58 protein-coding genes, 1 tRNA gene, 1 pseudogene and 1 other annotated feature (2 of these 61 running past the window's edge) are annotated in these 57,671 nt (G+C 40.6%); of the genes and pseudogenes, 5 read left to right on the forward strand and 55 right to left on the reverse strand.

The window, feature by feature from the left end; genetic code table 11:
• The 13 genes from lon to ilvE form a co-directional block, all read right to left on the reverse strand.
• Nucleotides 1-1,523: the 5' portion of an endopeptidase La gene (gene lon, locus NSQ52_RS12855; RefSeq protein WP_342473401.1), read on the reverse strand. The gene continues 802 nt to the left of window position 1, outside the view; 1,523 of the gene's 2,325 nt are visible here — the first part of the coding sequence; its start codon is at nucleotides 1,521-1,523; its stop codon lies off the left edge, out of view.
• Between the two features lie 171 nt (nucleotides 1,524-1,694).
• Nucleotides 1,695-3,356, reverse strand: coding sequence for an ATP-dependent protease LonB (gene lonB / locus NSQ52_RS12860; protein WP_342473402.1), 1,662 nt, complete (start codon nucleotides 3,354-3,356; stop codon nucleotides 1,695-1,697).
• Between the two features lie 139 nt (nucleotides 3,357-3,495).
• Nucleotides 3,496-4,761 (reverse strand): ATP-dependent protease ATP-binding subunit ClpX, encoded by a 1,266-nt coding sequence (gene clpX, locus NSQ52_RS12865; protein WP_017358145.1) that lies wholly within the window; start codon nucleotides 4,759-4,761, stop codon nucleotides 3,496-3,498.
• Nucleotides 4,762-5,012: 251 nt separating this feature from the next.
• Nucleotides 5,013-6,287 (reverse strand): trigger factor, encoded by a 1,275-nt coding sequence (tig, locus tag NSQ52_RS12870; RefSeq protein ID WP_144679865.1) that lies wholly within the window; start codon nucleotides 6,285-6,287, stop codon nucleotides 5,013-5,015.
• Nucleotides 6,288-6,527: 240 nt separating this feature from the next.
• Nucleotides 6,528-7,535, reverse strand: a complete 1,008-nt coding sequence (gene ddcA / locus NSQ52_RS12875) for a DNA damage checkpoint antagonist DdcA (protein WP_007501571.1) — start codon at nucleotides 7,533-7,535, stop codon at nucleotides 6,528-6,530.
• Nucleotides 7,536-7,658: 123 nt separating this feature from the next.
• A complete protein-coding gene (leuD, locus tag NSQ52_RS12880; protein ID WP_008342843.1) occupies nucleotides 7,659-8,258 on the reverse strand; it encodes a 3-isopropylmalate dehydratase small subunit in 600 nt (199 codons plus the stop codon).
• Between the two features lie 15 nt (nucleotides 8,259-8,273).
• On the reverse strand, nucleotides 8,274-9,689 hold the full coding sequence (gene leuC, locus NSQ52_RS12885) for a 3-isopropylmalate dehydratase large subunit (protein WP_007501575.1): 1,416 nt from the start codon (nucleotides 9,687-9,689) through the stop codon (nucleotides 8,274-8,276).
• Nucleotides 9,690-9,731: 42 nt separating this feature from the next.
• Nucleotides 9,732-10,829, reverse strand: a complete 1,098-nt coding sequence (gene leuB, locus NSQ52_RS12890) for a 3-isopropylmalate dehydrogenase (protein ID WP_274660649.1) — start codon at nucleotides 10,827-10,829, stop codon at nucleotides 9,732-9,734.
• An 18-nt stretch (nucleotides 10,830-10,847) separates the two neighbouring features.
• Nucleotides 10,848-12,401 (reverse strand): 2-isopropylmalate synthase, encoded by a 1,554-nt coding sequence (locus NSQ52_RS12895; protein ID WP_008342850.1) that lies wholly within the window; start codon nucleotides 12,399-12,401, stop codon nucleotides 10,848-10,850.
• Nucleotides 12,388-13,416 carry a ketol-acid reductoisomerase gene (gene ilvC, locus NSQ52_RS12900; protein ID WP_007501581.1) on the reverse strand — a complete coding sequence of 343 codons (1,029 nt, stop codon included), beginning with the start codon at nucleotides 13,414-13,416 and terminating at the stop codon, nucleotides 12,388-12,390. The genes NSQ52_RS12895 and ilvC overlap by 14 nt, the downstream gene beginning before the upstream one ends.
• An 18-nt stretch (nucleotides 13,417-13,434) precedes the next feature.
• A complete protein-coding gene (gene ilvN, locus NSQ52_RS12905; RefSeq protein WP_007501584.1) occupies nucleotides 13,435-13,953 on the reverse strand; it encodes an acetolactate synthase small subunit in 519 nt (172 codons plus the stop codon).
• Nucleotides 13,950-15,674: an acetolactate synthase large subunit gene (gene ilvB, locus NSQ52_RS12910; protein ID WP_047946274.1), complete on the reverse strand. Its 1,725-nt coding sequence runs from the start codon at nucleotides 15,672-15,674 to the stop codon at nucleotides 13,950-13,952. Before ilvB ends, ilvN begins: the two co-directional genes overlap by 4 nt.
• Before the next feature lie 122 nt (nucleotides 15,675-15,796).
• Nucleotides 15,797-16,044, reverse strand: a binding site (T-box leader).
• 8 nt (nucleotides 16,045-16,052) lie between these two features.
• Complete coding sequence (ilvE, locus tag NSQ52_RS12915; protein WP_008342856.1) at nucleotides 16,053-16,967, reverse strand: branched-chain-amino-acid transaminase; 915 nt, start codon at nucleotides 16,965-16,967, stop codon at nucleotides 16,053-16,055.
• A gap of 432 nt (nucleotides 16,968-17,399) precedes the next feature.
• Between ilvE and NSQ52_RS12920 the strand changes: the two genes are divergently transcribed.
• Nucleotides 17,400-18,443, forward strand: coding sequence for a lactonase family protein (locus tag NSQ52_RS12920; RefSeq protein WP_144679861.1), 1,044 nt, complete (start codon nucleotides 17,400-17,402; stop codon nucleotides 18,441-18,443).
• Between the two features lie 195 nt (nucleotides 18,444-18,638).
• Here the strand turns inward: NSQ52_RS12920 and NSQ52_RS12925 are convergent, their stop codons facing one another.
• The 8 genes from NSQ52_RS12925 to NSQ52_RS12960 all read right to left on the reverse strand — a co-directional run bounded on the left by NSQ52_RS12925 (nucleotide 18,639) and on the right by NSQ52_RS12960 (nucleotide 25,842).
• Complete coding sequence (locus NSQ52_RS12925) at nucleotides 18,639-19,058, reverse strand: YkvA family protein (protein WP_326110774.1); 420 nt, start codon at nucleotides 19,056-19,058, stop codon at nucleotides 18,639-18,641.
• Nucleotides 19,059-19,153: 95 nt separating this feature from the next.
• The gene (gene dltD, locus NSQ52_RS12930; protein WP_144679859.1) at nucleotides 19,154-20,320 is read right to left on the reverse strand and encodes a D-alanyl-lipoteichoic acid biosynthesis protein DltD; all 1,167 of its coding nucleotides are present in this window, start codon (nucleotides 20,318-20,320) and stop codon (nucleotides 19,154-19,156) included.
• Entirely contained in the window at nucleotides 20,320-20,556 is a 237-nt protein-coding gene (gene dltC, locus NSQ52_RS12935; RefSeq protein WP_003216498.1) for a D-alanine--poly(phosphoribitol) ligase subunit 2, read from the reverse strand. Before dltC ends, dltD begins: the two co-directional genes overlap by 1 nt.
• Before the next feature lie 21 nt (nucleotides 20,557-20,577).
• Entirely contained in the window at nucleotides 20,578-21,762 is a 1,185-nt protein-coding gene (gene dltB / locus NSQ52_RS12940; protein ID WP_035391213.1) for a D-alanyl-lipoteichoic acid biosynthesis protein DltB, read from the reverse strand.
• Nucleotides 21,759-23,264, reverse strand: coding sequence for a D-alanine--poly(phosphoribitol) ligase subunit DltA (dltA, locus tag NSQ52_RS12945; RefSeq protein WP_217967936.1), 1,506 nt, complete (start codon nucleotides 23,262-23,264; stop codon nucleotides 21,759-21,761). Before dltA ends, dltB begins: the two co-directional genes overlap by 4 nt.
• 14 nt (nucleotides 23,265-23,278) lie before the next feature.
• On the reverse strand, nucleotides 23,279-23,428 hold the full coding sequence (locus tag NSQ52_RS12950; protein ID WP_024427820.1) for a teichoic acid D-Ala incorporation-associated protein DltX: 150 nt from the start codon (nucleotides 23,426-23,428) through the stop codon (nucleotides 23,279-23,281).
• Between the two features lie 254 nt (nucleotides 23,429-23,682).
• Nucleotides 23,683-24,942 carry a DUF1668 domain-containing protein gene (locus NSQ52_RS12955; protein ID WP_342473404.1) on the reverse strand — a complete coding sequence of 420 codons (1,260 nt, stop codon included), beginning with the start codon at nucleotides 24,940-24,942 and terminating at the stop codon, nucleotides 23,683-23,685.
• 246 nt (nucleotides 24,943-25,188) lie between these two features.
• Nucleotides 25,189-25,842 (reverse strand): DUF4241 domain-containing protein, encoded by a 654-nt coding sequence (locus tag NSQ52_RS12960; RefSeq protein WP_342473406.1) that lies wholly within the window; start codon nucleotides 25,840-25,842, stop codon nucleotides 25,189-25,191.
• A 301-nt stretch (nucleotides 25,843-26,143) separates the two neighbouring features.
• On the opposite strand from NSQ52_RS12960, the gene NSQ52_RS12965 reads away from it, so the two are divergent.
• Nucleotides 26,144-26,542, forward strand: a complete 399-nt coding sequence (locus NSQ52_RS12965; RefSeq protein WP_212361228.1) for a hypothetical protein — start codon at nucleotides 26,144-26,146, stop codon at nucleotides 26,540-26,542.
• Nucleotides 26,543-26,638: 96 nt separating this feature from the next.
• On the opposite strand, the gene NSQ52_RS12970 is transcribed toward NSQ52_RS12965, so the two are convergent.
• The 9 genes and pseudogenes from NSQ52_RS12970 to NSQ52_RS13010 all read right to left on the reverse strand — a co-directional run bounded on the left by NSQ52_RS12970 (nucleotide 26,639) and on the right by NSQ52_RS13010 (nucleotide 33,088).
• Nucleotides 26,639-26,712, reverse strand: a tRNA-Arg gene (locus tag NSQ52_RS12970).
• A 120-nt stretch (nucleotides 26,713-26,832) separates the two neighbouring features.
• Nucleotides 26,833-27,357 (reverse strand): metallophosphoesterase, encoded by a 525-nt coding sequence (locus NSQ52_RS12975; protein WP_039166965.1) that lies wholly within the window; start codon nucleotides 27,355-27,357, stop codon nucleotides 26,833-26,835.
• Between the two features lie 14 nt (nucleotides 27,358-27,371).
• Nucleotides 27,372-27,974: an XTP/dITP diphosphatase gene (locus NSQ52_RS12980; protein ID WP_007501598.1), complete on the reverse strand. Its 603-nt coding sequence runs from the start codon at nucleotides 27,972-27,974 to the stop codon at nucleotides 27,372-27,374.
• 10 nt (nucleotides 27,975-27,984) lie between these two features.
• A complete protein-coding gene (gene rph, locus NSQ52_RS12985; RefSeq protein ID WP_024718627.1) occupies nucleotides 27,985-28,713 on the reverse strand; it encodes a ribonuclease PH in 729 nt (242 codons plus the stop codon).
• Nucleotides 28,714-28,864: 151 nt separating this feature from the next.
• Nucleotides 28,865-29,926, reverse strand: a complete 1,062-nt coding sequence (locus NSQ52_RS12990; protein ID WP_035701809.1) for a GerMN domain-containing protein — start codon at nucleotides 29,924-29,926, stop codon at nucleotides 28,865-28,867.
• A gap of 101 nt (nucleotides 29,927-30,027) precedes the next feature.
• Complete coding sequence (racE, locus tag NSQ52_RS12995) at nucleotides 30,028-30,846, reverse strand: glutamate racemase (RefSeq protein WP_100218322.1); 819 nt, start codon at nucleotides 30,844-30,846, stop codon at nucleotides 30,028-30,030.
• Between the two features lie 7 nt (nucleotides 30,847-30,853).
• On the reverse strand, nucleotides 30,854-31,294 hold the full coding sequence (locus NSQ52_RS13000; protein ID WP_007501606.1) for a MarR family transcriptional regulator: 441 nt from the start codon (nucleotides 31,292-31,294) through the stop codon (nucleotides 30,854-30,856).
• Between the two features lie 149 nt (nucleotides 31,295-31,443).
• A pseudogene (gene gerE / locus NSQ52_RS13005) lies at nucleotides 31,444-31,530 on the reverse strand (spore germination transcription factor GerE); the annotation flags it as partial.
• A gap of 34 nt (nucleotides 31,531-31,564) precedes the next feature.
• The gene (locus NSQ52_RS13010) at nucleotides 31,565-33,088 is read right to left on the reverse strand and encodes a recombinase family protein (protein ID WP_047947303.1); all 1,524 of its coding nucleotides are present in this window, start codon (nucleotides 33,086-33,088) and stop codon (nucleotides 31,565-31,567) included.
• A gap of 156 nt (nucleotides 33,089-33,244) precedes the next feature.
• On the opposite strand from NSQ52_RS13010, the gene NSQ52_RS13015 reads away from it, so the two are divergent.
• Complete coding sequence (locus tag NSQ52_RS13015) at nucleotides 33,245-34,186, forward strand: hypothetical protein (RefSeq protein WP_342473407.1); 942 nt, start codon at nucleotides 33,245-33,247, stop codon at nucleotides 34,184-34,186.
• 71 nt (nucleotides 34,187-34,257) lie between these two features.
• Complete coding sequence (locus NSQ52_RS13020) at nucleotides 34,258-34,449, forward strand: hypothetical protein (protein ID WP_061408882.1); 192 nt, start codon at nucleotides 34,258-34,260, stop codon at nucleotides 34,447-34,449.
• 172 nt (nucleotides 34,450-34,621) lie between these two features.
• Here the strand turns inward: NSQ52_RS13020 and NSQ52_RS13025 are convergent, their stop codons facing one another.
• On the reverse strand, nucleotides 34,622-35,086 hold the full coding sequence (locus tag NSQ52_RS13025) for a hypothetical protein (RefSeq protein ID WP_047947301.1): 465 nt from the start codon (nucleotides 35,084-35,086) through the stop codon (nucleotides 34,622-34,624).
• Between the two features lie 234 nt (nucleotides 35,087-35,320).
• Here NSQ52_RS13025 and NSQ52_RS13030 point away from each other — a divergent pair, with 234 nt between their 5' ends.
• On the forward strand, nucleotides 35,321-35,476 hold the full coding sequence (locus tag NSQ52_RS13030) for an Arm DNA-binding domain-containing protein (protein ID WP_161796774.1): 156 nt from the start codon (nucleotides 35,321-35,323) through the stop codon (nucleotides 35,474-35,476).
• Nucleotides 35,477-35,549: 73 nt separating this feature from the next.
• Here NSQ52_RS13030 and NSQ52_RS13035 read toward each other — a convergent pair whose 3' ends face one another.
• The 24 genes from NSQ52_RS13035 to NSQ52_RS13150 form a co-directional block, all read right to left on the reverse strand.
• Nucleotides 35,550-36,371, reverse strand: a complete 822-nt coding sequence (locus NSQ52_RS13035; RefSeq protein WP_338705753.1) for an N-acetylmuramoyl-L-alanine amidase — start codon at nucleotides 36,369-36,371, stop codon at nucleotides 35,550-35,552.
• Between the two features lie 46 nt (nucleotides 36,372-36,417).
• Entirely contained in the window at nucleotides 36,418-36,837 is a 420-nt protein-coding gene (locus NSQ52_RS13040; protein WP_342473408.1) for a phage holin family protein, read from the reverse strand.
• Nucleotides 36,838-36,881: 44 nt separating this feature from the next.
• The gene (locus tag NSQ52_RS13045; RefSeq protein WP_268431148.1) at nucleotides 36,882-37,094 is read right to left on the reverse strand and encodes an XkdX family protein; all 213 of its coding nucleotides are present in this window, start codon (nucleotides 37,092-37,094) and stop codon (nucleotides 36,882-36,884) included.
• Complete coding sequence (locus NSQ52_RS13050) at nucleotides 37,084-37,431, reverse strand: XkdW family protein (RefSeq protein WP_135226632.1); 348 nt, start codon at nucleotides 37,429-37,431, stop codon at nucleotides 37,084-37,086. Before NSQ52_RS13050 ends, NSQ52_RS13045 begins: the two co-directional genes overlap by 11 nt.
• 11 nt (nucleotides 37,432-37,442) lie before the next feature.
• Nucleotides 37,443-38,858: a BppU family phage baseplate upper protein gene (locus NSQ52_RS13055; RefSeq protein ID WP_342473409.1), complete on the reverse strand. Its 1,416-nt coding sequence runs from the start codon at nucleotides 38,856-38,858 to the stop codon at nucleotides 37,443-37,445.
• Between the two features lie 265 nt (nucleotides 38,859-39,123).
• The gene (locus NSQ52_RS13060; RefSeq protein ID WP_342473411.1) at nucleotides 39,124-41,028 is read right to left on the reverse strand and encodes a right-handed parallel beta-helix repeat-containing protein; all 1,905 of its coding nucleotides are present in this window, start codon (nucleotides 41,026-41,028) and stop codon (nucleotides 39,124-39,126) included.
• A gap of 35 nt (nucleotides 41,029-41,063) precedes the next feature.
• Complete coding sequence (locus NSQ52_RS13065; protein WP_342473413.1) at nucleotides 41,064-42,812, reverse strand: phage tail spike protein; 1,749 nt, start codon at nucleotides 42,810-42,812, stop codon at nucleotides 41,064-41,066.
• 11 nt (nucleotides 42,813-42,823) lie between these two features.
• Nucleotides 42,824-43,660: a phage tail domain-containing protein gene (locus tag NSQ52_RS13070; RefSeq protein ID WP_342473414.1), complete on the reverse strand. Its 837-nt coding sequence runs from the start codon at nucleotides 43,658-43,660 to the stop codon at nucleotides 42,824-42,826.
• Nucleotides 43,660-48,105, reverse strand: coding sequence for a phage tail tape measure protein (locus NSQ52_RS13075; RefSeq protein WP_342473415.1), 4,446 nt, complete (start codon nucleotides 48,103-48,105; stop codon nucleotides 43,660-43,662). Before NSQ52_RS13075 ends, NSQ52_RS13070 begins: the two co-directional genes overlap by 1 nt.
• A 212-nt stretch (nucleotides 48,106-48,317) precedes the next feature.
• Nucleotides 48,318-48,662: a hypothetical protein gene (locus NSQ52_RS13080; RefSeq protein ID WP_057079045.1), complete on the reverse strand. Its 345-nt coding sequence runs from the start codon at nucleotides 48,660-48,662 to the stop codon at nucleotides 48,318-48,320.
• Between the two features lie 56 nt (nucleotides 48,663-48,718).
• Nucleotides 48,719-49,333 carry a major tail protein gene (locus tag NSQ52_RS13085; protein WP_342473416.1) on the reverse strand — a complete coding sequence of 205 codons (615 nt, stop codon included), beginning with the start codon at nucleotides 49,331-49,333 and terminating at the stop codon, nucleotides 48,719-48,721.
• Nucleotides 49,334-49,335: 2 nt separating this feature from the next.
• On the reverse strand, nucleotides 49,336-49,734 hold the full coding sequence (locus NSQ52_RS13090; RefSeq protein ID WP_342473417.1) for a DUF3168 domain-containing protein: 399 nt from the start codon (nucleotides 49,732-49,734) through the stop codon (nucleotides 49,336-49,338).
• Nucleotides 49,731-50,135 carry an HK97-gp10 family putative phage morphogenesis protein gene (locus tag NSQ52_RS13095; protein WP_342473418.1) on the reverse strand — a complete coding sequence of 135 codons (405 nt, stop codon included), beginning with the start codon at nucleotides 50,133-50,135 and terminating at the stop codon, nucleotides 49,731-49,733. The genes NSQ52_RS13090 and NSQ52_RS13095 overlap by 4 nt, the downstream gene beginning before the upstream one ends.
• Nucleotides 50,135-50,449 (reverse strand): phage head closure protein, encoded by a 315-nt coding sequence (locus NSQ52_RS13100; protein WP_342474116.1) that lies wholly within the window; start codon nucleotides 50,447-50,449, stop codon nucleotides 50,135-50,137. The genes NSQ52_RS13095 and NSQ52_RS13100 overlap by 1 nt, the downstream gene beginning before the upstream one ends.
• Nucleotides 50,439-50,741, reverse strand: coding sequence for a head-tail connector protein (locus tag NSQ52_RS13105; RefSeq protein ID WP_099682823.1), 303 nt, complete (start codon nucleotides 50,739-50,741; stop codon nucleotides 50,439-50,441). The genes NSQ52_RS13100 and NSQ52_RS13105 overlap by 11 nt, the downstream gene beginning before the upstream one ends.
• 12 nt (nucleotides 50,742-50,753) lie before the next feature.
• Nucleotides 50,754-51,143 carry a collagen-like protein gene (locus tag NSQ52_RS13110; RefSeq protein WP_342473419.1) on the reverse strand — a complete coding sequence of 130 codons (390 nt, stop codon included), beginning with the start codon at nucleotides 51,141-51,143 and terminating at the stop codon, nucleotides 50,754-50,756.
• Nucleotides 51,144-51,170: 27 nt separating this feature from the next.
• On the reverse strand, nucleotides 51,171-52,445 hold the full coding sequence (locus NSQ52_RS13115) for a phage major capsid protein (RefSeq protein WP_334749976.1): 1,275 nt from the start codon (nucleotides 52,443-52,445) through the stop codon (nucleotides 51,171-51,173).
• 38 nt (nucleotides 52,446-52,483) lie between these two features.
• Nucleotides 52,484-53,203, reverse strand: coding sequence for a head maturation protease, ClpP-related (locus NSQ52_RS13120; protein WP_342473422.1), 720 nt, complete (start codon nucleotides 53,201-53,203; stop codon nucleotides 52,484-52,486).
• The gene (locus NSQ52_RS13125) at nucleotides 53,160-54,455 is read right to left on the reverse strand and encodes a phage portal protein (protein WP_342473423.1); all 1,296 of its coding nucleotides are present in this window, start codon (nucleotides 54,453-54,455) and stop codon (nucleotides 53,160-53,162) included. Before NSQ52_RS13125 ends, NSQ52_RS13120 begins: the two co-directional genes overlap by 44 nt.
• Nucleotides 54,456-54,457: 2 nt before the next feature.
• Nucleotides 54,458-54,652, reverse strand: a complete 195-nt coding sequence (locus NSQ52_RS13130) for a DUF1056 domain-containing protein (protein ID WP_144626667.1) — start codon at nucleotides 54,650-54,652, stop codon at nucleotides 54,458-54,460.
• A gap of 15 nt (nucleotides 54,653-54,667) precedes the next feature.
• Nucleotides 54,668-56,377, reverse strand: a complete 1,710-nt coding sequence (locus tag NSQ52_RS13135) for a terminase TerL endonuclease subunit (RefSeq protein ID WP_309175207.1) — start codon at nucleotides 56,375-56,377, stop codon at nucleotides 54,668-54,670.
• Nucleotides 56,374-56,892 carry a phage terminase small subunit P27 family gene (locus NSQ52_RS13140; protein WP_342473424.1) on the reverse strand — a complete coding sequence of 173 codons (519 nt, stop codon included), beginning with the start codon at nucleotides 56,890-56,892 and terminating at the stop codon, nucleotides 56,374-56,376. The genes NSQ52_RS13135 and NSQ52_RS13140 overlap by 4 nt, the downstream gene beginning before the upstream one ends.
• Before the next feature lie 226 nt (nucleotides 56,893-57,118).
• Nucleotides 57,119-57,484 (reverse strand): HNH endonuclease, encoded by a 366-nt coding sequence (locus NSQ52_RS13145; protein ID WP_342473425.1) that lies wholly within the window; start codon nucleotides 57,482-57,484, stop codon nucleotides 57,119-57,121.
• Nucleotides 57,474-57,671: the 3' portion of a hypothetical protein gene (locus NSQ52_RS13150; RefSeq protein ID WP_268431088.1), read on the reverse strand. It continues 159 nt past the right edge of the window; only the last 198 of its 357 coding nucleotides appear in the window; its start codon lies beyond the right edge, outside the window; it ends in the stop codon at nucleotides 57,474-57,476. Before NSQ52_RS13150 ends, NSQ52_RS13145 begins: the two co-directional genes overlap by 11 nt.

Genomic DNA, 57,671 nt, shown 5'->3' on the forward strand with positions numbered 1-57,671 from the left:
TTCGGCAGAAGGTGATCTTTCACAATTTCTGCTTTTTCAACTTCCGTATACCCTGCAATCGTGATAATCTCCATTCTATCACGAAGTGGACCTGGAATGGTTGCTAAATTGTTGGCAGTTGCGATAAATAAGACTTGAGACAAATCAAATGTCTCTTCAATATAATGATCGCTAAAGTTATGATTTTGCTCTGGATCTAACACTTCAAGCATCGCAGAAGACGGATCTCCTCTAAAGTCAGAAGACATTTTATCAATTTCATCTAAAAGAAAGACCGGATTCATCGTGCCCGCCTTGCTCATCCCGCGAATGATACGGCCCGGCATCGCACCTACATAAGTTCTTCGATGACCACGGATCTCAGATTCATCACGTACACCGCCAAGAGAGATACGGATAAACTTTCGATCGAGTGATTTGGCAATGGATTTAGCAAGTGACGTCTTCCCTACCCCAGGAGGTCCTGCTAAGCAAAGAATCGGTCCCTTTAATGAATTTGTCAGTTTCTGAACAGCAAGATATTCGAGTACCCGCTCTTTTACTTTTTCAAGCCCGTGGTGCTCGTCATCTAAAATTTCGCTTGCAAGCTTTAAATCTAGACGATCTTCTGTATAAGTGCCCCACGGCAGATTGATCAGCCAATCAATATAATTGCGAATGACAGAACTCTCAGCAGAGCTTGAAGGGATTTTTTCATAACGGTTCAGTTCTTTTAAAGCCGTTTCACGAACAGAATCTGGCATACCGGACTCTTCAATTTTAGTCATAAGCGTACTGACTTCGCCTGTTTTCCCCTCTTTGTCTCCAAGCTCTTTTTGAATAGCTTTCATTTGTTCGCGCAAATAATATTCTTTTTGCGTTCGCTCCATTGAACGTTTGACACGCTGGCCAATTTTCTTTTCAATCTCTAGCACTTCTTTTTCATTGTGAATGAGACTGATGACCCGATTCAACCGTTTTTTGACATCGACTGTTTCCAGCACTTCTTGCTTGTCTTTTAATTTCAAAGGAAGGTGGGAAGCGACGATATCCGCCATTCTTCCAGGTTCTTCAATATCCGTCACCGTTGCATATGTTTCAGCTGAGATTTTTTTTGAAATTTTTATGTACTGATCAAAGTGATCTAACAAAGTGCGCATGAGTGCTTCTGCTTCTGCGTCCTTTAATTCTTCTTCTGTCAACTCTTTAATATCGACTGACGTATAGTCTTCTAGCTCCATGTAGGATTCGATCTGCGCTCGATTTAAGCCTTCGACGAGCACACGGATCGTTCCATTTGGCAGCTTCAGCATTTGTTTAATTTTTGTGTAGGTGCCGACTTTGAAAATTTCCTCTTCACCTGGTTCATCTATTGAAATTTCCCGCTGTGTTGCTAGAAAAATCATATGATCGTTCATCATCGCCTGTTCTAATGCTTGAACAGACTTTTCGCGCCCAACGTCCAAATGCAAGACCAATGTTGGATAAACAAGCAAGCCTCGCAGTGGAAGGAGCGGAACATTCTTTTTGATTTCATCTGCCATGTTGATAGACACCTCCGTCACTAGTATGAATCATTATAATATACCTGTTTCAGTCTTGTACAATGTAAAAGACTTGAGAAATGATGATCTTACCGTAGTATACCCTTTCTTTTTATCTTGAAAAAGAAAAAAAGATCTATTTCACTAAAAAATCCCCATATGAGATGGGGATTAAACAGATTTCCTTTTCATTTCTTCTTCTAGTCCATCTTTCTTCTCATCTGGCGGATTGACCAAACACTGATCCAGCACTTCTTGGAAATGCTTCACAGGCACAATCGTAACCCCTTCAATCTCTTTTAAGATCGACTGCTGATTGTCATAAGGGATGATCACTGTTTTGACACCCGCTTGTTTGGCTGCCTTGATTTTTGGTATGACACCGCCGATCGGCTTCACCTGACCTTGTAATCCAATCTCACCGGTCATCGCCGTTAAATGATCAATCGGAATTTGATGAATGGCTGAGAAAATGGCTGTGGCCATCGCAATTCCAGCAGACGGCCCATCAATCGGGGCACCAGCCGGAAAATTAATGTGGATATCATATTCATTTGTTCGTATGCCTAAGTTTCGAAGCAAGGTTAAGACATTTTCAACTGAGCCCTTCGCCATACTTTTCCGTCTGATTGATTTCGACTGATTGCCGATGCTTTCTTCTTCCGCAATACCAGTAATATTGATACTGCCTTTTTCAAGCGCTTTACAAATGTTCACTTCAATTTCAAGCAGAGCCCCGCTATTCGGTCCATACACGGCAAGACCATTTACTACTCCTACCTTTGGCTTTTCCGGTACTTTTTGTTCATATCTTGGTGTCAGCTGGCTTGAATGAATGACCCATTCTACATCGGCGATCGTAATATCTTTTCGGTTTTCAGTGACAGCCATACCTGCGGCGATCTGTACCATGTTGACCGCTTCACGTCCATTTTTCACATAGGATGTTAACAGGTTCAGTCCTTCGTCACTTAATTCCTTCTGTATTTTCTCGACTGCTTTAGCTGCAACAATTTTCAGCTCATGCTGATCCAAATCCTTGAAGAAAATCTCCAAACATCTTGATCGAATAGCCGGCGGAATTTCGTCCGGTGTTCTTGTCGTGGCGCCAATCAGTCGAAAATCAGCGGGCAACCCATTTTGAAAAATATCATGGATGTGATTCGGGATCTGCGTATTTTCTTCACTGTAATAAGCACTATCTAAAAACACTTTTCGATCTTCTAGCACTTTGAGCATTTTGTTCATTTGAATCGGATGCAGTTCTCCAATTTCATCGATAAAGAGAACGCCACCATGAGCATGTGTGACCGCTCCTTGTTTCGGCTGCGGAATGCCGGCCTGTCCCATGGCCCCTGCTCCTTGATAAATGGGATCATGTACGGAACCAATCAAGGGGTCTGCGATGCCTCGTTCATCAAATCTTGCCGTTGTGGCATCAAGCTCAACAAATACTGCATCTTTTTTAAATGGTGAATCAGCGTGACGCTTCGCTTCTTCCATCACTAGACGGGCAGCAGCTGTTTTTCCAACACCAGGCGGCCCGTAGACAATAACATGTTGCGGATTCGGTCCACACAGGGCAGCTTTCAGTGCACGTATACCGTCTTCCTGCCCTACAATATCTTGAAACCCCTTTGGCCGGACTCTCTCTGATAAAGGTTCACTCAGTTTAATGGATCGCATTTTTCTGAGTGCTTCCATTTCTTTCTTTGATTCTTTATCGATCGTCACCTTTTGTGTGCGCTGATTTTTCAGTAAGTTCCAAAAGTACAACCCGATGACGATACCAAAGAACAGTTGTATGAATAATACGATTCCTGTCCAGCTCAATCGGTGCTCCCTCCTTCATCTATCGTTATGTATTGGTTTCTGTCTGCTAGTATTTCCTAGAGCTGGACGGAATAAACACAACTTCCACGATAAATAAAAAACTCCTGAATCAAAAGATTCAGGAGTCATTCAAATGGGCTTATGCTGATGTTTTTGTATCTTTATTCACGACTGTACCGTCTTTTAAGACAAGACGTGGCGGCTCACCATCAGCAACCGTTTCACCAGTAATGACACATTTCTCAATATCATCACGAGATGGAAGATCAAACATCACATCAAGCATGATGCCTTCAATGATGGAGCGAAGACCACGAGCTCCTGTTTTACGCTCAATTGCTTTTTTCGCAATTTCGCTAAGAGCATCTTCTTCAAACTCAAGCTCAACATCATCAAGCTCAAGCATTTTTGTATATTGCTTAACGAGCGCATTTTTAGGCTTCGTCAAGATTTCTACAAGTGCTTTTTCATCTAACGGCTCTAGGCTTGCAATAACCGGAAGACGACCGATGAATTCTGGGATTAAACCGAAGCGAAGCAAGTCTTCTGGCAGAACTTTTGATAGAAGGACTTCTTTTTCAAGATCTTCAATTTTATTTTCCGCACCGAATCCAATGACTTTTTGACCTAGGCGGCGTTTGATGATTTGCTCAATGCCGTCAAAGGCTCCACCACAAATGAAGAGGATATTTGTTGTATCAATTTGAATGAATTCTTGATGAGGATGTTTACGTCCACCTTGAGGCGGTACACTAGCGACTGTTCCTTCAAGAATTTTCAAAAGGGCTTGCTGTACACCTTCCCCAGATACATCACGGGTGATAGAAGGGTTTTCTGATTTTCTTGCTACTTTATCGATCTCATCGATGTAGATAATGCCTTTTTCAGCTTTTTCTACATCATAATCTGCTGCTTGGATCAGCTTTAGTAAAATATTCTCTACGTCTTCCCCAACGTAACCTGCTTCTGTTAAAGACGTCGCATCTGCAATCGCAAATGGAACATTTAAAATACGTGCAAGTGTTTGAGCAAGTAATGTTTTACCGCTTCCTGTAGGTCCAATCATAGAAATGTTACTTTTCGAAAGCTCAACATCATCAATCTTACTGTTGGAATTAATCCGCTTGTAATGGTTATAAACCGCTACAGCTAAGGATTTCTTCGCATTCTCTTGTCCGATGACATATTCATCAAGAATCTCCCGGATTTCATGAGGTTTCGGAACATCCTTGAATTCAACTTCTTCCTCAGTACCGAGCTCTTCTTCAACTATTTCCGTGCAAAGCTCGATACATTCATCACATATATATACGCCAGGTCCTGCGACCAGTTTACGCACTTGATCTTGCGTTTTTCCGCAAAACGAGCATTTTAATTGACCTTTTTCCTCGTTGAATTTAAACATTCTTTCACCCCTTATTCTTCTTCACTTGCCTGTAGCTAACAGTCAGCTACCCTTCTGGGTCCAGTATGTATGCATTTTACCATACTTTCCTAAAAGACGGTAATGATGTGTTTGTAACACTGCACATTGAGATATGTATGACAGAAAGATGCGACTTACACTATCGTTTCCAAAAGAAGCGATGATAAGTCAAAAATTGTACAAAACAAGGCACGAGTCACTCGCGCCCTGTTTTATTATTATGCACCATATTAACGGTTTTCTACAAGAAAATCAATTGCTTTACGAACTTTTAAATCTTCTTTCATTGCTTCAGTAGAACCGATCGCTTGTTTGATATTTTCAACTGGCATGTTGTATGCTTCAGCCATTTTTGAAAGTTCTTCTTCCACTTCTTCATCAGACACTTGTAGGTCTTCTGCAGCAGCAATTGCTTCAAGAGTAAGATTAGATTTTACGCGTTTAGCAGCATCTTCTTTCATTTGCTCTTTTAGCGCATCTTCATCTTGTCCAGAGAACTGGAAGTAAAGCTCAAGGTTCATCCCTTGCATTTGAAGACGTTGTTCGAATTCTTTCATCATGCGGTCTAACTCAGTGTCAACCATCGCTTGAGGAACGTCAACTTCCGCATTTTCAGAAGCTTTTGCTACTAACTCTTCACGAAGTTTGCCTTCTGCTTCGTTTTCTTTTGCTTCTTCAAGACGTTTCTTCGTTTTTTCAGTTAATTCAGCAATCGTTTCAACTTCTTCATCAACATCTTTAGCGAACTCATCGTCAAGTGCTGGAAGTTCTTTTGCTTTAATTTCATGAATTTTCACTTTGAATACAGCTGGTTTACCTGCAAGGTCTTCAGCATGATATTCTTCTGGGAATGTCACTTCAACGTCTTTTTCTGCACCTGCTTCAAGACCAACCAATTGCTCTTCGAAACCAGGGATGAATGAACCAGAACCTACTTCAAGAGAGTAGTTCTCAGCTTTTCCGCCTTCGAATGCTTCTCCATCAACGAATCCTTCGAAATCAAGAACAACTGTATCGCCGTTTTCGATTGCGCCTTCTTCTTTGACAACAAGCTCAGCTTGACGGTTTTGCATAGCTTTTAACTCTTCTTGGACATCTTCATCAGATACAGACGTGTCGTCTTTTTCTACTTTAAGACCTTTGTAGTCACCAAGTTTTACTTCTGGCTTCACTGTTACTTTTGCAGTGAAGATTAAGCTTTCGCCTTTTTCGATTTTCTCAACATCGATTTCAGGGCGGTCAACCGGCTCGATACCAGCTTCGTCGATTGCTTTCGGATATTCAACTGGAAGAAGAATATCTAGTGCATCTTGATAAAGAGATTCTACTCCAAAACGCTGCTCGAAAAGACCACGTGGTACTTTCCCTTTACGGAATCCAGGGATTGATACTTGCTTAACTACTTTCTTAAATGCATCATCAAGTGCTTTGTTAAATGTTTCAGCGTCAACTTCTACTGTTAAGACACCTTCGTTACCTTCTTGTTTTTCCCATTTTACTGACATGTGTGTTTCCCTCCAAAAATCTATTCAGATTGTGCGTTGTTACATTCTAAAGCATCATAAAGACTTCGTCCAATCAAAAACCACGCACTCCGCTAAAGAAGCGGTCTTATGTATACAACATTTGACTTGATTATACATAACGTCTTTCAACCGTTGGAATCTTACAACCGCACGATATATGCACAAATACAACCATTATATTATAACATAACAAGTCCGTCTTTCAACTAAATCGACAAATTACAAATAAGAAATTTCTTCAATATCTTTCAGCATTGTACAAGCTTCTCTCAGCTCTCGTTCGTTAAAATCATACAATAAATGCAATTCTTCGAGGTCAATCTCGATTCCATGCATTTCATAGCCGACTTTATGAAGTGCCGCAGCCCAAAGACTCGGATCCGTATATTTAGGAAGAAATGGATATAGCACAAATAAGTGCCGGCGCCATAACTCTTCAACTCCTTGGTAAAGGGTTGGGTTCTCATTGCCGAGTGTGTCATCGAGCTTTCGAAGGACTTGCTGAAGCAGTGGCATTTGCTCTGGCTTGACAGCCTCAGAAGGAACAAGCGTTAAAGAATCACCGAACTTCGTCACATGAACCGGCTTTGCCACATCATGATCTGACAGAAGTTGCAGGATCAATGATTTGACCAAAGGGTTGCCATCAGGCTTTTGTAGGATCGTATTTAATAGACCCATATGCGGCGTGATGTTTCGGTCTTTCAGCGAATGGATGAACTGCACCTGCTCTTCTGGCCGCTCGAGCATTTCATCTATATTGATTTCTCCGCTGCCTTCCTCGTCTTCGTCTAAAATCTCTTCTGGTGATTCAATCATCTTTCTGCTAAATTCAAGCAGCTTATAAAAATGCTCCGCGCTTTCTGCTGGAAGGTGATTTTCTTCAAGGACAGCCTCAATTGTTTGTTTGACTTCCTCGTACTCTTTCAGCTGAATTAAGATGGTCATATATACTTGAAGCACAGTGAAATAGTGTCCATATCCTTCATGTAGCATCTTTTCACAGACTCGCTTTGCATCCTGCAGCTCACCAAGCTCTAGAAAACAAATCGCCATACCGAGATGAATATCGGATTCTTCATCGTCATCATACGATTTCGCTTCTGAAAATAAGTGAAGCGCCTCTTGATACTGTTTATCTTTTAATGCTGCCATTCCTTTTTCAATCAGTCTTTCTTTCAGACCAGGAAACAAAATGACATTATCTTTCTTCTTGTCATGTTTCATGCTTACGTTCCTTTCGGGCGCATATTTTTTATCAGTTTACCAACGAAGGTTAGTAAACACAAGTAACGAGAGGTTTTCATGCAAAAAAGAAGCCGTCACACCACGGGGACGGCTTCTCGTTGTTTATGCACGCAGCCAGCTGCTACGTTTTTCTTCAAATGCTTGAATCTCATCTTCTAGTAACAATGTTAATGAAATCTCATCATAGCCATTCAGGAGCATTTCTCTCCAGTGTGGATCTACATCGAAAGGAGTAACATTCCCTTCATGGTCTTGAATCTGTTGTTTTTCCAGATCAACTGTCATTTCATATCCTTTGTTTTCATATGATGCAGCAAACGTTTTCCACACATCATAATCAAGGCGGATTGGAAGCATCCCGTTTTTAAAACAGTTTTGATGAAAAATATCGGCGAAAGATGGGGCAATGACAATTTTGAAACCATAATCATCAAGTGCCCAAGGCGCATGTTCCCTTGATGACCCGCAGCCAAAGTTTTCGCCTGCGATCAAAATAGAGGCTCCTTCATAAATCGGCTGATTGAGTTCAAAATCTGGATTTGGACTGCCATCTGCTAAATATCGCCAGTCAAAAAAGGCAAATCGGCCATATCCTGTTCGTTCGATTCTTTTCAAAAACTGTTTCGGAATGATTTGATCTGTATCTACATTTATACGGTTAAGCACAGCGGCTTTTCCTTTATGAGTGACTAAAGGCTCCATCTATGACACAACTCCTTACACGACTGTTTTCTCTTGATTAAACTTCCTGACATCGACAAATCGGCCATGTATGGCAGCCATTGCAGCCATTGCCGGGCTGACAAGATGCGTTCTTGCACCCTTCCCTTGACGTCCCTCAAAGTTACGGTTTGATGTAGATGCACAGCGTTCACCTTCTGGCACCACATCGTTATTCATACTGAGGCACATACTACAGCCAGATTCTCTCCATTCAAATCCTGCTTCTAGGAAAATTTCATGAAGACCTTCTTCTTCTGCTTGCAGTTTGACACTTTGTGAGCCAGGAACCACAATCGCTCTGACATGATCAGCTACTTTTTGTCCTTCAATCATAGAAGCGGCTTGGCGTAAATCAGTCATTCTTGAGTTCGTACATGAGCCAATAAACACATGCTCAATCGTAATATCTTCAATACGCTGATGCGGGTGAACCCCCATGTATTCATAAGCACGTTTTGCTTCTTTTTGGTCATCTTCTTGTGCAAAATCTTCAGGTCCTGGAATTGCTGCATCCACAGGGAGCACCATTCCTGGGTTAATTCCCCATGTGACCATTGGTGAAATATGATTTCCATCTAAAACAATGGTTTTATCATAGGTCGCACCCGGATCTGTTCTTAGTTCTTTCCATTCTTTTATCGCTGCTTCGAAATCTTCACCCTGCGGTGCGTATTTGCGTCCGCGGCAATATTCAAAGGTCACTTCATCAGGTGCGATCAATCCTGCTCTTGCGCCTGCTTCAATTGACATATTACAAACGGTCATCCGCTCATCCATTGACATGTTTCTGAATACTTCCCCAGTGTATTCAATGACATAACCTGAACCGAACTTCACGCCATGTGCGCCAATGACTGCTAAAATGACATCTTTGGCTGTTACCCCTTTTTGAAGCGTTCCGTCTACTCTAATTTCTAGTGTCTTCGGACGCTGCTGCCAAAGTGTTTGTGTGGAAAGCACATGCTCAACCTCACTTGTGCCAATCCCAAAGGCAAGTGCACCAAATGCGCCATGAGTAGATGTATGACTATCTCCACACACGATTGTTTTCCCCGGAAGTGTTAAACCAAGCTCTGGTCCAACGACATGAACAATTCCTTGGTCTACACTGTGAAGGTCAGCTAGACGGACCCCGAATTCAGCACAGTTGCGCTCTAGAGCACTGACTTGCTTCTTCGCAATCTCATCTTTGATCACAAATCGATTCACAGTCGGAATGTTATGATCCATCGTCGCAAATGTGTTTTGTGGTCTTCGCACCTTGCGCCCTTTTTGTCTTAATCCTTCAAATGCTTGAGGTGACGTCACCTCATGCACCAAGTGCAGATCAATATATAAAAGGTCTGGTTTTCCCTCGCCATTTTTGACAACATGCTGATCCCATATTTTTTCGATGATTGTTCGAGGCATAACCCTTTTTCCTCCCTCTACCTAATTCAACAAGATTTCTATTTATACAATGGTTTTCGTTCGTTGTTTGAGTGCATCTACAACGGCTTTCGTGATATCATCAGTCGTTTCATACGTTCCCTCTTTTGATACTAGGTCCTTTGTTCGTTTGCCAGAGGCAAGAACCGCTTCCACAGCTGCTTCAATTGCAGCAGCTTCGTCTTCTAAAGCAAAGGATGTTCTAAGCAAGCTGGCTGCTGACAATATAGTAGCCAGAGGGTTTGCGACATTTTGCCCCGCAATATCGGGTGCTGAACCATGAATCGGCTCATATAAATGAAGGCCGGTGCTTGATAAACTAGCAGATGGCAGCATGCCGAGTGAGCCAGTAATCATAGATGCTTCGTCACTTAAAATGTCACCAAACATATTCTCTGTCACGATGACATCAAATTGAGCGGGCTTATAAATAAGCTGCATCGCGGCATTATCGACGAGCATGTGCTCATATGCGACATCTGGATATTGGGATGCAACTTCTTCTACCGCATCCCGCCATAGTTTACTCGAAGCGAGAACATTTGCTTTATCCACAGACGTTACTTTTTTCCGTCTCGTTAACGCCATGTCGAACGCTTCTTTTAATACACGAACAATCTCTTCCTTTGTATAAAGAAGTGTATCAACCGCAGCTTCTTTTCCTTCATCATCCGTGTAGCGCTCACTTGGTTCGCCAAAGTAGAGGCCTCCAGTTAATTCACGAACGATGACGAAATCTACTCCGCTAATGTGATCTTGTTTTAACGGTGAAGCCTCACTCAAGCTATCAAATACTTTGACAGGGCGGATGTTCGCAAATAAGTCCAGCTGTTTGCGAATGGAGAGCAAGCCTTTTTCTGGGCGAAGTTCTGGTGGGTTTTGATCCCACTTCGGTCCGCCAACGGCTCCTAATAAAATCGCATCTGCGCTTTTGCACACTTCTACTGTTTCTTTAGGGAGCGGATTGTTTTTTTCATCTATCGCTATACCGCCAATGAGAGCTGTTTCAAATTCAAATTCGTGTTGAAATTGAGCCGCTGTCTCTTTCAGGACAGCGACGGCTGATGTGACGACTTCCGGTCCGATTCCATCGCCGGGCAAAAGTGCAATTTTCTTTTTCATGAGTCCCTTCCTCCTTTCTTATGAGATGGCGTGATGTTTCTCAATTTCTATTAGGTTTGATTTAAAGATTAAATGTCTATTCACTGCATTGACGTAAGCTTTAGCCGATGCTTCCAGCACATCTTGCGCTACACCGCGTCCTGCTGTTTCTTTTCCTTCTATTGAAACAGTGACATATACTTCCGCTAGTGCGTCTCTGCCTTTTCCATTGGATTGAATACGATAATCTAGCAAATGAATTCTTTCCTCCATACAGCGCTCAAGCGTGTTGTACACAGCTTCTACACTGCCTGCACCTGTAGCTGCTTCTTGAATGACTTCCTGCGTTTCTTGATTTTTAAGAGAGACTGTTGCTGTCGGCATTTGCTCTGTCCCATAATGAACTTGAAGACTTTCAAATTCATAGCCGATTTTACGGTCTGCTACTTTTTCTTCTAATATAATAGAGATTAAATCATCATCTGTGATTTCTTTCTTCTTCTCTGTTAAGTTCTTAAACGTTTCGAAGAACTTATTGATTTCTTCTTCAGTCAATTTAAAGCCGAGTGTTTTTAAGCGGTCTTTAAACGCGTGTCTTCCGGAGTGTTTACCAAGGACAAGCACATCTGTTGTGACGCCTACAAGCTCTGGAGAGATAATTTCATAGGTTGTTTTTTCTTTGAGGAATCCATCTTGGTGAATACCTGATTCATGGGCAAATGCATTGTTTCCAACGACTGCTTTATTACGCGGTACAATCATACCTGAGTATTTGCTCACTACATCACTTGTGCGCTTAATTTCATTCAACTGAATGGTTGATTCGACTTGGTAAAAGTCTTTGCGAATATGAAGGGCAACTGCAATTTCTTCTAAAGCAGCATTTCCTGCGCGCTCTCCAATACCGTTGACAGCTGTTTCAATTTGATCTGCTCCATTTTCAATGGCAGCAAGTGAGTTCGCTACAGCCATTCCTAAATCATCATGACAGTGTGCTGACAAGATGACTTGATCGATATTTGGAACGTGTTCTTTCATATATTTAAAGATATTTCCGTACTCTTTTGGTGCTAGGTATCCAACAGTGTCAGGCAAGTTAATAACACTTGCGCCTGCGTCGATCACTTTTTCTACAATTTCTGCTAGGAAAGAAAGATCTGTCCGGCATGCATCTTCTGCTGACCACTGAACAACCGGGAAGCGCTCTTTCGCATATTTCACCATTGAAACAGCTTGTTCAACCACTTCTTCACGTGTTTTCTTTAGCTTATGCTTGAGGTGAATGTCAGAAGTCGCAATAAAGACGTGTATTCTTGGTTGAGCTCCATCTTTTAATGCGTCCCATGCAGCATCAATGTCACCTTTCACACATCGTGCAAGTCCTGCAACTGAACAGTTCTTAATCGTTCTTGCAATTTCTTGTACGCCTAAGAAATCCCCTCGGGATGAAGCGGGAAAACCCGCTTCAATGATATTAACCCCAAGGCGCTCAAGCTGCTTTGCAATGATTAGCTTTTCTTGTGCATTTAAGTTCACTCCTGGTGATTGCTCTCCATCTCGAAGTGTTGTGTCAAAAAAATTAATTTTTCGCACCGACGCTCACCGCTTCCTTTTTCTTTCCTTGTTTAACGAAAGGCATCATTTCACGAAGCTTTCTGCCGACGATTTCAATTTGGTGCTCATTTTCATTTGCATTGATCGCATTGAAACGTGGACGATTCACTTGGTTTTCAACAATCCATTCTTTCGCGAATGTTCCGTTTTGGATGTCAGTCAAGACTGCTTTCATTGATTCTTTTACTTTTGCATCCACAACGCGTGGTCCTGATACGAAGTCACCCCACTGCGCTGTATCAGAGATGGAATATCTCATACCTTCTAATCCTTCTTCATACATAAGGTCAACGATCAATTTCAGTTCATGCAGACACTCGAAGTATGCAAGCTCCGGCTGATAACCAGCTTCTGTTAATGTTTCAAAACCTGCTTTTACTAATGAAGTAAGACCTCCACAAAGAACTGCCTGCTCACCGAATAGATCCGTTTCTGTTTCTTCTTTAAATGTTGTTTCAAGAACGCCCGCTCTTGCTCCGCCGATTGCTTTTGCATAAGCAAGTGCTTTGTCTTTCGCTTGACCTGATACATCTTGATAGATAGCAAATAGTGCAGGTACACCAGCGCCTTGCTCATATGTTCTTCTTACAAGATGTCCTGGACCTTTTGGAGCCACAAGATACACATCTACGTCACTTGGAGGAACAATTTGATGGAAGTGAACGTTGAATCCGTGTGCGAATACAAGTGAATTCCCTGCTTCTAATTGATCTTTGATTTCTTCATCATATACTTTCTTTTGCTGCTCATCTGGAAGTAATACCATGACGACATCTGCTTGTGCTGCTGCTTCTTTTACTGTGAATACTTGATGACCGTCTTCTTGTGCTTTTGTATAAGATCCGCCTTTTCTTACGCCGACAATGACATCTACGCCGCTCTCTTTTAAGTTCAATGCATGTGCATGACCTTGTGATCCGTAACCAATGATAGCTACCTTTTGACCGTTTAATACGTTTTCTTGAATATCACCGTTATAATATACTTTTACCATTTGACTCTCTCCTTTTGTTTAGACAATTGAAATTGTTTTATTTGTTTGCGGCTTTTGCTGATTATCTCTCGCAAAGGCCGTGGTGCCAGTTCTGGCGACTTCTTTAATGCCGTATGGCTTAAGTAATTCAATGAGTGCTTCAATTTTTGAAGACTCACCTGTCACCTGAATGACGACACTTTCTCTGCTCACATCTACAATAGAAGCCCTAAAAGGTTCAATGACCCCCGTGATCTCCATTCTAGATGCTGGTGCAGATACGACTTTTATCAAAGCCAGCTCTCGCTGAACGATTGATTGGTTTGTAATATCCGTTACTTTGAGGACATCGATTTGTTTGTTCAGCTGTTTTGTCAGCTGTTCGATGTCTTTCTCCTGGTCTACATGGACGACGAACGTGATGCGTGATACATCTTGAATCTCAGAATGGCCGACCGTAATGCTTTCAATATTGTAGTGTCTTTTGGTAAAAAGGCCTGTGATTCTGTTCAGTACGCCTGATCGATTTAATACAGTCAACACAATAATTCTTTTCAAGGTTTCACCCCCACCATCTCATGAAGTCCTTTCCCCGGTGCTACCATCGGGAATACTTTCTCATCTCTCGCTACATTGACATCGATGAAAACAGGCTCTCTAGACGTTAATGCTTCTTCTAGCTTTTCTTGCGCCTCTTCGTCTGATGAGATTCTGATCCCTTTAATGCCATAAGCTTCAGATAATTTCACGAAGTCTGGCTGCTCTGAAAATTTAGAATGTGAGTAGCGTTCTTCGTAAAAAATTTCTTGCCATTGTCTTACCATTCCAAGACTGTGATTATTGAGAACAATCACTTTCACTGGAAGGTTCAGCTCACGGATAACGGCAAGTTCTTGCAGGGTCATTTGGAAACCTCCGTCTCCTAAAATCGCCACAACCGTTGCCTCTTGATCAGCTAGCTGCGCGCCAATCGCTGCCGGTAAACCAAATCCCATTGTGCCAAGCCCACCAGATGTCACCCATTTATCGGCATTTTCGAATGGATAGAACTGCGCAGCCCACATTTGGTGCTGTCCGACATCAGTTGCCACAATGGCTTCACCTTTTGTAAATTGATGAATGTATTCGATCAGCTTTTGAGGCTTAAAGCCTTCAGCTTCGTTTTCGACATACCAGAGTGGATATTCTTCCTTCCACTGATTTAGCTGGCTCTTCCACTCGTCTGATTCACCTTTTTTCCCGTCCTGCTTGATCAGTTCTTGAAGCACTAGCTTACTGTCACCAACAACTGGGATATGGGTGTGAATGTTTTTACCAATTTCCGCTGGGTCGATGTCAATATGAGCAACCTTCGCATGCTTTGCAAAATGATTGAGGTTGCCGGTTACCCTGTCATCAAATCTCGCTCCGATTGAAATGAGTAAGTCACATTGATGTAGTGCCATGTTCGCTGCATATGTGCCGTGCATACCCGCCATTCCTAGGAAAAGAGGATGCTTTGCTGGGAATCCACCAAGCCCAAGCAATGTATGAGCGACAGGGATTTGTTGCTGCTCTACATATTGCCTTAATTCTTCCGACGCTTTGCCGTGAAGAACGCCAGCTCCTGCTAGAATAACTGGTTTCTTTGCTCTGCTTACAGCTTCTACTAACTTGCGAATTTGCAAATAATTCGGCTCAATTTTCGGCTGATAACCTGGCAAGTCGATTGGCTGATCGTATTCAAATGTCCCTTCAATGCCAGCGACATCTTTTGGAATATCAATCAAGACTGGACCAGGTCTGCCGGTTGTTGCGATGTGAAATGCCTCTTTAATGACACCCGGTAACTCTTCTGGACGTCTCACTTGATAGCTGTGTTTTGTGATTGGCATTGTGATACCAAGTACATCTGCTTCTTGGAAAGCATCTGATCCAATGACTGAGGTTGCCACCTGTCCAGTGAAGATAACCATAGGTAGTGAATCAATCATCGCATCCGCAATTCCTGTGACTAGGTTTGTTGCCCCCGGTCCTGATGTGGCAATAACAACGCCTGGTTTACCAGATACTCTTGCGTATCCCTCCGCTGCGTGAATCGCTCCTTGCTCATGTCTTGGCAGGACATGAAATAAACCAGAATCGTAAATTTTATCGTAGATCGGTAAAACAGCTCCGCCAGGATAACCAAAAATGACTTCTACTTTTTCTCTTTTGAGTGCTTCAATTAACATGAGTGCACCGTTCATCGTTTGTGGTGCATTTGATTTTTCCGTCTCCATTTGTACATTTGTCCCCATTTGATTTCCTCCTCTTTGTCTTGCTTCAGTCAAGTCCTTTCACCCTTTTCCATTCAAGATAGAGATATGAGACCATATAAAAAAGCCTTCTCACCCCACAATGACACTACTTTTCACTAGGTCAAAGGGGCGAAAAAGCTTTGTTTTTCGCGGTACCACCCTTGTTCACGGCAAATCATGCTGCCGTCTCATGGACATCTTTCATCCATTTTGGTAACGAGTGATGCAATGTCACTCGGTCTGCCCTACTATCATTTCAAGCAGACACTCAGAGGTGAGTTCACTTTAGAAAGTAACACCGGTTTCCAGCTAGCACCGGCTCTCTGTAGATACTGACTCTAAAGCTACTAGTCCTCTTCAACGTTTATCGATATCTATTTAGCTTGCGTGAATGTTTTCATCGGTAAAGACTACTTTTTCTCCTTCTTCAACGACTCGCTTGCGGAATTGTTCAAGAAGTTTGTTTGTGTGGAACCCTGGTTTTCCTTCGCCAATGATACGGCCGTCAACTTTTACAACAGCGATGACTTCGGCAGCGGTTCCTGTCAGGAAGACTTCTTCAGCTGTATACACATCATGTCTTGTGAAAGGTTCTTCTTTCACTTCGTAGCCTAAGTCTTCTGCGATTTCCATGATGGCATTTCTTGTGATGCCTTCAAGAGCGCCGATATAACCTGGCGGTGTATAGAGCTTACCTTTTTTATAAATAAACACATTGTCTGCAGAACCTTCTGCCACGTACCCTTGATCGTTCAGCATCAGCGCTTCACTCACACCGGCCATATGGGCTTCGATTCGGACAAGGATGTTATTCAAATAGTTTAATGATTTCACTTTTGGACTTAGTACGTCAGGACGATTTCGCCTCGTTGGTACTGTCACAATATCAATACCTGTTTCATATAGGTGCTTTGGAAAGATGGCCAGCGGCTCTACAATGATCACTGTATTGGCTCTCCCACAGTTGTTTGGATCTAAGCCAAGATCACCGGCTCCTCTTGAGACAACAAGGCGGATATAGGCATCTTTTAGGCCGTTCCTTTCAACTGTATGAATCATTTTTTCAGTGAGCTCCTCAAGTGAATATGGAATGTTCAGCATAATGGATCTAGCGGAATCATACAGGCGGTCTAAATGTTCTTTCATTCGAAAGATATTTCCGTTATAAACACGTATTCCTTCGAACACACCGTCACCATATAAGAAGCCATGATCATAAACTGAAATTTTCGCATCCTCTTTTTTCACGAGTTCATCGTTTAAAAAGATCCACTGTTCCTTTTGGTCTTCCATCTTCAGTGAGCACCCTCTCTTTCAAACAAAAAGTAGTTGAATTTTCAGACACTTTATATTGAAGTGTCTCACGCTTACTCTGCGTGTCTGTTTGCTTTTGTTGAACCCATCTTACGCCGCTTTCCATACAGTGTCAACAGCATTTTTAAAATTATTAGACAATTTAGACTAATCAAAATAAAATGTATACGCTTACACCTTTGCTAGACAAGGAATGAAAAAACTTAAAATTTTTTGTATTTTTTCTTCAATTTATTTACTCTACATGAACGGTTTTCTTTTGAACAAGCTTTTGTGATATTTTTTTACACGGTTTTTGAAGAATATTGTGAGATTTCATTGCGTTTGTTTTTTCCTTCAGCATGCCTTTCTAAAGCGTTTTCCTATGAATTTGTGATAGAATGAGAGCATCTAATAGAAGGAGGGCAATACATGGCTAACATCAGAGGTTATATCGGAACGTATACAAAAGGAGACAGCAAAGGAATCTATTCTTTTACTTTAAATACGGACAAGCAGCAGATTGAACAAGTAGAAGTGGCTGCAGAACTTGAAAATCCTACATATTTAACTGTCTCAGATTCTCAAAAGTTTGTGTATGCTGTTGTGAAAGAAGGAGCACAAGGCGGTCTTGCTGCGTATCAAATTGATGCCGACACCGGCGCACTTCGTTTCATCAACCAAGAGCTTGCCGATGGGGCTTCTCCTTGTCACGTCAGCGTGGACAGCCAAACGAAAACGGCGTTTACAGCAAACTATCATAAAGGAACAGCAGAGATGTATGAAATCGATGCTGAAAATGGCTCAGTGATCCGCACGCTATCACAGGCGCAGCATGAAGGTACTGGACCAAACGAAGACCGTCAAGAAAAACCGCACACTCACTTTATGGGTTTGACACCTGATGAACAATTTGCAGTAGCTATTGACCTTGGCACAGACGGAATTTATACGTATAAGAAAGAAAACGGCAAACTTGAGCTTGCCCATACATTTGAAACAAAACCAGGCAGCGGCCCTCGTCATATTACATTCCACCCAACGAAGCCTGTGGCCTATGTGATGACAGAGCTCAGCTCAGAGGTCATTGTACTTCGTTACTTTGAAGATGGTCATTTCGAAGAGATCCAAACGATCGCAACCATTCCTAATGACTTCACAGAGAATAATCAAGGCAGCGCCATTCATGTGTCTTCTGACGGTCACTTTGTGTATGCAGGAAATCGTGGACATGACAGCATTGCCATTTTCAAAGCAGATCATGACGGCAAACTAAGCCTCGTTGAAATTGCTTCATCTGAAGGAAATTGGCCTAGAGACTTTGTCCTTGATCCAACAGAAGAATTTCTCGTCGGCTCAAACCAAGAATCTAGTAATCTTGTGTTATACAAACGTGACAAAGAAACCGGTCGACTCACTGTCTTACAATCAGACATCACCGTTCCGCATCCGGTTTGCGTGAAATTTTTAGGATAATGAAAAAAACCTCCGTTTAGGAGGCTATAGATTGTTGACAAAGGGCTAAAATGAACTTTATTTTAGCCCTTTGTCTTTTTTTCAGCGTAGTTGAAAACCCTTGAAGTCTAGGAAGAACAAGCACCGGAGCGCAGGACTGACAAAGAATGCGAGGGTTTGTCTACACGCTGAAGCCCCCGTTTAGGAGGCTTTTCTTTAAGCAGACGGCATACCGCCATCTTCAAGCTTTTGATCAATGAAAGACGTATCGCTTTTTTCACCGAACCATTTTCCCAGCCTGTCTTTTGCTTTTCCTTTGACATCGTCATCAATGTACATTGCGACTTGAAGCAGAGCAAATGTGATGGCGCCTAGATCATCTGTGTAGCCGATCCCCACCAATGTATCAGGGATCAGGTCAATCGGAAGGATAAAGTACCCTAGCGCCCCAATGATGAGGGTCTTTGCTTTAACCGGTACTGCGGGTTTTTGCAATGTATAATAAAGTAATAACACAGCATAGACAAGAGAAACTCCAGCTTTTTGTGCCGTCTTTTTTAACTTTTCCCAAAAGGCATGATCATTAAAATGCTTCTTTGAACGCTTTAATAGTTCTTTTTTCTCAGAACGATTCATCGTATCGCCTCCATATTCAGCATAGCCCTTCCACCTTAGTTATACAAGAAATCCACTCATTCGACAAACAAAAAGCAGCAGAAAGCTGCTGCAATCTACTGCTCTTTGTAAAACTTTTCGATCGCCTTATCGATGTATACCCATCCTTTATACGACACATGAATCGTGTCCTTAAAGAAATATGGGTCATACTCATGCGAAGTCAAATCTGCGACTTCATACCCATTATCTCGAATTTGACGATTGATTTTTTGATAATAATCTGTACGTCCCTCTTTCGGAAAACCAGTGTAATCATACCATTTTCCGTTGACGGGAATCGTCACGAATAAAGGCTTCGCCCCTGCCTGTTTTAAAATATCCAGCATGATCTGGAAATCTTTATATTCAGGTGATGCTGCATAAGAATTGTCACGACGAGAATCCTTCATCTTTTTCATGATCGGCTTCAGCTTACGATCAAACAGTCTCTGATCAATATAAAACGGGTTGTCCCCTGCTTTTTCAGATCCTAAGACGCTCGCTTCTTTTTCAAGCTCAGTCCATGTTTTCCCTTTCACTGAAGGAGACGGACGATGCTTGCGCTCATGCCCAGACCCGATCGTATAGTACATGTCTTTCTTTTGAAGCATGCCATAATACATTTTTGCAATAGGAGAAATCGCGCCATAAGCGAATTTGTTCCCAGAAAGCTCTGCTTTAAAAAGCTCTGTGATGACCATGTCGTTCTTTACTGCCTTAAACTTCATGATCCTTTTGATGAGCTTTTTTTTCACAGCTGGATCAATTTCTTTATTATAAGCAAGATCAAGCGCCTGAAGCGCTGAATAGTTAGGAGCAAAGTGATTCTCGTCTGATCCCCCTTTGACAAACCACTGCGGGGACACGATAAACACAAGCTTTTTCCCTTTTAATTCATCCATATGCGCTGCAAAGTTCATGGCATGAATTAATGATTGCGATCCACCTTTTCCAACAAGATAAGGTGTAAACCCTTGAGGATTTTCATGAAAGAAATTCGAAGGGTGATATGGATCAAAACGTGATAGTTCAGAAGATCCATAGATCGGCAAATAAGTTGGATCTTTTAGCATTTCATCTTGTAAATAAAGCCCTTGGAACATCCCTGGATCTAATTCTGTGGCTGACTTTTGTAATTTGTCTTTTGGGATCAGATGTGAGAGCCATGCATTTGGTACAAGAAGAACACCAATGAATAGAACAGCCGCTAAAATAAGCGGCCCAAAAAAACGCTTTTTCATTACTTCATCTCTGCCAGCTGCTCAGCAATGTGATTCGGTGTATCCCACACATCACGATCAAACTCTGTAATCGGAACAGTAATTCCAAGTTGACTTTCAATTGCCATAAGTAGTTCTACTGTACCAAATGAATCTAGAAGACCTTCGTCAAAAATTGCAATCTCTGGATTTTCTTTCACAACGTCGTCCTGACAAACCTCTGCAATAATACCGTATACTTGATTTTTAAATTCCATAATTTTCTACTCCCTTAATCATTAATGATGAAATGGTTTTCCTGAAAAAATATAAAATCCGAAACAAATCACATGGAATGTAATAATGATCGACACAACCATTGTGACCTTATTATCCGGCCACCACTTGTGCTTTTTATTCCACTTCTCAAATAAATTGTAACCGGACATCACAACTGCATGGTATAGTCCGTAAATAATGTATTGAAGGGCGAGACCATGCCAAGCACCCATCAATAGAAAGAGGACAAAGTACCCAATATTTGATACAGCCATTCGGTTCTTGATCCACTTCTTCTTTGTCATAAAGAACACAAATCTCATAAACACATAATCTCTGAACCAGAAGGATAGCGACATGTGCCAGCGATTCCAGAAGTCTTTAATATTACGGCTGATAAACGGTTTATTAAAGTTTTCTGGTGATTTAATACCCATGATATAACTCACACCTACAGCAAATGCTGTATATCCAGCAAAGTCAAAGAACAAATACATACTGTACGCATACATATACGTTAACTGTTGAACAAAGTGACTGCTACTAATGTGATGAATATTCATGAGAATATATGTGTGAATGAGATAACCAATAATGAACTTATATAAGAACCCAATAAAAATTTTATGAATCCCTGCATATAGAAGGTCACTGTACGCTTCTTTTTCAGGCGGTGTATCCATATCCTTTTCAAACCGGCGATAACGATCGATCGGACCTGATGAAATCGTCGGGAAAAAGACGATGAAATAGACCAAACGGTGAATCGGAATTTTCTTTTTAATCAAGCCGTCTCTCGTCTCGATAATTAACTGAACACCTTTAAATGTTAAGTACGAGATCCCCAAAAAGCTCAGCCAGTTCATTGGCGGCGGTTGATGCGGCTGATGAGTTAAAAAGAACGGTAAAATCTTTGATAGTACAAGCGGCAAAATCGATGCCACCACTGCCATATAGAAGACAGACGCACGGTTCGCCTTCAGCCGGTACGCAAGGTATAGGCGGATGATCAAGACTTGCCACACTGTAAACAAGAACAGCAGCAATGCGCCATGTGCATCCTTTGAGAAAATAAGCGCGAGTGCCACAACCGTTGCAAACATGTTGTAGCCCTGCATTCTTTTGCCGCGAAGACCAAGAATCATCGTCGGCAAAAGAAGAATACCAATTAGAATGAAGAAAAAGAATGAACTAAACGGAATCATAGAAGAACCTCTTTCGCGATTCTTTTACGGTCAACCTTCCCGTTTGGCGTCATGTACAGCTGCTCAAGGTAGACAAACTTTCTTGGAATCATGTACGCAGGAAGTGAATCCGCCATTTCTTTCTTAATCGCACTTGTCAGCTGATATTCTTTTTCAAAGGAATGCTCAGTTGGGACAATTGCTGCAATTAAGTACTCCACATGCCCGTTTGGCTGGAATGGCACAATCACACAAGCATTGACATACGTTGTCTCGCTCACATGATATTCAATTTCTTCAAGCTCCATCCGGTATCCATGTAGCTTAATTTGATAGTCCAGACGACCGTGGCACGTAATCAAACCATCCTGCGCCACACCTGCGTCACCGGTGCGGTAAGCAGGGCGTCCTTCGTATTCAAAGAACACTTTATCCGTTAAGGCTTGTTCACCTAAGTAGCCTCTCGTGACGCTTGGCCCAACGATGACAATTTCCCCTTTTTCCCCATCAGGGAGTGTCTTGCCTTCTTCATCTAATATGACGATATCTGTATCCGGTTTGGCATAACCCACTGGTAAAGAATCGTGCTGATCAAGAATGGCCTGGGTGACTTCAATCGATGTGATCGCAACAGTTGCTTCAGTCGGACCATACGTATTAAAGACCTGCGCCTTAGGAAAACGCTCAAGAAGCGCACTTGCTACAGAGACAGGAAGTGCCTCTCCGCAGAACAAGAAAACTTTCAACTCTGGTAAAAGCTCCCCTGTAAAGGAAGGATCCATTAAGCACATTTGCACAAAGGAAGGTGTTGATGTCCACACTTCAACGTCAGATTGACCAAGCGCTGCAAACATATCCTTTGGCTTATTCACAAGATCTTTCACTAAACAGTAAAGCGTGCCGCCTGATTGAAGCGCTGGATAGAGATCCATCACTGATAAGTCAAAAGAAAACGGCGCTTGATTTAAGAACGTGCACCCCTCGCCGATTGGGAAGTCGCTGCACATCCATCCTGTAAAGCTTTCTAAATTGCTGGCTGTTACCTGAACGCCTTTCGGTTTTCCGGTACTGCCAGACGTATAAATAATGTAGAAAACATCATCTTGTTGAACCCACTGCGTGGATGGCGGTGCTTCTTTTTCAAGCGATAACAGCGATGCCGCACTCTTTACTTCAATGTGTTCTTCTACATCTAATACATTCTGCTCATTTGCACAAATCAATAGACTCGCTTTTGAGCTTTCAATAATTGAGACGATACGTTCAGCAGGTATTGAAATGTCGACCGGAATATAGGGTCTGCCTGATTTCACAGTGCCTAAGAAAGAAATCAGCATCTCTGGCTCCATATGACCGTATACAATGACAGGTGCACTGTCAGTTGCGACTGTATCAATCGCACCAGCCATTTGGTCTGATAGACGCCAAAGCTCATCATATGTGATCGAAGCATGTTGAGAAACAAATGCTGGCTGTGTCGGTTTCGTTTGTTGGTATTCATGAATCGTGTGTAATAGTTTCATAGTTTAATCTCCAATTAAAAATCGTTGTAAATGAATGATCCCGTATTTGCTGTATGGAATCCGTAAATAAAGAACAATAATAGCAAAATAAGTAAGTAAAAGCTTGTATATCCTATCCATTTTACAGACTTATTTTCTGATAGCTTTTTGAATAGCATATTGATAACCTCTTTTCTTTTGACACTTATAAAGACGCATGGATCATCAAAAGAGTTTCATATCAAAACATAAAAATTTTAAGAATTGATGAAAAAAAGATGTCCAAAGTATGAACGTGTCTTCGGGCAAAGCTGTCTTATTGTAACAAAGATTTAATGTAATTGAAATGAAATGGAAGCTTAAATTTGCCTTAAAATTGGTGAAAACTGTCGAACAAACGCAAAAGCCACCTAGTTTGACTAGATGGCTTTGATATCAATTACTTCTTATATTTATTGACCTCGAACATGAGAATGTTGTTGAATACCACATAGTCCTTTTTACTTTCAAAAGGACCTTTGTTGTTGTCATGCTCGTCAATTTCATAAAACCCAGGACCTTCGCCGGCATCACGTTTTTTGTACCAGGATAGAAAGGCGGTGACTTCTTTCATTGAAAGGTCATACTCTTTTTGTAAGCCATTGACCATTGTGATGATAAGTAGAGCATCGCCGTCTTCATCTGTTGCATCGTCTTTTGGTGGTGTTGTTGGTTCTGGGTCTTTGTCGCCTGGGGTTTCGGTGTTGTTTTCTTGAGGTAATGCGTCTTTTAGAGAAAGTGATATGACAGATTTAAATTTTTCTCTTGCACGAGGCATATCACCATTTGTGTTTTCTTCTCCCCCAATGATATAAAGATTATCATTGACAATAGCAGCGGAGTGTCCCTTTCTATAAAAGGTTTTAGGTGTTTGAACGCTATACCTGGTCCCTAGCATTACATCATGTACCGATAATCTAGCAGTTCCACCTGTAAGTAAAACTTTATTATTGTAAACAGCTGTCGCATAATACCCCGCTGACCAACCACCTTGCTTTTTAATCCACGTATCTGTGTCAGGATCGTATTCACCGATCATTTTATTTAAACCCTCTGTTCCCCCAGATAAATATAACTTACCATCTATCTCATTCAACGTTCCGGCAGTCACATTATAATCTAAAGAACTTTTCTTTTCCCATTTTTTCGTATCCGGGTCATAGCTGTATGTTTTCATTTGATAGTTACCTTCTTTTGCGACAACTAAGATTTTCCCTTTTACACTGCTCGCATATATTCTATATGGTGAAACTTTTGTTTCCAGTGGAATATCTTCAAGCTTTTCCCACGAATCATTTTTAGTATTATAAACTTCTACTGTCTTTACTACTCCATCTGTAGACATTCCACCTATGACATATATTTGGTCATTTAAAATTGCCGTAGCAGCCCCATATCTAGGAGTTGGCATTGATGTTTTACTTGACCATTCATTTTTCTCAGGATCATAAACAAAAGTTTGATCTGCACCTTGTCGTTGAGTTGGCCCCTGACCACCTATGATATATATCTTGCCGTCAACTACTCCACTACTAGCACCAACACGTGCCTCTGGCAAATCTGCTTGTTCTTTCCATTCTACTGTGTCTGCTTTTACTGAATGTAACGGATAAATTAATGACGAGATTAATAGGAAGAATATTAATCCTAATCTTTTCAAGAAAATCACTCCTTAAAATTGTGTACTCAACATTTATCGGTTTTTTTATGACTTTCTTCATACTTTTGTTATATTTTTAATAATTTAACACTTTATTATCTAATACCGATTCACTAATCGTTGTATATTTATCTATTTTTCTTCCGTTCAACTTTTATTTATTTCAACTTTATCTCCTTCACGATTTCTATAAAGACACGATATTCAGAAACAAATAAAAAAACCCATAGTTTCATGGGTTTCTCATCAGTCCACTATAAGAAAATCCGTCACAAGACAAGCAGGATCCCCGTTTTCATCCAGCCCCCAAAAGCTTGAATACATCCCATCATCGAAGCCTGTTGTAAACATGGCAATGTCCACCTTGTCATGAAAACGGGTGACAAGCCAGTCCCATGTGTGCTTGTAGTTTTGCTCAAGCGCTTCTGCAAATTCCTCATAAAAATTAAAATCATTGTCCTCTTTATAGCGCTTATCCTTATAAGCTTGTAAATCTAATGCAGCCTCAGCATCCATGAAACAGCCCATACCCGTATTTACACCGTAACCGTAAAACTCGTCTTCTTTCAAATGTTTGAGTTCCTGCCCCGCTCTTGTAGCAAGCTCCCACTCTATTGCTTGCTCGTTTGTAAACTTGATCATTGCATAGGCTACGCGTTCGTCTCCGCTTTCTAACCGCTTAACCATAAGTAGAATAGGATATTTTCCCGGATAAACCTTCTTAGAAAAAGATTGATCTCCCTCTGAAACAAAAGGATCACAGGCAACGATATGACCGCTTGTGACCTCAATATAGACTAACTGTTTTGAAAATAGTTGATCACCTTCTGAGCTGCTAGATGTCTCACCCGTTTCGTATAATAGGTTTGTTGGGTTGATATTGTACAAGTGATCATTCATTTCATTGTTTTTCTGGGTGTTTGGGATTATGTACTTTCTTTGTTATTTCTCTATTTTTTGTCTTTTATTCCTGTTTTGATTTTTATTTATAAGAAATTAAAATAATATCATTTCATAAATACAATTACTTAAAATCTCTTCCCCCAATTAATCGATCAATAAAAAAACTCGGAATCTTATCATATATATTTCATTAATATCCAATTAAATTCCTCTTTTTATTTTTAAATATGGAAGGATAAACTAAAAATATGTCAAATAATAGTTATTGTACCAAATAATAAAGAGAGTGGGTTATCTTATGAAAAAAATACTTGTCGCAGCTTTAACAGCAATTCTTTTTTTCTCAATACCGTTTGTAGCTTCAACTCAAGCAGCAACTCTTGTTAGTTTATCAGCAAAAAAATCTGACAATGCCGCAAAAGAAATTGAATTCACCGGAAATGGTAAGTATATGAAATTCACATGTACTTATTCTGGAAGTACGTCTAAAGATAATATAGATGCTTTATGTGAAGTTAGAAAAAATGCTTCAGCATCTAACTCAGTACAAAGATTTTATGTTGGAGGATCAAAAGGCAATAAATCTGAAAGTACCGACGTTTGGCTTGATAAAGGTGTTAAATATTCTATCTATGTAAACGTAGAAACTCATGCTCCTTCCAATGCATCAGTTACTGGAGTCATAAAAGATCGCTAAAGGTAAGGCCATCTTTGTTAAACAATAGGAAAAAACAAAAAGCCAGAAACATTGTTTTATCAATGTTTCTGGCTTTTTAACGGTTTTAAATAAATACGTCCCAGGAGAGATTCGAACTCCCGACCGACGGCTTAGAAGGCCGTTGCTCTATCCTGCTGAGCTACTGGGACATGTTGTTATGTAGTGTGCTTTGGCGAATTACCTCAGCGACAAGATTTATTATATTACTATTGTTCTTTAAAGTCAACGGTTTTTCGAAAGTTTTTTCATAAGGGGCAAATGCTGCACCCTTATGAAATACCTTCCAATGTGACAGTGTTTTCGAGGTCTTGTATGACGTGACCTTCGTCCGTGAAAAACTGTACGTTTGCTTCGATTCCATCTAGTGTCAGTATAGCATAGCTGCGCTCTTTGCGCACTCTTGGCAGGTGCACGCTGCCTGGGTTAATGAGGAGTTTTCCTCTTAGCAATTCACTGCCTGGGATGTGCGAGTGGCCAAAGCAGATAATGTCTGCGCCTAGCTCTTCTGCACGGTAGTAGACTTGAAGCAAGGATTGTTTGATGCCATGCAGATGTCCGTGAGTGAGAAATAGTTTTCCGCCTCCATCCAGTGGGAGCAGGAGTTCTTCTTCAAAATCGCCCATAAAGTCACAATTTCCTTTGACGACTTTGTATCCTTCGAGTGCTGGGTGGTTCGTTTCGAGTTCTGAATCTCCGCAGTGAATCATCATGTCTACTTCAGCCGCATGCCTCTTGGCAATGGTTTGAAGTTCGTCTGTGAGTCCATGACTGTCACTAATGATGAGTATCTTCATGGCTTCATTCCCCCTTATTCATTTGCGTCTAGCAGTGATGAAAGCTTTTGAAGCGCGACCGCTCGATGGCTGATCTTGTTTTTTTCCTCTGGTGATAACTCGGCCATCGTCTGGTCTTTGTCTTTGACGATGAAAATTGGGTCGTATCCGAAGCCGTTTTCGCCAATCGGTTCTTCTGCGATAAAGCCTTCTACTGATCCTTCTACCGTTTTGGTCTCTTTCCCCGGTATACTGACAGCCAGGGCACATCTGAATCTAGCAGTGCGGTCTTCTTTTTCGATGCCTTGCAGCTCATTCAGCACCTTTTCCACGTTCTCGGCATCGTCTTTATGCTCGCCCGCGTACCTCGCTGAATAGACGCCAGGCTTTCCGCCAAGGTAATCAATCGACAGACCCGAGTCGTCTGCAATCACCATTTCACCTGCTTTGGCTTGAATGGCCTCGGCTTTGATGATCGCATTTTCTTCAAAGGTATGTCCTGTTTCTTCAATCTCTTCCGTAAATCCGATGTCCGCTAGTGTTTTGACCGTGAATCCTTTTGGCTCAAGAATGGCTTTGAATTCTTTCGCTTTGCCCGCATTGTGCGTTGCGATGATGGCAGTTTTCATCCTGATCAAACCCTTCTCTTTATTCGATAACTTCTCCTGTCACTGCTTTTTGCTTTTCAATTAATTCTTTGATGCCTTTTTCGGCTAAATCAAGCAGTCCGTTTAGTTGTTCTCTTGAGAATGTCGCTTCTTCGCCAGTACCTTGAAGTTCAACAAAGCGTCCAGCGCCTGTCATGATGACATTCATATCCACTTCAGCTGAAGAATCTTCTTCATAATTTAAATCTAACAGAAGTCCCTGTTTAGAATCAATTCCGACGGATATTGCGGCTAAATAATCAGTGATCGGATTTTCTTTCAAAACGCCTGCTGATTGAAGCTTTTGAATCGCTAGTGTCATGGCCACAAATGCACCTGTAATAGATGCTGTGCGTGTTCCGCCGTCTGCTTGAATGACATCACAATCAATCCAAATGGTGCGCTCACCAAGCTTTTCTAAGTCAACGACTGCGCGCAGAGCTCGTCCAATTAAACGCTGGATCTCCATTGTACGTCCTGTGACTTTTCCTTTAGATGATTCTCTTATCGTTCTTTGAGCCGTTGCTCTAGGAAGCATGCTATATTCTGCTGTAATCCAGCCTTTTCCTTCTCCTCTTAAAAAAGGAGGTACGCGGTCCTCGATCGATGCGTTACAAATCACCTTCGTATTTCCCGCTGAGATTAAGACAGAGCCTTCTGGATGCGTGATGTAGCCTGCCTGTATTTCAATTTTTCTTAATTCGTCGTATTGTCTTTCATCTAATCTCATGTTTTACCTCCGTTACAATATACATTCCGCGCGGGTGTCAGCGGGGTTCTCCTATTAACTTTGACAACCTCGATCCGTTCTAATCGCTTGGAATAAAAAAGAGGCAGCGAATGTGCATGCCTCTTTTTCTCCATTATATCAATGTGTGACGTTAAAAACTACCTGTATTCACTTGTTCTGGTCTTGAAACTGGCTTTGTGAGTTCTGTTCCTTTTTCGTTCACAAGCTCTGCCTTTCCGTTTACCTTCACAGACACGCTTTTCACATCTGGCAGCTCTGTTAATGTCAGCACAATGCTATCAAGAACTTTTTGTGAAATGACTTTTTTCTTTTCATCTGCACTGCCAAAAATGGATTCATTGAAATCTAGTGTCACATGACCGTCTTTTACTTTCGGGACATCATTGAGCTTCACATCTTGATCAAAGTCTGTCAGCAATTGGCTTGTTTTGCTTGGCCCAGAGACGAGCTCATCAATGGCTGCTGTAATTGGATCATCATCGTCTTTTGGTGCTCTTTTGGTCACCGGGACATAGTACGTCTGTTTGTCAGATTCAGCTAAATAGTAGACGGTCACAGGCTTTGTCGATGTCATATCAGCCGCAGCCTCGTGCTGAATATTAATGCCGTCCTCTCTACTTAAATCATCTGAAATCGGCGTCCCATTCACAGGCATCTCTTTTAATTCATGGCCATTCATCTTTAATTTGACTTTGGCTACTGAGTCAAACTGCGTTAATGTCCAAGTGACTGATTGCAAAATGCGCTGTTCGTCTTCTTTTTTATAGTTTTTGAATTCATTTGAGAAATCCACAACCGCAGTGCCATCTTTAATATCGACAGATACGCTCGTGTCCGCCGGCAGCACGGCTCTGAATCCATTTGGCATCAGGTTAGAAATCGGTCCCCCGTCTACGAGGTATTCAAGTGTTTGTTTCGCACTTCCTTCGTTTTTCGGTAGCGGAATGGATTGAGACACAACATATCCATTTTTATCAATTAAATATAATTCTCTCATGACGGTATCTGCTTGCTTCTCTTCTTTTCCTTCTTTCGCTGTTTGTTTCTCTTCTTTATTTTCTTTCACAAATGTGACATTTTGTGGTGGATCAATCTCTGTTTTCGCTTGGTCTGTTTGAAACAATCCGCATCCTGATAAAAGCATGGCTGACGCAATACACGTAACAGCTGCTGTAGTTCCTTTTTTCAGCATACTTCACCCTCCTCTAGTGGTTTGTACTAGTATGTATACGAGCTCCCTCAGAGGATTAGACCCTTTTCATAAAAAAATAACCCACTTCCATGAGAAGTAGGTTATTGCTGATATACGTGTTCAAGCGAAACCGTTTCGACCTTTCCTGGCAGGTAGCCGAACCAGTCTTGAGCGATGTTTTGAAAGTTTTGCTGCTGCCCTGTTGTATAAAAAGTATGAACAGGCTCTTCCTTCGAATCATTTAACAGCCCTTTATATGAAAGAATTGTGCTCGCTTCTCTCGCTGTCTCATCTCCTGAAGAAATGATGTTGACGCCACTGCCCATAAAGCGCTGAATCGGTTCTTTTAAAATCGGGTAGTGTGTGCAGCCAAGAATAAGCGTATCAATGCCTGTTTCTTTCATCGGTTCAAGAGAAGCTTTTACGACTTCATCTGCTGTATGATCTAAAAACGTACCGCTTTCCACAAACGGCACAAGCATTGGACATGCCAGGCTTTGAACAGTTAGTCCTGCTTTTAAAGAAAGCAGTGCTTCTTTATAGGCTTCACTTTTGATCGTATTGGCTGTGCCGATGACGCCAATATGCTGATTGTTTGTGACCTTGATCGCTGTGCGAGCTCCGGGCTGGATCACGCCAATGACCGGGATATCAAGTGTTGCTTTAATTTCATCAAGTGCTATCGCCGTCGCAGTGTTACACGCAATGACCAGCATTTTAATATGGTGATGTCTTAATAGGTAGTGCGTCATTTCCCATGTATACTGAAGAACCTCTTCTTCTGCTCGAGGGCCGTATGGACATCGTTTTGTGTCGCCTACATAAATAATTTTTTCTTTTGGCAGTTGTCTCATGATTTCCTTCGCAACGGTTAAACCGCCTACGCCGGAATCAATCACGCCGATGGGTTGATCCAACAAAATCGCCTCATTTTCTTTTCATTTGCTGCTGTAGTTTCGTTAAAGATTGGTTGAAAACGATGGCTTCTTCTTCTGAGAAAGCCCCTAGAAGTTCGCTGACGTATTCTTGGCGTTTGACAATCACTTCTTGAATGATCCGCTCACCTTCAGGCAATAAATGAATGCGAACCACGCGGCGGTCAGACGGATCTTTCACCCGTTCAACAAGTTCACTTTTTTCCATTCGATCAATTAAATCGGTTGTCGTGCTGCAAGCCAAATACATCTTTTGTGATAGCTCACCTATTGTCATATCTCCGAATTCATAAAGCCACTGGAGCCCTACAAATTGAGGAGGAGTAATCGTATATTGATTCAGAATTTCTCTACCTTTTTGCTTAATGATTGCAGCAATATGGCGCAATGATTTTTCAATTTCTGCAACATGGCCTGACTCATTCGTTTCCATTTCATTGATACCTCACTATAGCATCTCACTTTGATTAAAACGTACATTCCTATTTTCCTCGTTTTTCAAAGAAATTGCAAGAAGAGACTCATGGAAACGATATAGAAATAACCGGCTCCTCCCTGGTGCGGAAGGAAAACCGGCTGACGTTAGAGCTCTAGCTCACCCATACGCAGAAGCTCGACTACGGCCTGTGAACGACCTTTAACTCCTAGCTTTTGCATGGCATTTGTTATGCATACCTTTTACAAACGAGTATAACTTACAGGATCATTTAAATCTATAATGAAAATTCATTTTCCCGTTTGGATGGATAACAATATGATCAATAAGCTTATCAAACACATGCTTCAAATCGTTCTCTTTGTCTTCAAGCTCTCGTAGAACCGCCTGCATTTCCATCATTGAACTTTTCTCATCATGAACCTGCTGTAAGGAAAATAAACTCTGTTCAAACTTAACAATTTTAGCTTGAATGTCATTTCTCTTCATTTGAAATTCTGATTTGGTAATCATTTGATCTTCTAAATAAAGTTCAAGCAACCTTTTATTTTTCGCTTCTAGAGATTTCAACTCTGCTTTTATAGACTTTATTTGTTTTTCTTTTTGCTCAAATGCATTTTTTTTGTAGTCATGTGATATATCCCTAGAGAATTCAATGAGATTTTCAATAACTAAATCTCGGACCTCTTCATAAGTGATGGGAACATGGTTCACACAGCCTTCGGGACCAGATCTCCTGTAATTACTGCATTTAACATATTTCCAATATGTTTTCTCTCCGTTCTTTTTAGCTCTGCTGGTTTGAATAATGACCATATTAGATCCGCATTTCCCGCAAATAAGCAACTGTCTAAGCTCATTCCACGGTGTGAATTTAGTTTTTTTATTAACTGTTGGTTTATTATTTGCTTTCTCCCACTCTTCTCTTGAGACAATCGGCGGGCAAAAGTCTTCATAAATGTTCCATTTTTCAGGTGGATTTCTTATAAATTTTTTTCTACCATCAACTTTGATCGTGGTATGTCTATTAGCAATGTGCACGCCACAATAAATTGGGTTTTTTAATATGGTTTGAACTGTTGTAAGCTGCCAATTTCTTGTTGTTCTAGGAGGAGGTATTTCACCAATTTTGCACTTTTCTTGCAATGCATATGTAACTCTTTTCTGACCTAGCCCCTCGTTGTTATAAAGGTGGAAAATCATCCTAATTACTTGAGCTTCACTTTCGTTAATTACAAGGTGTTTACCATCTTTCGTATATCCATATGGTACACGCCCAGAGTGCTCCCCACGGCGTGCTTTTGCTGCAAGTACACCACTTATATTTACTGACATAGACTTAGGTAACTGCTCAGCAAACAGAGCAGACATTTCAAATTTCATTGACGCCTTACTCTCGTAAAGGGAGTCATAATCTTCTTCGAGTGTAACGACACGAACCCCATTAGACACTAGAATCTCTCTGATGTATAACGCATCTTTTAAATCACGGGCAAGACGTGTGATGGACTTAAAAATCACCATTTTTATTTCTTTCTTTTCCGCCAATGAAAAAATGTATTTCATTGCTGCCCTATCTTCAAGGACGGTTCCGCTGATACCATCATCTAACAAAACAGAACGGTCATCCCATTCGTAATTGTGTTGCTCGATCCAATATCGACAAACATCAATTTGGTTTTCCTTAGAACTTATTTGCTCGTCACGGTCTGTCGAAACCCTTGTATATACCTTATAAGGGTAATCGTCATATTTAATGATTTCGTCAACTGATTCTTTTTGGAAAGGCATATAACACACCCCAATTGTGAATTGTTCTTACTAAATTATAACATCCCGACCTTCAATTCCGTAATATTCTTAATTCGAAAAAACATTATTTCCCCTCTTTCCAATTCAATAATATGGTAGAATTATTTGGAAAATATTTGTTTTGGAGGGTCTGTATTGAATCTTATTAAAACTTTTCTTTTTATGATTTTATGTACCTTATTCTTAACTGCTTGTGGCAAAGCAGAAAATACATCCACCAGTAACTATACTAAAAAAGAAGAAATCATGGAAAATAAAGAAAAATTAAACGTAAAGATCACCTTGAATAAAAAAATTAAAGGCAATAAAAAAATTTTCATTAGCGGAAAAAGCAATTTACCTAAAGATACAGCATTATCAATTGATCTAAAATGTCCGAAATGTTCAACCTATTATTATGACTTCTCTACTGATGTAAATGTTCAAGAAGGTGGAATGTTTGATTATGAATTTTCTAATGAAGAAGGCGAGGAGTTTGAAGGAGGGAAGTATATTGCTTATGTAGAAACGTCACCCGAAAATCTTCAACCTGACCATGTTAGAGAGATTTTTGGAAAAGATGGAGCTAATCTTGCGGGTTCTAATGTTAGCGGTGATAATGATCGCGTAGCTACTGCAGAAATTAATTTTAAAATTAAGAACTCCTCAAAAGTTAAACAAAAAAGTAAGAAAGACAATGCTGCAGAAGTTACTAATAAGAAGGATGAAGAACTGTCTACTTTGAAAAGTGAGGCGGAATATGAAATTGAATCTATTGTAGAGGATAATTACAAGTCTGCCTCAATTGAAAAGATCGAAATTAATCAAGATATGAGTACTGACCAAGATAACAAACTAATCGCTCTTGTTTACCTGTCGTTTGATTTTAAAAATTCTGCTCAAACTTCTTATAACATGGTGGAAATGTTCAGTGATGATTTAGCTTCAAAAATTGGAACTGACAATAACACGATTAACCAAATCGCTGTATTTTGGAAAGTTCCTTATATAGATGAAGAGGAAACATTAGCTAAATTCTCATACGAACGTTCAGGAGAACATATGATAATCACTGAAAAAGTATCTTCTTTAAAATGACCCTTCGACTTGAAGGGTTTTTTATTTACATTTATAATCGAACGTACATTCTCATTGTAGGAGGGTACACTATGACAGATCTTGAAAGGAAGCTTTATCGAATAATCTACAATATGAGTCGGTTTCGCAAGAATCCCTCGATGGATGAACTTAAACGGAAAACGGGTAAGGATGAGCCAGCAATCCGTAAGGCGGTTAAGAACCTTATATCAAGAAATGAACTTGAATGGGATAAAGAGAAGCAAGAATGGCGGTTTAAATAAAAGAAAATAGCCGCCCAGGTGGACGGCTGAAAACATCATTTGTTAATGTTTTTCTTTAAATCCTCAATTTCATTTTTGATGGATTTATTTTCTTTCTTGAGTTTTGAAACCTCTACGACGGTTAGTAACAAAGTTGCAACTATAAGTAAAATCAAAATATATTCAAACATAATCATATGTCCATGTAGTAGTCATCAAAGCCAAACGTTCCAGGAATGCCGATGACCGGCACCAAAGCGGCTCTGAATTTCCATCTATGTTTTTTATAATATGCCTTTGAAAGCTGTTTACGTTTGTACAGTTGTTTTGCAATATAGCGACCTGCACCGTAACCGGTACCAATAACCGCAGCTATGCCTGTGATTATACTCATCACTACAACAAACGCATTATGTACTGTGGCTTTGTCTGTCCTGTCCAAAAGACTATCAAGTGTAAAAATATCGCTGTCAGTTAGGCCGAGGTCTAAAGCGTCTTGATATAATTCAGGATCGTTCTTGGTAAAAGATTCTGCTGTTTCATGTTGTACATATTGTGTCTGATTAGCTTTTGCATCTGCAAACTCTCCGAGCGTACAGGAGATACCGAGCGCAGCTACAATGGACAAAGATGTTCTTTTTATCCATTTTTTATTCAAATCAAACCCTCCCCTTTTTAATCCTATCAAGCATAACTTAAAATATACAGTAATTTCCATAGTTACAAATAACCGTTTGTAACAAGTAGGCTGGTAATATAGTTTTATAACACCTGAATAGACTCAAATTAATTGTGCTGTTAGATTTAATTAAATTAATATGCATGTTCAGTTGATTTATATGGAACTTTTAGTAAAATGAAATTAATATATGACGGAAACAGGAGGGGAAACATGATTAGTGTTAAACCGTGTGCAGACAACACTTTTTCGTATGTCATTGAATCACTGGATAGAGAAACAGGGAAAAGAAAAAAGATCGTTCGGAAAGGATTTGCTTCAAAAGACGAAGCAATGAAAGCAGCTAAAGCAAGAGTAAAGGAATTCTAGATTCACGGATTTCAAAAGATGAATAATATTGTGCAAATAAAAAAGCCCCTCCAATACGGAAGGGCTTCTCTGTTTACTTCAAGAGTGCTTCGAGTTTTGCTTTAGTCTTCGGACCATAGATGCCGTCTGGGGTTAACCCATGCATCATTTGAAATCGAGACACTGCATTCGCAGTCTTGGGTCCGTAGTACCCATCGATTCCATTGTTGATCGCTCCTTTATCAGGATAGAAATAGAGTGCTGCTAGTGCTTCTTGGATTCTCCTTACAGCGTCCCCTTTCATCAAAGGTGCTTTTACCTTAAAGATGCCTGTTGGGAGCTTGTACACCTTCTTAGATGCTTTTTTCTTAGGTGTTGTTGCTGAGGTTGTTTTCTTAGGCTCGGAAGATGAAGTTTTTCCACCAAGCGCCTTTAACTCTTTTTCAATGGCCGCTTTAAATGAGTTCCACCTACCTTCACTAAGGATACGGTGCGGACAATACTTCCCATTCCAGTCTTGATGCTTGCGTACTCGATCAACACCCCAACCACGTTCTTTAAGTAACTGCGCCACAAATTGAATGGCCAGCTTTTCCGCAGCCTTGTATCTAGCACCTCCAGACTCGCTATAACAAATTTCAATTGCAATGGACTTGCGGTTACCAGTACCATTTGTGCCATCACCTGAATGCCACGCATTGCGATCTAACGGAATAGCTTGAATCACCTCTTCATCGTCCACTGCAAAATGGTAACTCGTCGAACTTGTGTTATTGATCATATAGTTAATTTCATTTTCAGCTGCTGCGTCATTCGCTGTATTGTGGATTGTGATGTATTCTGCGTTCATTTTGTTAGGACATTTTAAACCGTATCTGCTGGATGGAACCATTTTCTTTTTCACTTTGATTGCCATTCTTATCTACTCCTTAATTTGTTTTTATATAGAAAAAAGCCGCCGATTACTCAGCAGCTTTCTTTTTCTCATTTTCTTTTTGGCTGTCAGACTCGATCACATGAAGACGATCTGTGATAGAAGTTGGGATTTTCACGCCGATCTGTGCAAGGTTTTCCACGATGGAAAGCCCTTCGTTTGCGATATAAAAAAGCACTGTACCAAAGGTTAGCACTCCGTTTAATCCCATGATCTGATCAATGATGTTAGCAACAATCACGACAACAAAACTAAGCATTTTACGAACGTAACCGAACCATGCTGTGCGGCTTCGCAGCTTACCGATCTTCCAAGCTTTGATAATACCCGTCAAAACGTCAATAACACTTAGCAGCAAGAGCAAGTCCAAAAATTTCACTCCGCCAAATAAATAAGTCTTCGCTAAATCTAAAGTTTCAAAGTTAATAAACACTATCGTTTCCTCCATTTCGTTAATCACCTCCTTTAAGAAGGCAAAATAAAAAGCACCTGTTAAGATGCTGTTGTTCCTAAATCCACTGAGACAGCAGGCTTATCGAACCTCAATCCTGTGATCTCTTCATATTGTTCCGGCGTAACATACCCCTGTTGAATGCCGTCTTCTAAATCTTTAATAGTACAGTCATCAAAGGACATTGCCTGTTTAACCATTGCAGTTGAAGTCCATTTATAAAATAAGGCTAAAACCCAAAAATTAAGATTCATCTGTAAACCCTCCCTTTAATTTAAGGATTTCTAATTGCATTTCTGCAAGTTTTTGCCCCAACGTTGTATTCATTCTATCCGACTGTTGACGTGCTATTTTTTCTAGCGCCAATTGCTCTCCTAGAACCAGTAATTGTTTTTCAACATTTGATAACGGCTTTTCATTACTCTCGGATAGATACTCATTCCACGCGGCTTCCAATACTTCGTCCGAAGGCATAGGATCGTCTAAAGACCATTTGTCTATAAACTGCCCTTCTCCGTCATCCCGTACTGAATAATCTCTACCTAACTCTGCATAAGGGTACAGATATTTGATCGCTAGTGCCTTATTCATCCCTTTGCCTCCTATCTCAACCGAGACATGGTAACGTATGATGTATTTATTGATACTGTTTTGTTGGTCCCTCTTGGCGTTATATAAAAAGTTACCTTATCGCCAGCTTTAAATTTTTGTAATAAATAAAGCACGCATGTACTTGATGATGTTGCTGGATTCCAGTTTCCAAAACGTTGAAATTCTGTTCCATTCACATAGCACGATAAAATATTATCCGATCCAACTGTAATGTTTGTGCTAGTTATATAAAGCCTGATCAAATAAAGACCACTATTTTTCAGTGTGATTTCAGCACGAGTCCGATTATACTCTGATAAATCATCTGCTCGTGTTGCCCCAAAAACAAGCTTTGTCGCTACATTTTCAGCAGCGGAAACGGATGAATTATCTTGATCATAGGTATCAACATAAGTGCTGTTTGCCACATCTTCTACTGTTAGTATTCTTTTCCATCCCCGAAACGTCCCGTCTGTATGAATTGTTCCGACCCAATGTGTATTATCAGCGCTCCGGCTGACATGAAAGTTTTTCCTAATACCTGTTGTAAATACATCAACGTTAAACCAAGATGTATCATTTGTAGTTGGTAGATTGGTGAAATACTGGCCTGCTCCATAATAGAAACCGGGTGGTAACTCTAACAAATTAGTGCCTCCGATTGTATTTGGCACTGCTTGTCTATATCCTGAATCTGTCGTCAATTTATACATCTGGGCTTTTTTAGATAAATCGTCAGTGTACTTCTGTGCATCAGATAATGCTTGGTTCGCCTTTTCTTTAGCTGCAGTAATTGCAGTTTTCAGAGCTGTGTCAGCTTTATCTTGAGCACCTTTTTTTGTTTCCAAAGAATCAAGATCGTCAAGTTTTTCTTTCATCCTGTCTAGCTGAACCTGCAGGTCTTTTGTAGTCTCGTCAATGTTTCCCTGCATTACATCGGTGCGCTTTTTTATTTCTGCTTCAAGCTCCGCTGATTTTTGCTCTATTTTTAATTTCAACGAGTCAAAATGGTCGATGTAATATTCTGCAGCTGGAACAATATTTTCATCTATTAAGTTCTTTTTTATTGAAAATGTAAACTCATGTACAGAAAGGGATTGACCATTGCTGTAGAAAAGATTTAAGGAGGCTTGTACATTTCCATATAGCTTAATCTCTTCATCGTTTAAAATGTATTCGGCTATCCCTTCCACTTTGTCAGACACCAAGATGTTTCTAATGTGCTTTGACCCATTGGAGAATAACAATACTAACTTACCCTCTACAGCTGATAAGGGGAGAGGCATACCATCTTTACGCAGCTTGAATATTAATCTAGCTGTGCCTACATCTTGAGTTGAAAAAATGATTTTAGAATCATAGACGCTTTGATTGTAAGCATCTATGACAAAGGATAGCGAACCATTTTTGTATATTTTATTGGTCATTGCCTACCCTCCTTTTCTAGCTGCAGAACCTTATCATTCAGAGTTTTAATAAGGTTTCGCATTTCTTCTATTTCACTCTGACTTACTGTCGCGATTTGTGAAAATTCAACTCTTTGGCCGTCCCCGTCTAATAAATACACGTTGTCAAAGTTGACTCCCTCAAGCTGGATTACTCGGTTTCCTTCAAAGTCATAAGCAGTGACATCCTCCCCCGACACAAAAGCCGAAGCCACTTCTAACCTATATTTATCCATGATCAAATACACTACGCCACGTCCTTTGCATCCGTTTTTGGATTTTTAGAATTGTCTACGATGCCGCTGATTGTCCAGTCACCCTTGCAGTAGTTTCCATGTCTAACAATTCCTTTAACAGAGGAAGTAATGTAAATCCCCGCTCTTGCTAATTTCGTTAATGTTGATATAGATCGACACTTGTTATCTGCAAGAAGTATATCTCTTGCTCCGTTTGCAATTCTAATGGCTTCATACTTTCCATGTTCACCATGTCCGGCTCCTGTAACAGTGTTATCTGAAACTTCACCAAAAAGCACGCCTGATATTTCAATGCCGTATCGCTTAGGTCTTCTTACGATATTTGATGTAATACTTAAATCAGAAGAATCACCGAAAGCTGCAATACCATCCCGACCGATAAAACTAATTTGATTAGTGCCTGATACCGTCATTCCTACGCAATCATTCATCAGAACCCCATCTCCTGATGTGTTCGAAATCTGATTACCCGATACAATGCCATTTCTGATGGCATCCAATCTGATGCCAGCTTCGTTTGTACCACCAACACCATCAATAATGTTGTTTTGGATATTAACATTTCTCACAAATCCTGATTCGTCGTTAATACCACGAATATAAATCGCTTCGTTTTCCCTTGTGTCTAATATCGTGTTACCTGAGACGTGAACATGTCTAAAGGACTGTGAACGTGACATTTGCTCAAATTTGTTGTTCAACGTATGGTGTTTATTTGCTGGATCAATGGCGCTGACTGTTATACCAAATCTACAGTTTCGCATGGTGTTATCTTTAATGTCAGTGACATTCCAGTTGTAGCCGCGAATGGCCCAACCTTCCATATCCTCAAATAAGCAATCTTTAACTCTTATGTTTTCATGCCAGTAGCCTATGGTGGAAGAATGAGAACCGACACCTCTCGGCCACGCTTGCGTACCTGGTGTGTTAGATTTGCCAAAGTTACAGCCTTGAATTAGTCCGTCTTTGCAAGTCGTGAAGTCATAAGCGCCAAAAGCGCCGAATACTTCTTTTCTTTGTGCAAGGTCTACCTGAATTGCCTCGGAGAAATATCTTGAGCCGTCATGGTCTACGAATCCATAAAAATCTGAATCTAACACTTTAAAGTTTTGACAAGCGTTAAATTCTATCGCATGATAACCGCTGACATCCTTAAAAGCAGAATTTCTAATATAAATGTTCTTAGCATGTCCGAAAGAAAAGCAGTTGTTTTTTGTTGTAAATTCGGCGCCCCTACATTCCCACGTGCCACCGTCAAAATACATATTTCCGTTTCCCTCATAACCAAAGTAATCAACTGTTCCGTCACCATTAGTCATCATCGTCTTGCCGTGATAATTTAGCAAATAGGCACCCTTAGCATCAAACCAAGTATTACCCCAATTGACTAACGTCGCTCCTAGACGGTAAGCACCCGGCGGCACGATCACTCTGACACTTTTACCTTTTTTTGCTCGGTCTAACGCTGCTTGAATGGCAAATGCAGATTCATATTTGCCAGTTGGATCAGCGCCCAAGTCTAATACGTTTATGTCAGGCTGCCGATCTAAGCGACTTATGATCAAACCAAAGTCATAATCTAATCTGTCTTTTACAGTTTTGTGAATGCTTGCGTCAAGGGCAACACGGGTGTCTACTACCTCTTTTACATCATCACCATCATGATTTAGTACCAAATTAACTACTCGCGACCATAGATTGTCTAACTGATTAGCGACAGTAAATAAACCATGTTTGATTTGACTTGAAAGATGAGCATTATCACTCTCTTTATGTCTCGTTAAATCAGCAGCGTTTTCATTTAAGCTGTCCTCGATCTTCTGCATATCTTCGCCTAATTGATGAGCATATCTTGAGTTTCGAGTAGTATCATAGTTTTTTCTCAGCCTTACCATTTTCTCACTCTCCTTTTTGGCAAAATTAAAAGACCCTATCTAAGCGTCTTGAGCATGTCATTTATATATCGTTGTAAGTTCTTCACTTGTTTTACTTGATCCACTGTTATCCTTTGTATGTCCTTGCGGAAGTTCGCAAACGTTATCGTTGGGCTGCTATACGGATTGAGAGGGTTATGTTGTATTGATACAACTCTCAAATCGTCCTCGAAGGTTATTCCGTCTGCAGTGTCGGCAATAACATGGATCGTGTCACCTAACCAAAAATCCTGCTCAATTTCAAGAAGTTTTGGCTCATATATTTTCTGAAACTCAACCTCTACTGTCATTTCAGGATATGGATTTACATGCTTTTTTAATGCTGAAATGATGCTGCTGGATTTTTTATATCTCTCATCTTTAATCGGCTCCGCCCAGCGCGGTTTACCTTCAATGAGAAATTTGTCTTCATCAGGATGAATATAAAGAACTGGTTCAAATACATACTCAGGTTCTTTCTCTTCATCTTTTGTTGCCTCTTTTTCATCTTCTGTTGTTTTGTCATCCTTTGATTGAGAGACGGACTCTGTTTCTTTTTGTGCGCCATATCCCCATGCACGAGTGGTACAATTCTGGGAATCTGTTGTGATTGTGATCCCCGGCATGTTATAGCGACTATCAAGCACAAAGTCTATTTCTTGGCCCATCTTTTTGTAAACATGGATTTTGTAATTATCCACGTCTAACTCTATGTCATAATCTTCGATGATTTCATCCATAAGCTCTGTGGAATTCTTCTCACCGAAGTTCTCCTGCTCCGCAGCTGGAATTTCTCCATCTTTTGCGTGGATAACGTATTTAAAATCAGTACCTTTAAGTGCAATATCAAGCGCCTCTTTAACGCTTAATTTCTTAGAAACTGTTTTTTCGATTCTGTTATTAATCAACAGGACTGAGAAGATATGTGCAGCAGTAACCGTTTTTGTAAGCATCCCATTTTCTTGATGTAGACTCACATTTGTAATGTAGTATTTCTGATGATTATATTTCTTTTCATCAAGATATAAAATGTTGTCCACAACCAACAGCTCAAACTCTGCGGCATTTTCCTGCGTGCGCGGCAGTGTAAAACTGAACGTTTTTTTACCTGTTGGATCGGCTGTGAAGTCCACAGACACACCAGTGATCTCTATGACATCCTTTCCATCCTTGCTTGAAACATGCAGCTGTGGAAAATCCACATCAGACGGCAAATTTTGATTGAGTGGTATGTCTACCCCATCGTATTCCCTGCTTGGGTAATCAGGGCCAGTCGGTGTTTCTGGTTCACTCGGTTCCTCTGGTAGACCATCATCATTATCATATTGTGTGAGTTTGTAAGTGAAGATTATGCTGTTTAATTTCATTGCATAGTTGATGTCAGTGGCGTAACCACCTTTTGCAACAGCAGCAGTAGCCTTTTGATAGTCTTTTTCTCCAAACACTGCCTTATACCGACTGAGCCTAGTGTAAAGACTCCCCAAATCTTCAAGACTTTCGGCAAAAGACGGGTACTTTCTAAATGGTGCTTGTACTCTGGTTTCGTTCCCTTGTTTATCCTGCTCTTTAGTCCACATCAACACGTATTTGCCGTTATAAGTCCCTTTAATTCCAAAAAGGTTATAGGCCTGTTTAGATAGATCGCTTGATCCGAAACCACTCTCAAGACAGCCTTGAGCGATGACTAGGCTTGCAAGCACCTTGTATTTTTTTTGGACCTTTTTCGCTCCCGGTGCTAATTTCTTGATAAAGTCAACCGCAGCCATGTCATCCCTCCTTATGCATAATAGAACCTTGTGTCAAACACAATTTCAATGTCACTTGCGTTTTGAATTTCAAAGTCATTTCTGCCGATATCAAGTGATGGAAGTCTACCAGATGTCTTGAGGCGTTTCTTGCCGACAACAGTATATTGTTTTATAAAGGACACCTTTTGAGATTTTTTTAGTTCACCTTCAATTTTTAATTTCTCGCCTGTCGTTCGATTAATGATAGTGACATTTTTACCTTTTGCCCTTAAAGAGACTTGGTAGTCATGTCTCAAAGGGTTAATTGCAAAATGGCCTATGTTAAAAACGCTAAATCTATCCTTATTTTTGAATGAATATTGTGGTTCGTCTCGCATTCCAATGTTCATCCCCGGACTCCATAACTCACCGTCAAACACCTGCGGATTCAATGAAGTGTATTTTGATTCAGCAGCACCCAAAACATCGGTGAATTCAACGCTAAAAACAACATGGTTCTTTTCTTTTTCCTTCGGAGTAGTGAAATTCCCCTCACACGTCACTAAAAATCTTCTGTTCGGAAGCAGGTCACATGAGATGTAGTATGGGAACGGTTTAACTAATAAAGCATATAGTTCACTTCTATAGCTGTAGAAATTTTCAGCAATGATTGAGTTCATATATATTTCAAGCTGAATCTGTCTTTCTTTGTACTTCACATCCCGCGGATGTTGTGGCAATACAATACCGTTAATTCGTTGTAATGACACCGTCTCAAATTCTACGATTGGTGAGGCAGGTGTCAGGCTTAACGGATGGAAATGAGGAAGCAAGTCATTTAGACTTTGCTCACCCAATCCATTGTTAAAATCAATATATAACTCCATTACCTCACCCCACTCATAAATGCTTCTTTTCTAAAACGTTCACCTGTCGTTTGATCAAGCTTTCGACCGTCCATATAGTTGTTGCTATCTTTTGAAATTAATTGTTCAAAGCCTTTTTGCATCATCATTAACCCTTGAGACAGCAGGTCTATTTGTTGAGCCATAAGACCAATTTGCTTGTTTTGATTCTCGATCATCTGTCTCATATCAGATCCATCTTGCTGCCTGCTCTGAGACTTGTCTGCTTTGTTACTAATGCGATCAAGCATCTGTAAAGCCGTGGAGATCATACCATCTCCAAAACTAGGCACTCCAAGCTCTTTACCGAGGTTAGAGTATAACTGTAAAGAGCGTTTACGATACTTAGGCTCAGTCGTGATAGCATATTCTCGCCAGCCATTTTCCCCTAATTGAGCGATCTGATGATTGTCAATCACACCACCAGATGCATAACCGATGTAAGGGCCACCGCGCGCCATAGACTTTAATCCCGGATGGTTATAGATACCGCCATAACGCTTGTTAAGATAGTTAATTGCAGCAACAATTTGATGAACTGGATGTTTGATGTTTCCATATCCGGGCTTTTTATAAGCAGCAAATGTGCTTGGTATGAATTGCATAAGCCCTTGTGATGGATGACCAGCTCTGGCGTTGCTATCCCATCGGTTAACTAAGGTCGGGTTTCCACTTGATTCCTTCATAGCAATGGTTTCTAATGCTTTTGCATAGGATGGAGAAATTCCAGTGATGCTGATAGCCTGCGCAACCCACTTTTTGACCGCAGCACTACCACCTACACCTTTGAATGATCCTCCGTCCCCTCCAAAATCACCTAATGATTTTGTTAAAAATCCTAAAGCGCCTTTTTGAATTGTCTTTAAGATACCTGTTCCAAGACCATCTATTCCTTTACCAGTTTTAAAAGGAATTAGACCGCCAAATATATTGCTGATAATTTTCTTTGGGCCAGCCATCACAAGGTCAAAGATATCAGATCCGAAATCTTTCACCTTGCCGACTACTGCACCAGCTTTTTTTGCACCCTTTTTAAAGAAATCACCAACACCGCCAGCATAACCCGGCAAACCCTGCGAAGTGATTTTTTTAGTCTGGTCATGTGGCAAAACCGATGTTCCACGAGGTAAATCCCAAATTTGAGGACCGCCAACACCGACCATGTATGTTCCGATGCCAGGAGTGTGAGCAAGCTCATATCCTTCCTCACCGACCAATGCACGACCGCCCGGATGGTAGTCAGTGCCTTTTGCATATGCCTTACCGGGTGCAACATTCATGGCCTTTTTCTTCCCATTGTGTCCACTTGGTTTCCACTCAGGAATTGTCTTCATGTTCATGAATTCGAGGACTTTATTGATACCGCCAGTAATCGTATTAACGACACCAGCTAAGTCAACAAGGAATGTATTCCAGCCACCTAGCACTTCGCCAGTCTCCCAATTAACTTGCTCGATATGTCCATCTGCTTGTTTTTTCGCTTCTTTTACTACACCTTTATGACTTTTTTCAGCCTGATCTATTGTTTTATCTTTTTGATCTTTTGCAGCTTTAACTGTCGCATCATGTTCCTTTTTGGTAATAGTACCTTTGACGTAATACTGGTCATCTGCAGCTTTCACAACTGCTTTGTATTGTTTTTCAGCATTACTAACGACTTTGTCTTTTGCGGATTTACTATTTTTCACCGTTGCGGCAGCTTGCTTCGCAGACAAAGTAGACGATTCTTCTTTTAGCTTTTTAGAAATGAGTGTTTGCTCATCTTTGCTCTTTGTCAGAGCCGTTTCAACTTCTTTACTCATCTTTTGAGTAATGCCCTTGACTTCATCCCATTCTTTTTGGGTGAGCGATCGATGTTCTTTTGCTGCTTTGTCATATATTTTTTTGACTCGGCTCTCGTACTTTTCTATTTGCTTCTGCTTCTTTTCGTTGCCTGTTTTGATTTTATTAAGGATGTTTTCCTCATCTTTCTTTTTAAGTGAATTATTCTTTGAATAGAAATCTCCTAAAACGTCTAGAGACTTGTCAGCACTATCTTGATAGCCTTTTTTTATGGTGTCAGCCATTTTTGAAAATCGCTTATTCATGTTGTCAGCTATATTATCCGTTATCTTAGTTTGATTGAGATAAAGGCTATTTAATTTAGCATTGGCTTTTGTCTCCATATCCGAATAAGCATTTACAGCTTTAGAAGTGGATTCAGATACTTTATCACCAAAGTCTATAGTTGCTGGCAAGACTCGTTTTTGCAAGTTGTCATAGTATTTAAACCCTGCTTCGCCTAGAAGCGTAACTCCTGTTATCAACAATCCAACTGGACCACCAAGCAACGATAAGCCGCCTCTAAATAAACTCACAACACCTGCGCCTTTTTTGAGGATGTTAAACAGGCCAAAACCACCCTTTGCAAGTTTCACAAATCCTCCTGCACCTTTTACTGCGTTTACCCCCGCCATGACTATACCTTTACCGAATTTGAATATCTCAGGAAGAAAAGAGAGCGCAAGACCGCCAACCATACCCATTGGCCCACCAAACATCATTAAACCGCCGCCAGCAATTCGAGACGCACCGCCAAGACCACGCATTGTCCTTGATGTTCTTGTGGCCGTTTGATTTAGACGGCCCATGCGTGTAGTCGCTAGACCAGTGTTTTGTTGTAAACGTCCCATACGAGTGGACATAACGGCCGTTGATGCTGCAGCTGTATTGATACCAGTTGCTGCAGTTCGCGAAGCCACACCCGCTGCAGTAACTTGTGTCGTATATACTCCTAGACTTGCTGATGATCCTCTGACAGTGCCTGTCAGATACGTGCCAGCAGTTCTAAGCACTCTCCATCCTTCGGCCATTCTAGGAATGGCACTCAATAACAATAAAGAAGCCCCACCTAAAAGACTGAAAGCTGTGACAGCTGCGCCAGTCACGGCAATTGTTTGCATAACAGAAGGAGGCAGGTGATCAAACCAATTCACAACTTTTGTTAACACATCTGTTGTGGATCGAATCACTGGAATAAATTGATTTCCTAATGAAATGACAGCATTATTTGCTGCGGATTTGAGGTATTCCATTGACCCAGCAAGGTTGTCCATTTGACCTTTTGCCACTTTTTCAGCGACACCGCCACTGTTTTCTATCTGTTTGGTGAATTTGTCGATCTTATCACCGCCCGCATGAAGCAGAGTGATAAAACCAGATAAAGCATGCTGACCAGCCAATTGCTTTGCGATACGGATTTTTTCGGTTTCCGTATAGTTTTTCGTCTTTTCATTAATCTGATCTATGATGTTTGATAAAGGTTTCATGCGGCCATTTGCATCCGTGATACTAAGACCAAGCTCGTGAATTGCGTTACCAGCTGGCTTTGGAGGTGCCGCAAGCCTTGTTAGTGTGGATCGTAATGCGGTACCTGCCATATCTGCCTTGATTCCACTGTTCGCCATGATACCCGTTGCGGCCGCTAACTCTTCCATGCTGACACCTGCAGTTTTTGCCGCAGGGCCAGCGTATTTCATTGTCTGTCCAATCTGTTGGAGTGTGGCGTTTGAATTGGTGAACGTGTAGGTCATTGCATCTGCTACCCGGTTTGTATCTTCTGCAGCAATATGAAACTCTGTGAGGATGTCAGATACAATATCTGCTGTTACACCTAAATCTGTTTGCCCTGCTGCCGCAGTAGCAAGCAAGCCCGGCATGGCGCCGATAATGTTATTTGTCTTATAACCAGCCATTGCAAGGTACTGCATTCCTTCGGCAACTTGTCCGTCGGTAAATTGTGTAGTAGCTCCTAAATGACGTGCAGTTTCTGTGAGACGGCCCATCTCGTCATTCGATGCATTTGCTACAGCACCGACCCTGCTCATCGCCTTTTCAAAGTCTGCGGCCACTTTAACAGCTCCACCTATTGCGACGGTGCCTGCTACACCGATACCTGTTAATGCCTTCCCTGCCATTCCCGCAGCAGAGTAGACAGATTGCAACTCTTCTGATACTTCCCCAGCGTTCTTCTTAAAAACAGAAAAAACACCAGCTGCTTTATTGCTGGTGCTTTGCAAATGCTCAAATTCTTTAGATACATCTCGTAATTCTTTTTCTAGCTTTTGATGAACAGCGATGGAGTCATTCAGTTTTCGGGCATGTATTTGTGTTTCTCGCGCATCACGGCCCTTTTCCCTGACAAGCTGTTCATATCGTTTTCGGTGTTCTTGAACAATTCGCCCTTGAAGACGATATTTGTTGTTAAGTCCCTCTACTTGTGATTGTAATTGCTTTGACTTATCACCAGTATTTTTATAAATGGCCGCAGATGCCTTCATTTCAGAGTTGGTCAATCTCAATTGCCTTTGAAGCCCTGTTATACCTCTATTAAAACCCGAATCATCCAGATTGACTTTGGCGACCATATTGCCAATTGCTTGAGTCATTTATGTACCACCCCGCTTCCCTGACGTGGATTTCAAGACTTAGAATATTTGATCAATCGTTACTTCTTTTGTTTTGCTAGTGCTAGATTCAGCGTTCAATTCTAAGAAATGAAAAATATCCATTTGATCAATTTCATGCATCTTCCAACCTTGCTCAAGTAAAGTGGTATAGATTTTATTTAATTGATCTTTGCCATTTTTTAATGGCTCATCTACGCCTTCATGTCGGGCAAAAAATCTTTTTCTTCCTGCGTTTCCGCCACTTTAAATCCCATGATTTCCATCATGATTTTTCTTACTGCATCCGCAATTTCAAAAGATTGAAAGCCTTCTAGAAACTGATCGTAAGTAAATTGATTCTGAAATACACGTACAATGAATTTGATTCGTTCATTCATGCTTTTAACAATCTCTTTTGCATTCTCCGCTGCTGCTGCTTTTTCATCTAAATCAAAAGCCTCATAGAGAGTTTTTGCGTTTGTTCGTGGCGCAATAAACGTTTTGTGCTTTTTTTCTTCTTCGAACCAAATAGAGATAGAAATTTGTTTTTGAGTCATAGTGACTCCCCCTTATTTTTTATTTTCCAATTAAAAAAGAGAGCTTTTCAGCCCTCTTAAGCACCTTTTCCAATATCAACGCTGCTGCTGTTTTCTGTTTTGCCATCTTTGTATGCATCACCAAAAACTGATTTGTAAAAAGCATCAAGATTAAAGTTTTCAGCATCTTCATCAGTTACAACCTTGAAAACGTCATCCTGCTCACGATCTACAAATTCCGCTGACAATTTAACTGTTTGGAAATCTGTTTTTTCTTCTTTCGTTTTCCACTCATCACCCGGTAAAGAAAAGCGCCCTTTTACTAAACCGACATGACGAGACTTCCCGTTTGCTTTCGGTCCCTCAAACGTCATTGCAACCCACGGTGGAATAATGTTCTTTTTGAATAAGTACAAACCGTTTTCATCCTGCTCGATGCCTAACAGCTTCGCAAGAATTTCCATAGGAAGATCCCGCATTTCAATTTCAAGTTTTGTAGAACCTGTAGAAACAACCAAATCAACCAGTTTGTCATCTGCATACTGCTTTTCAGTTGATGTTTCAGTTTCCACTTTCATATTCATTGCATATTCGTATTTTAAAACCTCGGTTGGAACATAGAATTTACCTTGTTTTTGCAGAGGTGCAAAACGAGCGTTTTTTAGACCAGTTACTGAACTGTACTCAGTCATAGTTAGCCTCCTAGTATTATATTTTTTTCAAAACGATACCCTTTTCTTATCAATCTTTCTTTCTCTAAAAAGTCATTGATGGGTATAGTGGGCGCAAAATCTAAACGTTCCATCACATCACCAATTGCAGCCATGATGGTTTGTGCATCGGCATTGTGATAAACATCTATTTGATAGGTTGCGCTATCTTGTATGGGTCTGTTATCAGCCCATTTAATTGGTTTGTAGTTGATTTCTTGCAGCACGACATATGGTGGACTAGACTTTGTACCCTCTGGCACCGCAAGCTCATAGATGTCATCTTTGTCTATTAAAAACAAAAGCGCTGGATCATTCTCCAACGCTTCAAAAATGGCATTCTTGCAAGTATCTGCACGCCTTATTAAGTTTTGATTGATCATAATTTACTCAGCGCCTGTCGGTATTTGTCTGCTACTCTTCGTATAGCTTCATCCCATTTCGCATCGACAGTTCTCGCAAAAAATTTTTGCGCCGGCTGATGTAAGGTACCGAATTCAGGGAAATGAATTCTCCACTGCGTGTCCTTACGTGACTTGGATTTCGGCCAGCCAACAGCCACATATTTCACTCCGTCACCATCAGTGCGAAGCCGGGTAATATCAAGATCATCCTGCATGTGTTTTTGGGCCTTGTCTGATCTCGGTGTGTTTGGGTGCAGTTCATCTTTTATGACTGTTGCTCCAGCTGTGAGAGCTTCTTTATGCATTTTGCTCACTTTTCTTTGCATGTTTCCAATGGCATTTTCTAATTCCTCTAAGCCATCGATTTGTAAATTAAACATCACTTCACCGCCTTTGCCCTAACTGTGAGGAAATGAAGCCTTGAATGATTCGGTAATATAGACTCAATTTCGTAAGTTTTCCCTTTGAATAAGAGTCTCATATGTTCGTCAATGTCTTCCCGGTGGCGAATGGTGAACTTGATTGTATGTTCTTTTTGGATAGCAGCTGCAGCATAATATTCAGCGCCATTTAACCCCTCTGCTTTGGCCCAGCACTCAACCACGGTTTCCCAGCCATTGTCACCGTCCACAGGCAAACGTTTCTTTTCTTTTTTCTGTTGAAACTGAATGCGATGTCTCATGTCATTCAGCATCTTTTTCACCGTCCACAACCAAGTATTTGAGTTGATTGACCATTGTTGTGAGCACCCCGTCAAGATTTGATGTCGTGCCGGATATTTGCCTATTCTCATACCAGTGAGTTGTAAATGACATGACCGCCAACTCTGCTTGCGCTAAATTGTTAGGGAATTTTAAACCCGTTGCATTCGTGATGTACTCCTTTGCTGCAGCGATGAAATGTAAAATCAAATCATCCTCCGCATCACCATCAATGCGGAGGTATTTTTTCGCTTTTTCAAGCTCTTTTTGCTCTGCCTCAGTCATCCGGCATCACCTTTATTCAGATTTTGGGTTTTCTATTGCTTCGACTTTTTCTTGAAGGTCAGTGATCATTTTCTGTACTTCTGAATTGATATTGTCCCATTTGACACTACCTTTACCGATTGTCCGAGAATTAACTGAACCATCACCTAGATGTTCATTTTTAACAGAGCCAGACTCTAATACTGCAGCGTCACCCTTATCTCCTTTCGGCCCCTGCTCTCCCGGATCGCCTTTTTCTCCTTTTGGACCTTGTTCACCGGTATCACCTTTTAATCCCTTAACAATAAGAGGATTTTCTTCACTGTTTCCTTTCAGATAAACAGGCGTGATAGGTTTTCCATCAGCGTCCGCCTCTGCAGATGTTAATACTCCATTACTTTCATTCAAAAAATCTTTAGCCATGATTAATCCATTCCTTTCATTTTTTGTTTATTTTCCAGCGTCTACAGCTTTGTCTTCATCTTTTTCAGGCGGCTCAATGACTTCAATTCCAGTAAATTCTGCAAAAACAATTGCTTCCTCGTCTGCTAACGCGACATCATCCCTTTGAATAACTCTTACATCTGTTGAGTTTCGATAGAAGGCTTTCCCACCTACATCAGTAGATTTAATCGAATACTGTTGTCGATCAAAGAGCTTAATTGCTTCTTTCAAATCACCGATAATTAATGGATATTTCGGGTTACTCTTAGTTCCGCCATTCGGAAGGAATTTGTTTGAGATTTTATGAACAGTTTTTTCAAACAGTAATTTCTTGGTTTTGTTCGTTGGATCTGGTTGTAAAAGATAATTTCCGTTTTTGTCTTTTAATTTATCAAGATAGTTAAATCCTGATTGATTTGTTACGAAGATAGTTGTTTCTTCAATAGCTGGATCAAGAGTAACGTTAGTAATATCTTTAATGTCATCAGTGGAAGAAATAGATTGTTTTTTAAGTGTTTCTAACACTTTTAATATATTCACATTTCTAGTAACAGCTGATTTTTTTCCTAACCAATTGACTAAGAACTCCATGAGTGCTTCTCTTGTATCACTCAATAAATCATTTGAAAGAACTAAAATACCCGCACGATCCTTGATGACATATTTAATTCGCTCAAATTTAGGATTTTCTAATTCATCAATATCTTCTAATTCGTCTACATCAACTAAAGGTGTCATATCAGCATACTTTTCGTAAGTTCTAGCACCTTTGTTCGTACTAACTGGAATAATATCTACTAGATTTGCTAAAGAATCAAACTGACGTCGTTTTTCAGTGATTTTCGTCGTGATGTCTTCTGGAACAATTAAGCCTCCATCTTCATCCACAGACTCTTTCATTGCAGCCAGTGGTGCAGGCGCTCTTCCTTTTAGAATGGCATCTGCAAACAATTCTGTATGATTTAATACTTGTTTACCGCTGACATCGTTTGAAACAACTTGCGATTTAACACCCTGATCATCAAGATGCTCCTCATCACCGTACCCAACGTACATATTTCGCATCTCTTCGTAGTTTTGAATTTGTTCTTTCAAAACCTGCGCCTCAGCAAGCATTGTTTTCGCTTCATCAACCTTGCCCTCATCATTTAGGGCCATGATCTTATCGCGTTTTTCTGCTAAAGCTTGGCGTAGTTCTCTTTCTTTTACTGTCATACCTTCCTTAGCGAAGAATTGGATAGGCAGACGCAGCAACTTATTCTGTGTTTTTGATTTTCCCAAAATGGTTTCCTCCTCAAATTTCCCATAAAAAAGCACCCCTAGATTTCTAGGAGTGCTGCATGTATGGCATTCTGTTGTTGTCTCAAGCTGATGATGTTCTCTTGATTTCTTTCAGGTTCTTTGGTTAGTTTTGCAACGATTTTAGCAGGTATGTTTTTGAACTGAGAAACAATGTTCTCATCTATCTGAGCTGCAACATTCTTCTCCTCGGTGACTGCATCAGCTAACCCATATTGCAACGCCTCATCAGCTGTTAACCATGTTTCATTATCTAAAAGGTCACGCAAGGTCGATTCTTCTAGTTTCTCTCCTGCCTTTGCCAAATAGGTTGAAACAATGCTGTCAGTGATTTTGTCCAAGTCTTCTGCAGCTTTTCTAAATTCCGTAGCATTACCGATCATACCCATGTAAGGGTTATGGATCATCATCATTGAATTACTCGGCATCGTAATAGTGTCGCCAGCCATTGCAATGACAGAAGCTATGCTTCCTGCTAGTGCATCAACATAAACATTTATCTTCGCTTTATGCCGCTGCAGCATCGAGTGAATGGCTTGTCCCTCAAATACATCACCACCCGGTGAATTAATATAAAGGTCAATTTCGGCGACTTCGCCCAAATCTTTCAAATCTGCTTGAAATGCTTTAGAAGAACTTTCACTAAACCAACCTTCTCCAGTAATGGAACCATACAAAGTTATTTCTGCAGAAACATCATTCAGTGGCTTCATGTTCCAATACTTCTTGTTTTTCTTCATCTCCGTCACCCCCTTTCAGATTCCTCTTACTCACCCTGCTTAACTGATATTCTTTCATGATTGAAAGGGGAACTAGATTCAAATTACCAAAATGCTCATCACCGATTTCGCCAATACCTGTCATATCCTCTTTTTCTAGGATTTTATTAATAGTGAATGCCCCGACACGCTGCATGACTTCGTAAAATTCAGCTCTTGTTTTACTGTCTCCACGTAATTCTGTTTCTAAATTGAATTTAAAATAAAAGCCTTCTTTTAATTGAGCAGGAGTAAGAATTTTATCGTTCAATTCTTGTTCAATATTTGTCACGATAGGCTGCAGGGTTGTTTTCACGTAATCCAAAGACTGCTGTTCAATATTCGAAAAGGTTGCCCGATCTAATTCTCCAATTTTATGTGGTGGCACTTTATAGATGGAGGCTATTTGCTGACGATTCCATTTCATAGATTCAATGAATTGAGCATCTTTCATAGGCATTGTTACTTGTGAATAATCAAGACCCGCATCAAGTACCGCAATGGATTGACCTGAATTGACTTCTTCCCAATCTTCTCTAAGAACCTTCTTACTCTCTCTATTCAACAAAGTCGGTGTTTTGATTACACCAAACGGTGCCCCGCCATTTTTGTAAAACTTAGCATTAAATTTTGTGGCTGCCCTATTTGATCCGATATTATCTCGAATAACTGATATAGGCGTTTGACCTACGATGCCATCTAAAGATAGGTTTTTGAAATGCAGGACTTCATGATAGTGCAGTTCTACATACTTTCCATTGATCGTAGTTGAGTACCAAACCTTCCCAGTATCCGGGTCAATATTTGTATTTGTTGATTCTGGATTTAGTGGATAAATAGCTTCTACATCCCCATCACGATTATAGACAAGACGATTGTAGCTGTTTCCCCACGTTGCCATTCTCAACATGACAAGAGCTTTCCACGTAAAACTGGTCATATACGGGTTTACCTTATGCAAAATCATCCTGCTAATGTCGTTTTGGATAGTCTTTACGCTTCCTTCTTTGCTCTGAAATAATTTTATAGGGAGTTTGGCTGCATCTTCGGCAAGCACTTTCACGCAAGCGTACACATCTGGGTGTAAAATCGCATTCTCAGAAGATACATGCTCCCCTGATGATGTTTCAACACCAGCAAATATGTTTCGAAACCACTTAGCAGGACTCAATAGAGACCCGCTATCTTCTTCCGCTACACGATTTTCAATCTTCGGTCGTCCTCGTAATAACAAATTCATTCACCCCTGTCTATTTCATCTTCTTTATTTTGATTCAGGGTGATTCTGCTAATTAAAAAAGCAGTGGAAACGAAAAAAACACCTGAGACAAAAAGCCCGGTGTTTACTGATATTCTAAAACATGCAATTGCAATTAAAACCATTCCAAGTATAAGGAAAACATCCTCTAAGTATTTTGACCACTCTTTCATTCAACAGCCCTCCTTCTAAAAACTAAATTGGCCAGACTGGATATATTCATTTAAGTCAAAATGCTGATTTACTTGACTGGCTCTCACATGAGCATTTATAAGTGCAGCTGCTGGATCAATACGTTGTGACGATTTTGATTTATCAAGCATGATATTCTCCTGCGCGTCAATCTTCGTGACGGCATTCCCCATCGCCCAAGTCAGAAGGTCATTATTATCATGAATAATCTTTCGGGCTTTGACTTTCTCTCGGAAATCTTTTGTCGGCTCAGACAAGGTTTGCACTCCTTGCCTAATTTCGATCATAACGTAACCATCCGCTTCCATCTGCTGCGCAAACTGCGTAGCATTATATGGATCATAACCAATCTCTTTAATTTTCCACCCTTTTTCTTCCTCAAGTCGTTTGATATAAGCACGTATATAGTCGTAATCAACGACAGCACCATCAGTAAGCGTGAGCCAACCTTTCTTGACCCACAGATCATAAGGAACACGATCTGTTTTCATTCGCTCATGAAATGTGTCTTCGGGCATAAATCCATGTGATGTCACATAATACATACCGTTTTCAAGTTGGAATTCAAAACTTGCAGCAGTTAAGTCAATTCGTTTTGACAAGTCGATGCCTACATAACACTCTTTACCATAAAGATCAGGAAGACTCTCATGTTTCCCGCAATCAGACCACGCTTGCATGTCCATATATCCACCATCACGCATATTAACCCAGATGTTCATGTTTTTGGTTAAGAAATTACGCATTTTTTCTGGAACTGCAAGGGCCACCTCTAACTCTCCGCGCAAGAAATTCAAGCCATGTTCATTAGCAGCAACAATCGGATTTGCTTTAATCCAATTTCGTTCATCTTTGATGTCATCACCTGGATCAAGTTCATTAATCATGACAAAATATTGATCGTTTGTTTCTACATTGTTTGGATCGACAATTTTAGAAACATATTGGTACTCTACTCTATACGCAGGATTATTTAATTCAAATCCAGCTGTCGTAATAATCATCATGAGTGGTTGTGTTCTTGTTGCCATCCCTGATGCAAGAACATCATATATTTCAGATGTTTTATGAGCATGATATTCATCTATAATGCCGCATTGAGGGTTAAAACCATCACCTGTTTTCCCTGCATCTTTTGATAACGCCTCAATTTTTGACAACGTTTTAAGGTGTTCTATTTGTCCATAGGCGACCCGGTATTTTTTTTCAGGTACATTAAGCAGCTCACACTTGCTGATTTGAGCTTTAATTTCATTCCAGCATATCTTGGCTTGCTCTGCTTTTGTTGCACCTATATAGACCTCAGACATGTATTCGTCATTAGCGAATGCCTCAAACGACCCCACACAAGCAAGGCTTTGTGTCTTAGCATTTTTACGGCCGACTTGCCAGTAAGCTTTTTTGAATCTCCTGTATCCCGTATCTTTATGTACCCAACCGTAAATATTACCGAAAATAAAAATCTGAATCGGTTCAGGAACAATATTTTCTCCTTGCAATGGACCTTTTGTATGTTTAAATTGTGTCATCCAGAATAGGAATCGTCTTGCCTTCTCGTCATCAAAGAAATAAGGGAAATCTGCTGTTCCTTCTCTTTCAATATCTTTTAAAAAACGTTCACAGGCCCATTGGTGTTTTTGACACGCCAAAATTTCCCCTGATATAACATCACGGGAATAACCAATCATAAATTGTTTAATTGTCATACATTAAACTCCTTTTCCGCTTCCGTCTTTTCTCTGATCTCCTGTGTTTTAGTGATCGCTAGTTTTGCACGGGCTGATGGAGTAAGACCAAAATCATTTGCAGCTGACTTCATTTGATCAAAGAAGTTCTTTTGTCTTTTCAATAATGGGTGTTCTTCTCCAGCATCATATATCGGCTGACCAAAATTATCTCTGCCTATGATTTCTTTATTTATCATGATTCCATCTTCCTCTATCACCTTAGTAATAGAAATATATTGAGAATAGGCATTACAATAGGCGGCCAACATGCTGATATCTGCCTCCGTAATGATGTCCACTTCTTTTAATAACTCAGCGATCCGTTTAAATTCTTTCTTGGCGACTTTATCCAACCACGTTGGCGGTTTTATATTATCGGATCGCATTTTCATTTTCTTCTCGTGCTCAGCCCGGGCGGCCAGCTCTTCCGTATTCTTTTTATTTGGGTTGCCCTGTATCAATTGAAGCGTCGCGGATTTTGCAGGCCTCGGCATGTTCTCACCTCATTTCACATCAAAAAAGTTGCATTTTTCGCTTGTTTTTTTCACCAACCGTGATACGATGGAATTAACAACAAAACCAGTCGTACCAAGCCCTCTCGGCATTTTCGCCGTGGGGGTTTTCTGTTTTTCGGAAACTTTGAAAAGCGGTGTTTGTTTGCAGACGACGGCTCACCGATCTTCACGAAGCCGTTTTCTAGGGATTTAATGCCGGGGGGTACTATGACCCTCGCTTGCCATGAACCTTGTTGTGACAGCTATTACACATGCTTTCGAGGTTATTTAAATCTAATCGTTTGTTCCAATCCTGTTTTAGCTCCACTATGTGATGAACCATGACAGCAGGGACAACACGATCTTGTTTCAAGCAGCTTTGACAAAGGTAATTGTCTCGCATTAGAACAAGTTGTCTTGTCTGTTTCCATTCTCTTGATTTATAAAAACTTGTTGATTGTTTATCTCGAACATGTTTGTTGTAATACTTCGCTTCCTGCTTCTTACCATCAGCATGAGCAGAACAATAACCATCCCTTGTTAAATCTCTGCACCCTCGCACCTTACACTCTCTCAATGGTTTAGGTGGCATTGGATTCACCAGCTTCACTCTGATCTATCATTGCAAACAAAACAAAGGCATGAAGATGCCCTACTTTCTGTACGGCATAAAACTCCCTGTACTCCCTTTGATATGATGCTAGATAGGATCGAGCTGCTTCATAGGACAGAGTCTGGCTGACATGTAGGAGACTATCTATAGCTTGCCTATCCCTCAC

The organism is Bacillus sp. FSL W8-1141, from assembly GCF_038593205.1.
GTDB classification, from domain to species: domain Bacteria; phylum Bacillota; class Bacilli; order Bacillales; family Bacillaceae; genus Bacillus; species Bacillus altitudinis.

What these genes read in the sequence shown, in the direction of transcription:
- clpX (WP_017358145.1), bottom strand. Translation starts at nt 4,761, where the DNA reads ATGTTTAAATTCAACGAGGAAAAAGGTCAATTAAAATGCTCGTTTTGC.
- tig (WP_144679865.1), bottom strand. Translation starts at nt 6,287, where the DNA reads ATGTCAGTAAAATGGGAAAAACAAGAAGGTAACGAAGGTGTCTTAACA.
- ddcA (WP_007501571.1), bottom strand. Translation starts at nt 7,535, where the DNA reads ATGAAACATGACAAGAAGAAAGATAATGTCATTTTGTTTCCTGGTCTG.
- leuD (WP_008342843.1), bottom strand. Translation starts at nt 8,258, where the DNA reads ATGGAGCCTTTAGTCACTCATAAAGGAAAAGCCGCTGTGCTTAACCGT.
- leuC (WP_007501575.1), bottom strand. Translation starts at nt 9,689, where the DNA reads ATGCCTCGAACAATCATCGAAAAAATATGGGATCAGCATGTTGTCAAA.
- leuB (WP_274660649.1), bottom strand. Translation starts at nt 10,829, where the DNA reads ATGAAAAAGAAAATTGCACTTTTGCCCGGCGATGGAATCGGACCGGAA.
- ilvC (WP_007501581.1), bottom strand. Translation starts at nt 13,416, where the DNA reads ATGGTAAAAGTATATTATAACGGTGATATTCAAGAAAACGTATTAAAC.
- ilvB (WP_047946274.1), bottom strand. Translation starts at nt 15,674, where the DNA reads ATGGGGACAAATGTACAAATGGAGACGGAAAAATCAAATGCACCACAA.
- ilvE (WP_008342856.1), bottom strand. Translation starts at nt 16,967, where the DNA reads ATGGAAGACCAAAAGGAACAGTGGATCTTTTTAAACGATGAACTCGTG.
- NSQ52_RS12920 (WP_144679861.1), top strand. Translation starts at nt 17,400, where the DNA reads ATGGCTAACATCAGAGGTTATATCGGAACGTATACAAAAGGAGACAGC.
- NSQ52_RS12925 (WP_326110774.1), bottom strand. Translation starts at nt 19,058, where the DNA reads ATGAATCGTTCTGAGAAAAAAGAACTATTAAAGCGTTCAAAGAAGCAT.
- dltD (WP_144679859.1), bottom strand. Translation starts at nt 20,320, where the DNA reads ATGAAAAAGCGTTTTTTTGGGCCGCTTATTTTAGCGGCTGTTCTATTC.
- dltC (WP_003216498.1), bottom strand. Translation starts at nt 20,556, where the DNA reads ATGGAATTTAAAAATCAAGTATACGGTATTATTGCAGAGGTTTGTCAG.
- dltB (WP_035391213.1), bottom strand. Translation starts at nt 21,762, where the DNA reads ATGATTCCGTTTAGTTCATTCTTTTTCTTCATTCTAATTGGTATTCTT.
- dltA (WP_217967936.1), bottom strand. Translation starts at nt 23,264, where the DNA reads ATGAAACTATTACACACGATTCATGAATACCAACAAACGAAACCGACA.
- NSQ52_RS12960 (WP_342473406.1), bottom strand. Translation starts at nt 25,842, where the DNA reads ATGAATGATCACTTGTACAATATCAACCCAACAAACCTATTATACGAA.
- NSQ52_RS12965 (WP_212361228.1), top strand. Translation starts at nt 26,144, where the DNA reads ATGAAAAAAATACTTGTCGCAGCTTTAACAGCAATTCTTTTTTTCTCA.
- NSQ52_RS12975 (WP_039166965.1), bottom strand. Translation starts at nt 27,357, where the DNA reads ATGAAGATACTCATCATTAGTGACAGTCATGGACTCACAGACGAACTT.
- rph (WP_024718627.1), bottom strand. Translation starts at nt 28,713, where the DNA reads ATGAGATTAGATGAAAGACAATACGACGAATTAAGAAAAATTGAAATA.
- NSQ52_RS12990 (WP_035701809.1), bottom strand. Translation starts at nt 29,926, where the DNA reads ATGCTGAAAAAAGGAACTACAGCAGCTGTTACGTGTATTGCGTCAGCC.
- NSQ52_RS13000 (WP_007501606.1), bottom strand. Translation starts at nt 31,294, where the DNA reads ATGGAAACGAATGAGTCAGGCCATGTTGCAGAAATTGAAAAATCATTG.
- NSQ52_RS13010 (WP_047947303.1), bottom strand. Translation starts at nt 33,088, where the DNA reads ATGCCTTTCCAAAAAGAATCAGTTGACGAAATCATTAAATATGACGAT.
- NSQ52_RS13020 (WP_061408882.1), top strand. Translation starts at nt 34,258, where the DNA reads ATGACAGATCTTGAAAGGAAGCTTTATCGAATAATCTACAATATGAGT.
- NSQ52_RS13030 (WP_161796774.1), top strand. Translation starts at nt 35,321, where the DNA reads ATGATTAGTGTTAAACCGTGTGCAGACAACACTTTTTCGTATGTCATT.
- NSQ52_RS13035 (WP_338705753.1), bottom strand. Translation starts at nt 36,371, where the DNA reads ATGGCAATCAAAGTGAAAAAGAAAATGGTTCCATCCAGCAGATACGGT.
- NSQ52_RS13040 (WP_342473408.1), bottom strand. Translation starts at nt 36,837, where the DNA reads ATGGAGGAAACGATAGTGTTTATTAACTTTGAAACTTTAGATTTAGCG.
- NSQ52_RS13045 (WP_268431148.1), bottom strand. Translation starts at nt 37,094, where the DNA reads ATGAATCTTAATTTTTGGGTTTTAGCCTTATTTTATAAATGGACTTCA.
- NSQ52_RS13050 (WP_135226632.1), bottom strand. Translation starts at nt 37,431, where the DNA reads ATGAATAAGGCACTAGCGATCAAATATCTGTACCCTTATGCAGAGTTA.
- NSQ52_RS13055 (WP_342473409.1), bottom strand. Translation starts at nt 38,858, where the DNA reads ATGACCAATAAAATATACAAAAATGGTTCGCTATCCTTTGTCATAGAT.
- NSQ52_RS13060 (WP_342473411.1), bottom strand. Translation starts at nt 41,028, where the DNA reads ATGGTAAGGCTGAGAAAAAACTATGATACTACTCGAAACTCAAGATAT.
- NSQ52_RS13065 (WP_342473413.1), bottom strand. Translation starts at nt 42,812, where the DNA reads ATGGCTGCGGTTGACTTTATCAAGAAATTAGCACCGGGAGCGAAAAAG.
- NSQ52_RS13070 (WP_342473414.1), bottom strand. Translation starts at nt 43,660, where the DNA reads ATGGAGTTATATATTGATTTTAACAATGGATTGGGTGAGCAAAGTCTA.
- NSQ52_RS13075 (WP_342473415.1), bottom strand. Translation starts at nt 48,105, where the DNA reads ATGACTCAAGCAATTGGCAATATGGTCGCCAAAGTCAATCTGGATGAT.
- NSQ52_RS13080 (WP_057079045.1), bottom strand. Translation starts at nt 48,662, where the DNA reads ATGACTCAAAAACAAATTTCTATCTCTATTTGGTTCGAAGAAGAAAAA.
- NSQ52_RS13085 (WP_342473416.1), bottom strand. Translation starts at nt 49,333, where the DNA reads ATGACTGAGTACAGTTCAGTAACTGGTCTAAAAAACGCTCGTTTTGCA.
- NSQ52_RS13090 (WP_342473417.1), bottom strand. Translation starts at nt 49,734, where the DNA reads ATGATCAATCAAAACTTAATAAGGCGTGCAGATACTTGCAAGAATGCC.
- NSQ52_RS13095 (WP_342473418.1), bottom strand. Translation starts at nt 50,135, where the DNA reads ATGTTTAATTTACAAATCGATGGCTTAGAGGAATTAGAAAATGCCATT.
- NSQ52_RS13100 (WP_342474116.1), bottom strand. Translation starts at nt 50,449, where the DNA reads ATGCTGAATGACATGAGACATCGCATTCAGTTTCAACAGAAAAAAGAA.
- NSQ52_RS13105 (WP_099682823.1), bottom strand. Translation starts at nt 50,741, where the DNA reads ATGACTGAGGCAGAGCAAAAAGAGCTTGAAAAAGCGAAAAAATACCTC.
- NSQ52_RS13110 (WP_342473419.1), bottom strand. Translation starts at nt 51,143, where the DNA reads ATGGCTAAAGATTTTTTGAATGAAAGTAATGGAGTATTAACATCTGCA.
- NSQ52_RS13120 (WP_342473422.1), bottom strand. Translation starts at nt 53,203, where the DNA reads ATGAAGAAAAACAAGAAGTATTGGAACATGAAGCCACTGAATGATGTT.
- NSQ52_RS13130 (WP_144626667.1), bottom strand. Translation starts at nt 54,652, where the DNA reads ATGAAAGAGTGGTCAAAATACTTAGAGGATGTTTTCCTTATACTTGGA.
- NSQ52_RS13135 (WP_309175207.1), bottom strand. Translation starts at nt 56,377, where the DNA reads ATGACAATTAAACAATTTATGATTGGTTATTCCCGTGATGTTATATCA.
- NSQ52_RS13140 (WP_342473424.1), bottom strand. Translation starts at nt 56,892, where the DNA reads ATGCCGAGGCCTGCAAAATCCGCGACGCTTCAATTGATACAGGGCAAC.
- NSQ52_RS13145 (WP_342473425.1), bottom strand. Translation starts at nt 57,484, where the DNA reads ATGCCACCTAAACCATTGAGAGAGTGTAAGGTGCGAGGGTGCAGAGAT.